The following is a 57,671-nucleotide window of genomic DNA, read 5'->3' on the forward strand; positions in this document are numbered from 1 at the left end:
CGAGTACTCAGCGCCTTGAAAACGCTGGACCCGGGCGCCGCCGCCCACATGTCCCTTCATCTAAAACCAACAATGTCAAAGAGCGCAAAATACCGACGCCCTACCAACCCTCTTTTCGGAGAGTGGCGCGGCGCCGAGAATTTGGTGACCGTAGCAAGCGAACCGTGTGGCCCTCCGCTGCGGTGACACCCCTCTAGGGCCACCCTCAGATTCGGTCAAACACATTCTTGCAATTTTCCTACACTTTTTCAAAAATCCCCGGATTTACGCGGGTTTACGGGTCACGTAAGCGTCATCTTGGAAAGCCGCTCGGGCAGGACAAACGGGCAATCCGCCGAATCAATACCGATTCACCCCAGGCGGCAGCTGCCAGTGCGTGGGACAAGCGCTCCGCCCATTCGATGCAGCCCTCGGCCGTCGCGATCAGGTCCTGTCGCACCTCGATCTCGGCATATGGCCGGTCGCGCTCATAGGCATGGCGCGGCACGGTATAATCGATCGTGTCCATGCTATACGGTTCGTTGTCGCCAACGGTCAGATCCCCTGCCCGTTCGAACGCCGCGATCAGCGCAAGGGCGAACGTCGTATTGCCGCGATCGTGCAGCACGCCGACCTGCCACGGCCGCGCCACGCCCTGCATGGCTGGGGTGAAGCTGTGCAGCGACACCAGGATCGTTGCCATGCCGGCGGCATCGCGCCGCGCCAGCTCGGCGCCGATCGCCGTCTGATAGGGGACTTGGATCGCCGCCACCCGTGCACTGCGTTGTTCGGGCGTCAGCGCTATATTGCCGGGCACTATGGTGAGGTCGCTCACTTCGGGCATCGCATCGGCGCGCGCCGGATCGCGATTGCAGTCGATCACGAGGCGTGAATAGGTCTGGCGGATGAACACCGCGTCGAGCTTGTCCGCCAGTAACGGCCCCAAGTCGCCGATGCCGATATCCCAGCCGATGTGCCGCTCGAGTTCCACCGCCGGCAAACCGAGCGACTGCAAGCGCTCTGGCACAAGATTTCCGGCATGATCGCCGATCAGCAGGAACGATGACGTCCCCCCGGGGTTGATTATTCGAACCGGCAATGGATCATATGCCGAAAGCAACGTCTCGCCCGAGACGGTGTCGCTGCGACGAGTATCCAATGCCATTCCTGAACCTTTCACACATTACGCGTTATACCTATCGCCAGCCGGTGTCGTTTGGCGAGCACCGCATCATGGTGCGCCCGCGCGAAAGCTATGACCAGCATCTGATCGACGCCGATCTGCGGATCGATCCCGCGCCGGCCGAGATCCGCTGGCTGCAGGACGTGTTCGGCAATTCCGTCGCCATCGCCACGTTCGACAAACCCGCGCGCGAACTTGTGTTCGACAGCCAGATCCGGCTGCAGCACATGCCGAGCGAGCTGCAACACGTCGATATCGAGGATTACGCGCAAGGCTATCCCTTCACCTATTCGAGCGAGGACATGCCCGACCTGCTGCGCTCGATCGAGCGCCAGCATCACGATCCGCAGCGCCAGATCGATGGCTGGGCGCGGCGTTTCGTCAACACCGACAGCCCGACCGACACGCTCCACATGCTCTCCGAGATGACGCGCGCGATCAAACGCGAGTTCACTTATGTCGGCCGCCCCGAGAAAGGCACGCAATCGCCGATCGAGACGCTCGCCCGGCGCAAAGGCACGTGCCGCGATTACGCCATGCTGATGATCGAGGCGGTCCGCGCTTTGGGCTTCGCCGCGCGCTTCGTCTCGGGCTATGTCTATAACCCGACCTCGCGCGAGACGCATAAGGGCGGCGGCAACACGCATGCCTGGGTGCGCGTCTATCTGCCAGGTTCAGGCTGGGTCGAGTTCGATCCGACCAACGGCATCGTCGGTAGCCGCGGCCTGATCCGCGTGGCCATCGCGCGCGACATCTATCAGGCGGTGCCGATCTCCGGCTCGTGGAGCGGCTTTCCCGGCAGCTTCCTCGACATGACCGTCTCGGTCGACATCACGGTCGACCGCAATGTTTCCGACCAGCCCCGTTCCGCCGACCTCAAGCCCAGGAAAACCCTCATATGCTGATCCGCACCGGCTACGACATCCGTTACGAGACCGACGTCGCCACGCCGTTGATGGCGATGCTCAGCCTGCACCCGTCGCGCAACCGCGACCTGCGCACGCAACACCGTATCGTCACCACGCCGGACGTGCCGATGTACGATTATACCGATGCGTTCGGCAACGTCTGCACGCGGCTGACCGTGCCCGAGGGCGGGCTGACGCTGTCTTGCGATTTCGTGATCGAAGACAGCTTCATCAAGGATCCCTACAGCCCCGATGCGATCCAGCACCCGGTCGAGGATTTGCCCGATGACGTGCTCGTCTATCTGCTTGGCAGCCGCTATTGCGAGACCGACCACTTGTCCGACACCGCCTGGAGCCTGTTCGGCCATATCCCGCCGGGCTGGGAGCGCGTCGCGGCGATCGTCGATTTTACGCACAACCATATCACCTTCGGCTACCAGCATGCCCGCCCGACCAAGACGGCCTGGGACGCGCATCAGGAGCAGCAGGGCGTGTGCCGCGATTTCGCGCATCTCGCGATCACCTTGTGCCGCTGCATGAACATTCCGGCGCGCTATTGCACCGGCTATCTCGGCGACATCGATATCCCGCCAATCCCCGGGCCGATGGATTTCTCCGCTTGGTTCGACGTTTATCTTGGCGACGGCTGGCATACGTTCGATGCGCGCCACAACAAGCAGCGCGCCGGGCGGTTGCTCATGGCGCGCGGCCGCGATGCCACCGATACCGCGCTGACCACCACGTTCGGCCCGGCGCGGCTGGCCGGGTTCCATGTGCATACCGATAAAGTGGAGACGATCGATCTGAGTTCACCACCGGCGCCGCGGCCCTAAGCTTGCGCTCATCGGCCACTGTTCTCCTGCGAACGCAGGAGCCCAGGGCCACCAGCGCTGTCCTTCATAACCCTGGACTCCTGCGTTCGCAGGAGAACATCAACGCTCGACCGGTATAAACAATGATCGAAAACCTCCTCGCCCCCTCCCCGCTCCCCTTTGGCGCGCCGCAGTTCGATCGCATCGACCCCGCCGACTATCTCCCAGCGATCCGCCAGGGCATCACCGAAGCCGCAGCCGACATCGCCGCGATCGTCGCTGACCCCGCGCACCCCACCTTCGACAACACCATCGTCGCGATGGAGCGGGCCGGCGCGCGCCTCGCGCGCGCGCGCCGGATCTTCTGGACCGTCTCCTCGGCGCAGGCCGACGACACGATCCACGCTATAGAGGCCCAAATCGGCGCTTTGCTGACCGCGCACGGCACCTCGATCGGGCACAATCCCGGCCTGTTCGCCCGCGTGAAGACGGTATGGGAAGCGCGCGACGCCGCCGGGCTAAACGAAGCGCAAGCGCGCCTGCTCGACGCCAGCTATCGCGGTTTCGTCGATGGCGGCGCGTTGCTCGACGCTGCCGACAAGGCGCGCTTCGCCGCGATCGCCACCGAACTCTCCGATCTCGGCACCCGCTTCGGCCAGAACGTGATGGCCGCCGCGGCCGACTGGCACTTGCTGCTCGAGCCCGCCGATCTTGACGGGTTGCCGCAAGCGTTGCGCGATTCCAGCGCGCGCCGGGCCGAAGCGCGCGGCGACCACGGCAAACACCTGATCTCGCTCGATCGTGGCGACGCGGAAAATTTCCTGAACTTTTCCGCCCGCCGCGATCTGCGCGAGACCTTGTGGCGCGCGTTCACCACGCGCTGCGACGGCGGCGCGCACGACAATCGCGGCATCGTCGATCGCATGCTCGCGCTGCGTCACGAGCGCGCGGCGATGCTCGGCTATGACAGCCATGCCGATTATGCGCTGGTCGACAGCATGGCCAAGACGCCCGATGCGGCCGAGGGCTTGCTGATGCGGGTGTGGACACCGGCGCTGGCGCAGGTCGCTGCCGAACAGGCCGAACTGCAGGCCGTGGCGCAGGCCGACGGCGAAACGTTCGACATCGCACCGTGGGACTGGCGCTTCTATGCCGAACGCGTGCGGCGCGATCGCTATGCGCTCGACGGTGCCGAGGTGAAACAGCATCTCACGCTGACCCGTGTGCGCCGCGCCGCGTTCGATTGTGCCGCGCGGCTATACGGCCTGGCCTTTGATCGCCGCGAGGATCTGCCCGGCTGGCACGAGGACGTCGAAACCTGGGCGGTATCTCGCGGCGGATCGCCCGTGGGCCTGCTCTATACGGACTATCTCGCCCGCCCGGAAAAGCATGGCGGCGCCTGGATGGGCAGTATCCGCGTGCAGGAAAAGCTCGACACGCCGGTTCTGCCGATCGCCTATCTCGTCGCCAATTTCGCCAAGGCCCCACCGGGCGCCGATACGTCGCTATCGATCAACGAAGCGCGCACCATGTTTCACGAATTCGGCCATGCCTTGCACGCCTTATTGTCCGACGTGACCTATCCCAGCCAGGCCGGCACCGCGGTGGCGCGCGATTTCGTCGAATTCCCGTCCAAGTTCATGGAGCATTGGATCGTCGCGCCGGAGACGCTGCGCCGGTTGGGCCTACCCGACGCGTTGATCGCCGCGATCGAGCAGGCGGAAGAATTCGGCCAGGGTTTCGCGACCATCGAACTGGTCGCCTCGTCGCTGCTCGATCTGGCCGTTCATCGTAGCGCCGATCCCGCACCGGACTCCGCCGCCATCACCCGCGCGACGCTGGAGCGTATCCAGATGCCCGCGGCGATCGCCCCGCGCCACGGCTTGACGCACTTCACGCATATTTTCGACGGCGGCTATGCCGGTGCCTATTATTCGTATTTGTGGTCCGAAGTGTTGGACGCCGACGCCTTTGCGGCATTCGAGGACATTTTCGATCCCGCGCTCGCCGATCGCTTCCGCCGGGAGATCCTCGCCCCGGGCAATATGCGCGATCCCCTGGCCTCGTTCATTGCCTTTCGCGGTCGCCCGCCCGAGGAGGCGCCGCTGCTGCGCGATCGCCGCTTGGCTTGACAGGTTTGAATTTTGGGTATGCAATCGCCGCTACGTTCCGACACCGCGACCGCACCTTTCGTACGGTCGCGTGGGGCCGGAAGCTGGAGAGAGACGATGGGCTGCATATCGGCGATCGATCCCCCGACCCGGGTCGAGGTTCAGGAACTGCTCAGCCGCTATTGTCACTATCTGGATCACGACCGGGGCGAATGCTGGTCGCAATTGTTTACCAGCGACGGCCAATATGAAGATAGCGACGGCCTGATATTGCGCGGCACCGATGCGCTGCGCTCGTTGCCCGCCATCATCCGCCGCAATAGTGCCGGCATGTTGCGCCACATGGTCAGTGCGATCATCGTCGATCGTTGCGAAGCCTCGCGTGATCTGGTCGTCTCCGCTTATGGCCCAGTGGTCGATCTGCGCGGTAATGGCGGCTTCAGCACATTTTACGATTATAAGGTGCAGATCAACCGCGTCCCTGCGTGGCGCATCGCCAAGATCGTCGCGACACGGGTGGGCGGGACCGGCGCGACCTTGTCTGGCGCGGCCTATGCCGGGGTCCCGCTGCATAGCTGAGCGGTATATCGGCCCGGGCCTGGCCCGGGCGAATTGAGCTGATCCGCCCCTTCCCTCCCCTAGCACGCATGTTTACCAAGCGGCGTTCATGAACACCGTCCTCAACATCACAAACTCGATCCTCGGCCAGCCGTGGCGCTGGCGCGCGCTAGCCACCGACGCGCGCGATCCGGGCTTCGCGCCCGACGATCTCGTCACCCAATTGCTGCTCGCCCGCGGCTGCCCGCGCGAGGAACTGGAGGCGCACAAAGCGCCAAGCATCCGCGCCTTCATGCCCGATCCGTCGATGTTCCGCGACATGGACCGCGCCGCCGAGCGGCTTGCCGACGCGATCGAGGCACAGCAATCGGTCACCATCTTCGGCGATTACGATGTCGATGGCGCCACCTCGGCCGCGCTGATGATCCTGCTGCTGCGCGATCTCGGGCTCGAGGCCAAAGCCTATATCCCCGATCGCCTGATGGAGGGTTACGGCCCTTCGGGCACAGCGCTGGTCAAGCTCAAGAACGACGGCGCCGACCTGATCGTCACGGTCGATTGCGGCGCCCAGGCATTCGAGGCGCTGGAAGCGGCGCGCGAGGCCGGCGTCGATGTCATCGTCGTCGACCATCACAAATGCGCGCTTGCGCTGCCGCACGCGCATGCCGTGGTCAATCCCAACCGGCTCGACGAGACCGAGGGCGCCGCCCATGGCCATTTGGCGGCCGTCGGCGTCGCCTTCCTGCTCGGCGCCGCGCTGATCCGCGTGCTGCGCGGTCGCGGTGCCTTTAAGGACAAGCCGGAGCCGCGGCTGCTCGATCTGCTGGATATTGTCGCGTTGGGCACCGTCGCCGATGTCGCGCAGCTCCGCGGCCTCAACCGCGCCTTCGTGGCGCAGGGCCTCAAGGTCATGGCGCAGCGCCGCAACATCGGGCTCAACGCGCTGATCTCCGCCTCACGCTTGACGCGTGCGCCGACCTGTACCGATCTCGGCTTTGCGTTGGGGCCGCGCATCAATGCCGGCGGCCGTGTCGGCAAGTCCGATCTCGGCGTCCGCCTGCTCACCACCCGCGACCCGCAGGAAGCCGCCGACATCGCCGCGGAGCTCGATCGGCTCAACGAGGAACGCCGGGCGATCGAGGGGATCGTGCAGGAAGCGGCCGAGATGCTGGCGCAGGTGGCCAGGGAACGCGCGGTGCTGGTCGTCGCCGGCCATGGTTGGCATCCGGGCGTGATCGGCATCGTCGCCGGCCGCCTCAAGGAGAAATATGGCCGCCCGGCGATCGTCATCGCGATCGATGAGCATGGCGTGGGCAAGGGGTCGGGCCGCTCGATCTCGGGCGTTGATCTCGGCGCCGCGGTGCTCTCGGCCAAGGATAAAGGCCTGCTCGTCGCCGGCGGCGGTCACGCCATGGCCGCCGGGCTGACCATCGCCGAGGACCAGCTCGCCGCGTTCGGTGATTTCCTCGATTCGCGTCTGGCCGATCCCGTCGCGCGCTCGATCGGCGACCGCGCCTTGCTGCTGGACGCATTGCTCTCCCCCGGCGGCGTCACCCCCGCACTGGTCGAGTCGATGGAATTGGGCGGCCCCTATGGCATGGGCTGGCCGCAGCCCAGGATCATCACCGGGCCGGTGCGGATCATCAAGGCCGACGTGGTCGGTAATGGCCATCTTCGCCTGATCGTCTCGGGCGACGACGGCCGCAGCTTCAAGGCGGTGGCCTTCCGCCAAGCCGAAACGGCGCTCGGCGCCGCCTTGCTCGGCGCGCCGCCGCATCGCAAATTGTGGCTCGCCGGGCGCGCCAAGATTGACGATTGGGGCGCCAGACCCGCCGCGGAACTGCATCTCGACGATGCGGCGTGGGTGGATTGAGCGCTTATCGTACAGAAACCGTGGATAACGCGACGCAGCGGGTTGACCGCGGCGCGTGCTTTGCCTAACCGGCCCTTCCACCAACCGGCGCTTGCCGGCATGGCCCCTTCGTCTAGCGGTTAGGACGCGGCCCTTTCACGGCTGAAGCACGGGTTCGATTCCCGTAGGGGTCACCAAAACCATATATTTCAATGACTTAGCTGCGTTGAGAATGCAGTTGTAACTCACCTTTGTATCACAGCACCATTGGGAAATAAGCCCGACCTCGATACGTTCATAGACCGTCACAAGCAGGGAACGCGGTGACAGTCCGATGAAGGCGTGCGACGTGGCCATTGCGTCGCCAAAATTCCGTCACCGAACCAATCGAGATGCCCTTGTCCGCGAACAAAATTTCAGCCAGCCGACTGGCCGATCATCGCGGCCCTCGCCGAAGCAAACCGGCGATGAATAAGGTGAAACGCGAGCTAACAAAGCGGCTTACAGGAGAAAAGGAGCTCATACGCGCTTTGATGAGCGACGCCGCTATCCGGCGGGCGTTTGAGGTAGGTGCCGGCCAGTCACGCGACCCCATGTCAGTATGGACGGATTCTGACCACTCACACCGCTACACCGAGCTTAGCCCAAAGCACTTACCAAAGTGGCACAAGCTATCGGAAGCCATGAAGATGTTCATTGCCTTCGACCTGGGCATGGAGTGCGGTGTCTGCTTCGCGTTCACCGCCCATGTTGACCCCCTTATGCTGGCGGGCTGGATGGCCGGGGGAAGCAACATCATGTCGAACCTCGAGCAACGAATACGCAGAGCGCTGGGAAACCAGGGCATCAGCTCTTTGCCAATGACCTATATCGTAGAAACACGTACTAAGTGGAATAAGGCCCCTACCCGGCCGCATCTCCACGGGATCGTCCTCTGCGAGCGTTCGGGAGACCAAACCCGGTTCAAGGTGGCATTAGAAAAGGCGCTGTTTCCTGCGTTGAAGTGGCAGGGCAAGGGCAGGCCAGTGAAGGTTGAGCCAGCCTATGATAAGGATGCGCAGAACTTGGGCGAGTTCGCGGGCAGAGGCGTATGGCCGTCATACATCACCAAGAATGCGCAACGCTACGACGCGCGGCTGGGCAAACGACGAGTGTTCTTCAGTCAGAGCCTTATCGAGCTCGCGCGGGATGCATGGGCATTGCGTAGGGAAGAGTGATGCGACGCTCTGCTGGAACGAAGCCACCCGCATCCCAGCGCGAGCACGATCATAGTCATCTGGTCACCACAGAGAGAGACCAGCATGAAACCATACATCTTCGTCTGCCCCGACCTGGAGCGGCTCACGATATTCGCGCCCGACGAGGGAACGGCTGTACGAACCTACGCGACGTGGTTCGACGCTCGCGAGTGTCGATACCCCGACAACTACTGCATCGACGTCTGGCGGGCCCCTGAGGGGCACTCACCGGCCCATCTCGATGCGGTGCTCGCAGACGGGATCACCGACGTGGGGCGTTACGACTCGTCTACAGGCTGGACCATATTGGCAGCCGACCACCTGCTCACCGAAGAGGAGGGTTGATCGATGTTCGAGCTTCACGGATTTGCAGATGATGAAGACGATTACCAGGTGGCGATCTTCGCCGCGAACAGAGAGCGTGCTGAACGCATCTACGAGGCGGTATGCTATCGGCTCGGCGACATGCCAGATGGTTGGCTAGGAGGTGAGTGGGACTCTTGGTGGGGACTTGGTCTGGTGCGGCATCAATGGGAGGCAGAGCGCCGGAAGATCGAAGGCATCGGCGTGTATGACTCCAAGACCGGCTGGGCCATTTTGCCGATCGACTACGGGGCTTTTGAGCTCACGCCGCCGGCCGCAAGCGACGGCAGCACTGGATGATACATTAGGGCGAGCGCGACTAAAAATCCGGCGGGCAGGATGGTTTCGCCCTGGATCAGACGACGTCGAAGCAGGACTGTTGCTGCCATTTCCTGACTGTCAGGAGAAAACTTTTTTCCCCCTTTTCAGCCGTCGGAGATTCACTTCGCCGACACTGGAATGGCTGAAACGAGCCGTTTTTCTCCTCTTAGCAAATTTGGCTGCGCCTGACCGCGTAAGGTTTGACAGGAAAGTCAGGCACGTCAGGCTTGATTACGGCAGTCGAATTGAGCCCGTTCGGGATCGAGCAACGCTCGCCAAACCCGCCTGGTCCCGCAAAGATCCCAGGGCGGCCCAGAAGCGGTCATCGTCACAGGTTTTCAGCTCACAAGTCGCACGCAAGCCAATTTGACCCACGGCGCTGCTAAAGGATGGAAGCGACATAAGATCCCTACCCGCGAAGGCAGCTCTTCGGCGCGACTTTGTAGGACATTGCGCGAGAAAGTTTCTCCTGGCTATATAACCCGATGTCGGAACCGCTTAACCGTGGTCTTGAATGACCGCAATTGGGGCGCTTCCTGCCAGTTTGCTTTTCGCCCCGTTAGCTGCCGGTCAGCTTTTGGGCATCTTGATTGTCACAGCGCGACGTGAACGGCAAAAAGTGGTGTAGGCTGTGTGAAAACGCGAAACCTTACGCGGTCGTCGCAACAATGATTCAAAATTGGCCAGAGGTTGATTCAACCTTTGCGAACCACGGTCGCCCCTGATTCCGAAATTGCTCGTTTCGGATGCGACGAAACGTTTTCACACAGCCTCGGTGGGAAGCGGACGTTAACGGGTGCGGCGCTTTGAACCACCAGCGGAAGCGTTTAGATGCACGGTTCCTGAGAGACCGTTCCGTTCACAATCAAGGCGCGACAGCTTAACGTGCCAGTTCTCGCCTCACATATGCCAGTCTGCTTGGTAGTACCGTGAGCAACGTTAGGCGATATACACTCACCTTCGCACTGGCTCCCATCAGTACAGAACTTTCCCGCGTCCTTGTATGGCCGGACACAACCCTCGTCGAAGAAGCCCACCATCGTTGGGTAGCCGCCAGCCGCATAACACGCCTGTAGCTCTCGGACAGTCAGCCTGTTTATCTTGGGTTCGTCTGGGAACGCGCGCGTCGATGCGGGGCTTACAAGTAGAGCCCCTAAGACCATCAGCCGAGAAATGGGAGCAATCATCAACTACGACTTAGCCTATCGGCGAACGTCCGCAACTGGGCGCGAGCGTTCCGGCAGCTTTGCCGCCTGATAGCGGCCAGTCGGGTTGCAGGCGCTCCAAGCGCCTTGGCCAATCGTGAATGGCGATAGATGTGTGGTTAGCGGACTTTCCCGCTAACGGTCAGCAATGCTGATTTGGACCAAAAACAAGACCCGTCGTTCTCGGACGGAAAGGTCACTTGGCGATAGCGGATGGGGTAAGCCGCCCTTCGTTCAGCCCCAAGCAGCTAAGCAATTGGCCGCAGGCCGATGCTTAGCAAGGCCGCGTCGGACCATACAGATCGCCGTGTCGAAGTTCATAACGTCACTGCGTTTAGACGCAGCGCGTTAAGCGAGACCGTGACCAAGGACATGCCGTTTCTGACATGCTGGAAACGACGTCGCCGTTGCCAGCTATTGGGCGGCTTCGGCGGCGGCGGTCGCCTCCTTCTCGGAGCGGTAGACCACCGGGAGCCATCTGCCGGTGCGCATGCATCGCAGGCCCCAGCGGCAAATCAGGTCGGGCTCAGGTCGCAAGGCCGCTTCGAGCTGGCGCTTCGGTATCATGCCGTCGTCATAACCTCAGTAGCCCGTCAGACAAGGCGCAGGGAAGATTGATCGACCGGGTCCAGCCGGTAACCCAGCTTGGGGATCACGGCGATCTTCAACGCCATGCCGTGCTTCAAGATGCTTCGCCGCAAATGCTCGATGTGGTGGCCGACCGACAGTTTTTCGGAGCTCGGAAGGTAATCGTGCCATACTTCCTCAACGACCGTCCGCCTGGTCACGACGTTTCCGGCATGGCGCATCAGAAGCTCGCAGATCTTGAACTCCGTCGGCATGAGATGGACGAGCTTGCCGTCGACGTGAACTGTAGCGCGATCCACGTCCAGCAACACGTTCGCAGCGCGCAACGCACGTGCCCGCCCGACCGGCGAAAGGCGGCGCTTCAGCGCCTGCAGGCGCGCGGACAGTTCGCGGGCCCCAATCGGCTGAGCGACGCAATCGTCCGCGCCCGCCCCGAACGCTGCAACGCAACCATCCTCGGACGGCGCCCGGAAGATAAAGAGGATGAGGACTTTGCCGTCCTGGTTGCGAACCGCCGATAGGTCATGCGCCGCGTCATCGTCAAAAACCGCATGACACATCACCAGCGCGTCAAAGGGAATGTCGCCTAAAAAAGCATCGGCGAGCGGAACCTGCACCACGAAGTGGAGCTCGCCGGCGGCTTTGGTGATCAGTGCGAGAAGCTGGCCATCGTAGGTCCCCGTCAGCCCAATGCGCATTCGAAAACCCCGGATGTGCCGGACGGGTCGCGGCTGTGTAGTGACGGTAGACTGCCGCCACGCAGATCGATTTGACGGCGTCGAGTCGGACCGAAGATGCCGTTGCAGACGTGATTCGACAAGACCGACGCGGTCATCCCGGCGACCGTCATTTATCAGTCACACCGAAGTAACAGAGCCGTAACGCGAAACGCATCTTACGGTCACCTGCCCCGGCTAGGGCCGCCATGGGATCGGCAGGGGGAAAATCCGAGTCGGTCGCGGGCGCGAGCCCAACCATGCAACCCGGACAAACCGGATCGGAGATATTATGGCGAACTTCAAACGCGTTAGCCTCGTTCTATTGACCAGCTGCGCGGCAGCGGCCCTTGCGGGTTGCGGCGCGAGCGACATCGCCTCCCCGGGTGAGGGCACGATCGTCGTCCCCGGCACCCCGACCCCTACGCCAGCTCCCACTCCGACGCCGACGCCCGGCACCGGCCTGGTCACCCCGGCTGCATCCTGCCCGACCATCCCCGGCCCCGACCAGCTGGTCAACGCCGGAACGATCTCCGGCCCGACCGGTGAATACCGCAACTGCGCATTCCCCGCCCGCTTCACTGCGAACACCCAGATCGCGCGCACCCCAGGCGTCATCTACTCGCTGCCCGGCCGCGTCGACGTCGGCACCGATCGCGGCGCCGCCAGCACCGGCAACAACGTGACGCTGACAGTCGACCCCGGCGTCGTCGTCTTCGGTGCGACCGGCGTCTCGTTCCTGGTCGTCAACCGCGGCAACCGGATCGACGCCGTCGGCACGCCGACCCGCCCGATCGTCTTCACCGGCCGTGGCAACGTCACCGGCACGGCGACCGACGACACCTCGCAGCTGTGGGGCGGAGTCGTGCTGCTCGGCCGTGCGCCGATCACAGACTGCTCCGCGCCGCTGGCCGCTCCCGGCACGACGGCATGCGAGCGCGATACCGAAGGCACCAGCAACGCTCTATATGGCGGTGCCACCGCAGATGATAACAGCGGCCGCCTGCAATACGTTCAGATCCGCTATTCGGGCTTCATCCTTTCGTCCAACTCGGAACTCCAGGGCCTGACGCCATCGGGTGTCGGTTCCGGCACGACCATCGACCACATCCAAGTCCACAACAGCTCGGACGATGGCATCGAGGTGTTCGGCGGTCGTCCGAACATGAAGTATCTCGTCTTGACCGGCAATGAGGACGACAACCTCGACACCGACGTCGGGTATAAGGGCTTCATCCAATTCGTCATCGCCGCTCAGCGCAGCGGCGTCGGCGATGCGATGATCGAGGCCGACTCGGACAACACGCTGGAGGAGAACACGCCGCGCCAGAACACGCGCCTCGCTAACTTCACCTTCATCCAGCGTTCGACGGTCGGTTCCGATCTGGCATCGATGCTGCTTCGCGGCAGCACCGACTACACGATGGTCAACGGCGTGGTCGTCAGCCCCAACCTGGCCTGCCTGCGCATCAGCCGCGCCAACACGATCCGCGCTGCCGATCCAGCACTGGATGAAGCCGGCCCGCCGGTGTTCAATTCGGTTAACATGCAGTGCGCCGCCAACCCGTTCCTTGGCAACGCACCGGTCACCGACGCCCAGGTCCGTTCGGTGTTCGAAGCGGGGTCGAACAACAGCTCGACCTTCACGCCGAGCCTGATCAACGGCTTCATCAACGGCGCCAACGAGACGGCACGTCCGGCATTCGCCGCCGCGACGCTGGGCAGCTTCTTCGTGTCGCCGGGTTATGTCGGCGCCGTGAAGGATGCGAACGACACCTGGTATGCCGGCTGGACCTGCAACTCGGCGACGTTGAACTTCGGTACGACCAGCAGTGCCTGCAGCACCCTGCCTACCAACTGACCTGATACGAGGAGCGGCGCGCGAAGCGTCGCTCCTCTTTCTTAATTTTCCCGGGGGATCCTACATGTCGAAGCCGCTCAGCCTGGCGAGCCTGCTCCTCGTTTCCACTGCACTCGTCTCGCCCGCGGCATTCGCACAGACGACCGCGCCTGGCGGCACGGCGTCAAGTTCGACCCCCGCAGCCGACCCCGCGACCGCAGAGACGCCGGCTGCGCAGCAGGACGAGCCAATCGACGTCTCGATCCCCGGCGGCGGCGGCGGCGAGGACATCGTCGTCGTTGGTCGTCGTGACCGCAACCTGATCCGCTCCACACCGCAGGTCGTCTCCGTATTGTCGTCCAACGACATCGCGCGGACGGGCGAAGGCGACATTGCCGGCGCACTGTCGCACGTCACCGGCCTCAGTGTCGTCGGCAACGGCTTCGTTTACGTCCGCGGCCTTGGTGACCGCTATTCCCTGGCCCTGCTCAACGGCTCCCCTCTGCCAAGCCCCGAACCACTCAAGCGCGTCGTTCCGTTGGACATCTTCCCGACCAGCGTGATCGCCTCGTCGTTCGTGCAGAAGAGCTATTCGGCCAACTTCCCCGGCGAGTTCGGCGGCGGCGTCATCAACCTCACCACCAAAGCGATCCCGCGGGACGCGTTCCTGTCGATCGGTGCGTCGGTCAGCGGTGACACCGTCACCACCGGGCAGCTTGGCTACACCCATGCGGGCAGCCGGCTGGACTGGACCGGATTCGACAATGGAACCCGCACCCTGCCAGACAACTTCAAGGATGCGCTGAACAGCGGCAAGCTGATCGCGGTCGGCCAGGACTACACCACCGAGGAGATCGGTCTGCTGGCGTCCAGCCTATCCAACGCGCGCACCACCGTCCTCCAGCGCAACGACAACATTCCGGTGAACTTCTCCGGCGATGTGACCGGTGGCGGTTCGATCGACCTCGGCGGCGCATTGCTCGGGTTCATTGGGACGGCCAGCTTGTCGAACACGTGGCGCACGCGGCAGACGCTGCAGGAAACTGCCGGCTCACCGGACCTGTCGGTCGCAGACAATAGCTTCAACCGCGTCGTAACTGATAACCGCGTCGTCGCCAGCGGCTTGCTCGGCGTGGGGCTGGAGTGGGACGAGAACAAAGTCCGTTGGACCAACCTCTACATCCGCGACACCTTGAAGCAGAGCCGCCTTGCGCTAGGCAACCGCTTCCAGTCGGGAAACCGCGACCTGCTGACCCAGGACACCGCCTGGTATGAGCGGCAGCTGATCAACACGCAGCTGACCGGCGAGTTCAAGTTCGACAAGATCAGCATCGACCTGCGCGGCGGCTACGCCAACACCCAGCGCGAGGCTCCGTATGAACGCAGCTTCACCTACGTGCGGACCAACCAGCCCCTCGCACAGGATCCGACCGGCGACCGGTTCGTCAACGATCTCGGCGGCAACAACCAGGAGGGCGTGGCCACGGTCGCGTTCAGCGACCTGAACGAGGACCTGTTCTCCGGCGGCGCCGACCTGACCTACGAGCTCGCGCCGCGCATTAATGCGACCGTAGGCTACGCCTACAGCGACACCGACCGCACCTCGACGCGCCGGGACTTCACCTACCGTGGCACCAACCTGCCGATCGCGGTCCGCCAGCTACGCCCGGACTATCTACTGTCCGATTACACCATCCAGACCTACGACATCGTCCTTCTCGAAACCTCGGGTCAGGCCGGCGCCGCGGCGTTCGAGGCCAAGCTGCGCACGCATGCCGGCTATGGTCAGCTCAAAGCCGACATCCTGCCGACCGTGAAGATCGACGTAGGCGTGCGCTATGAGACCGCCAAGCAGACGGTCGTGCCGCTCGACCTGTTCAACTCGGGCAGCAATCTGGTCGTCGCGACCAACCTCGACAACGATTACTGGCTGCCCGGCGCGACGGTGACGTGGGAAGTCGCCAACGACATGCAGGTGCGTCTTAGCGCTTCGAAGACGATAGCCCGGCCGCAGTTCCGCGAGCTGGTTTCGCAGATCTACCTCGACACCGACTCGAACCGGAACTTCCGCGGCAACCCCTCGCTGGTCGACTCCAAGCTAACCAACATCGAGGGCCGCTACGAATGGTTCTTCGCGCGCGACCAGCGCGTGACCCTCGGCGGGTTTTATAAGAAGATCGACCGTCCGATCGAGGCGTTCGCGGCGGTCAACGCATCGGACGGATCGGTCAATACCAGCTTCGCCAACGCTCCAGAAGCCACGCTGTATGGCCTCGAACTCGAGGCGCAGAAATACATTCCGCTGGCCGACGTGTTCGGGGGCGACTTCTTCTCCAGCCGCCGCCTGATGCTGACCGGCAATTACACCTTCTCGAAATCCGAAATCAAAGTTGCGGAAGGCGATTTGGCCGTGATCAACGGCTCGTCGCAGGCGGCGTCAAACCTGTTCCGCAGCGGCCAGCCGCTGACCGGACAGTCGAAGCACATCGGCAACGTGCAGATCGGCATCGAGGATACCGACAAGCTGTCGCAGCTGACCTTGCTGGTCAACTACGCCAGCAAGCGCGTCACCAGCCGCGGCCCGTCGGGCCAGCCTGACATCTACGAGCAGCCGGGTGTGCAGATCGATCTGGTTGCACGACAGGGGATCAAGCTGTTTGGCGTCGACGCCGAACTGAAGGCCGCTGCTCGCAACATTCTGGCGACCAAGTACCAGGAGTATCAGGAGCTCGGTGCCAACCGGATCTACTACAACCGCTACGATGTGGGCGCCAGGTTCTCGCTTGGGGTCGGCGTGAACTTCTAAGGCTCTGCGCAACAATAATGGGGCCTGCGTTGAAGGCGCAGGCCCCATTTCTACGTCCGCAAGATACAAAGCGCCGCGTCGCCAGCCTACATCCCCTAGTGCGCATTATCCCGTACAGTTTCCGCTCGGGGCCGCGGCGTCGCGATCGAGGAGGGACGTACCGAAGTGCTGCTGGCCGACGAGTACTCGCGCACACGTTATAAAAGTGGTGAGATCGTAGACACGTTTTGGGCGAGCGCGCTCGTTGCGGTTAGGCGAACCGAGGAGGAGATCGGCCCTGAGAACCTGGGCCGATCTCCTATTTCGAATAGGGTATGCTGAATGCAAGCTCAGTGGCCCGCGCCGGGTGCAGGGCGAAGACAGGACATGCTCGACACGCGACGGTCAAGGAGTCACTCAGCTTGCTTTATCAACGGCGGGAAAGTCCCGCGCTGATCGTTAGAGTATACCCTGGCGATACAAGCGGATGATACAGCTCGAACTGCCCCAGCCTGTCTCAAAAGGGTTGACCCATCATATATGATACAGCAAGGTCTGTCCTCTAGAAGCTATTGAGACGGTATAAGCGATGTTGGTTGGGTATGGACGAGTGAGCAGCGCAGGCCAGTCTCTTGAAGTGCAGCTGGACGCTCTGACCGCGGCGGGGTGCGAGAAGGTCTTTTCCGAGAAGCGCAGTGGGACCACCGTCTCGGGCCGTGATGAACTGGCCGAGGCCCTGGACTTCGTGCGCCAGGGCGACACGCTGGTCGTCACACGCCTGGACCGCCTTGCACGATCAGCTGCCGACCTTCACGCGATCGTCGCTCGCCTCTCTACCAAAGGGGTGGGGTTCCGTTGCCTTCAACAGGGTGGCATGGATACCGACACGTCAACCGGGAAGCTATTGCTCGGGGTTCTGGCCTCGATCGCGGAGTTCGAAACAGACATACGCAAGGAACGTCAACGCGAGGGTATCGAACGAGCGAAGCTGGCGGGCGTCTACAAGGGGCGCAAGCCATCGGTTGATGCCGATGCTGTGCGGTCGCTGCGCTCACAAGGTTTGGGGCCAAGTGAAATCGCCAAGCAGCTTGGGATTGGGCGCGCGAGCGTCTATCGGGTGACACCGGACTGATCACGCGAATTTGATGGCCGTCAAGGACGATGTCCTACAAAGCTCAGTGGGTAAGCACCCGGATGGTGCCGATTGGTCGCGGTGTTGGCAGTGCTTAGCCATCCACCGCCAAACTGCTCGGCAAGCTAATCTACCTACTTCCCCGCCTGGACCGCCGCCAGGTTCGTCCAGCGGATTAAGTTGTTATAGCCATCATCCGTGACCCAGTCGTAGGCGGGAGCCCCTTGGTCGAGCGGCATAACCCGCCCCTCAGATGGCCTCGACAACCACTTGGGCCAACCAAGCACCTTACCTTCGATCTCGCGGTATATGGCCCACTGCCCTCCGCGATGCTCGTAGATGCGGTTATCCCACCCCAGCGCCATCGCTGCGAGCGGATTGCAGCCCCGCCGGCCATAACCCTCGTTGGGGCACTTGCAGCCATCAATGTAAACGGTGAGCAGTGCGTTCCCGCGCATCAAGCTGCGAGCGATCTCATACCGCACCCATTCCCGCGACCACGTCTCGTAACCAGCGAGCACGCAGGTAGTCGATGTGCCACCCAGGCCAGCATTGATGACCCGCTTAAGGTTAGCCGGATTGGTGCGCTTAACACTCTCCCATAGGCTCCGATCGCGTGGTGTCAGGTTACGTCCCTTATCCGTGCCCCTAATTTTACCCGACTGCCGTACGTGGTTCACCCGCATAATATCGGCATAGTGGAAGCTATAAAAGACGTTGCGCGGCGTAGGCGCGACCGGCGGCACAGGCGAACCAGCGCCGTTCCACGCCCTGTTGCCAGGTCTCGCACCAAGGGGCGGCGTGATAGCGAGCCCGGATAGGCTCCCCAGTGCTGGCGATGGAGTTGGTGCTGGGATCGAAAATAGGCCCCTTAATGCGTTGGGCTGTGGCGGGTTTGCGCCCTCTAGCAATGCTTTCACTAATGGTGAGAGCGGCTGGTTGCTGAGCGCGTTCTCTCGCTGACCCAGCAGGGCCGCCAACGCCAGGGAGGGGAGCTTTGGAGGAGTCGGACTGCACATGATCGGCAAGATACAACAGGCCGCCCATCGAGGCCATCAGTAAAAGATAAAAGGGGAACACCGAGACACTGGCGATCGAGCTGCGAAATAATTTCCAGTTAAGGACATCCGCCTTCAAGGTCATGTTTGGTAAAACGTCGAGCGCCCGACTAGCAACGTCCTCATAGAGCGCGCGGTAACGGCGCTCCAACGAAAGGTAGTAGCTGTCCATGAGCCCAAACAGCATAAGGACCATGGCGGCTCCCATACCGAGCCAAGGAACCTGCTTTTGAAACGCAACCGCAATGATGGCGGCGTTAATTGTGATGCAGAAGTTTTTCGCGCTTGCGCTGAAACCCGACATTCTGGAGATCACGCCCTGGATCAGGGTCAGGTGCGCGATCCTAAGATCAACCAGCTTATCTGGATTGGGTGGGCTCAACATCGGTGCGTGCCTCTCCGGTTTACCGCTCAGAACGGCACGTCAGCGTCGTCGTCCGCGAAAGCGGTGGCCTGCTTCTGCTCGGAAATGATCCGGTGCGCTACGGTGAACTTACGATGGGTAACAGCCTCGAGAAAGCAACGAAGGCGTTCATACTTTCCCGTCAGGTACCCAGCACCGCTAAGCTGGCCGTTCTCGGCAAACGCCGCAACGATCTGCTGAAGCTGGGCATCGGTAAGCGACTTAACGCTGGCCTTCATGCGGTCGAAACGCTCTTTGGTATCTGAATAGCTGGGAGAGTCGCAGAACGCGGTAATGAGCACCTCGTTCAGTCGCTCCTGCCGTCCAAGTGCCTTACCTATCAATGGGAACAGACCCTTGGCGGCCGCTAACGGATCGTCAATGTTGCCGCGCATTGCCTGTACGTGGGAGATGAAGCCGGGAGGGTCTTTGCTGCCCAGCTTGAGTGGCACGATTGGCGCGCTCCTACCCAGAGCGTATCCAACCTCCTGCTGGCACCAGAGGCTATCCTGGAAGTCGTCCGTCATAAAGACGATCATTGCCTCCATGGTCTCAAGCCCCTTCATGATCTCGCCTCGCCACTCAGCAAGCGGCGCTATGGTATCATGGGCGATGAAGCAGGACAGGCCGTACTCCTCCAGCGCCTCACCGAGTTCACGAGCTTCCTTCTTGTAGGCATCGCGATGGCTGACGAAGACACGCGCCAGCCCCGGCTTCCAGAACTCAACCGCATCAGGGTTTACTGGCAGCTTCTTGGAAAAGGGAACGGCGCGCTGGTATTTGGGATCGTTGTCGTCGTTCAGATCCAGGCGCAAGGCGTTGAACGATTCGTTTTCGATCCCCTCGCCTAGTGTGTTCAGGTCCGTCAAAAGCCGCTTACACACCTCCTGCAGCTCGGCCAGTCCTACCAAGGAGAGCGTTTGGATCGGAAGGAAAAGAACCACGTCGTGTCCATACATGCCGCCGTTCCAGTTGTCGTAAGCGGCATCCTCGATCGTGGCGTAGTTGCAGTGCAAAACGATCTCTGAGAGGCGGCTCTCACCCGCGTTCTGATAGATGAGCTGTAGCCGAACCAGGTAGGTCGGAAGTTTGGAAATCAGGTGCCTGCTCAACATGGCCTCAGAGAGTTAATAGGTGGTCGGGCATATAACCGTGTACACAGCCTAGCTTTTCCCCTTAGCGATCGCGCGTCAACAGACGTCGCCAGGTCAAACAACGAAGCGGCGATGGGGAACGATGATATTTTTGAACCGTGCCCCGTGAAATTCTTCGTGGAGGTCTTCTGCGGAGAAAAAACCTATATACCGTCGGTCGAGGTCATCGTGGATATGTCCCACAATCGCATTGGCTTTCTTCCCTCCACCATGATCCTCCAAAAGCTTCTTAAACGAACCTCGGAGGCTATGAAACGTCACTGCACTTCGGGTTTCATTTGGCGCAAGCGGGAATAGACTAGGCATGAGCGTCCGATTAAATGCTCTTACCCATTTACCGTTCGCCCAGCGCGAAAGGTCGTCAGAGTCGTTTAATCGGTCGCGCGGGCAATCCCAGTCGGGGAACAATCGATCGCCGCCGCCGCTAGATACGCGGTCAAAGTATGCCGCAAATCCCAGCTCAAGTAGCGCGTCAAGTATCGGGACAATTCTGCTATAGCCCCCCTTGGTGCGACGATATTCGTTTGGTTGGAGCACAATATGCGGCGCGTTTCCAAGATGCACTTCACTCAGCTTGAGGCCGCCCAGCTCCGCTGCACGGGCGCCGGTAAATAGAGCAATGACGGGTGCCCAATAGCGCATATCATCCAGGATCACACTTCCCGGACTATAGGACAGCCGGCGGGACTTACATCCGGCAAACCAAGGGTGAGCAAACAATACATTCAGCTCGCTCTCAAGCAATCGCCTTTTGTTTGGTGTAGCTAATAGGTTAGGCTGAGCGACCCACGCGGACAAGTCAACCTCAGACGCAGGGTTAGGACCGCTGCGCCAACCCCTTCCCTTTGCAAGCGTCAGTAACGAAGAGACTGGAGTGAGATAGCTCTGAACCGTCGTTCGGGTGATCGGACGTGCATTTTTGCTGCCGATGCCCACTTCTCTCAACGTGACGACTTCGAGGAAACGATGTATATCACTCTGGAAAATCTGATCTATCGGCTTGTCACCCACGGCCTCGATAAAACATTCGTAAGCGCGCTTGTATTTTTGGACCGTCTTCGGAGCAAGGTTCTTCACTGCGAACTGCTTCTTTGCGACCTCGCTCAGTTTCCGCTGGGTCGATGTCTTCATAGACGGCGAGGCAAATGTCCTGACCAGCGAGGATCCGCTATCATCGGGCAGCGATTTCCCAAGAAACATAGATTGAATGTCTTGACGAGCCTGCGTCAAACCATCTCTGATAGCCATCTTGAGTTCACCGAAGTACGCGGAACGCTCGTCTACGCGAAAGTTTAGGAAATCGTTCGCGCGCCTCGCCCGCTCATCGACCGAGCTACCGCCCAAAATGAGGCCAATGTCATCGTGGCGCGCCGTTGCTTCGTTCACCCGTTCCAAGCGCCGCTCAAGATCTTCCAAACGGTCGGACGAAGTTTGCGCTGCCAAAATATCTTCGCGCCAGCTTCGACAAAGCCCGTCACGGATCGATCGGGACAGATCAGCAAGGGCCACCTCATCCAAGACACGCGGCGCGGTGGTCACCGACTGAAGACCTTGCACCCCCGTGACAACGGAATGCCCTAAGGCCAATGCCACCATGCTATCGAACTTCTGTTCTTCGATGGCGGCCTGCGCGAGCGCCTCAGAATACACCTTCGTTTTCAAGCTGCGGCGATACTGCCCAAGGCTATCGAAATGCAGCTCAAACGCACTTGGTCGGGCAACGACAGCGCGAGGCACCCGGCGCTGGTAGTAGTAGACCGAGTCTCGAATCATCCCATGACGAAATGGCTTTGCGGGTTTTGGCATCCCTCCTGAAGGGCTTGTATCACACCAATGTCGCTCACTTTATTTGCGAAGTGCCCAGAAAACCGGACAGCTCGTGCATCAAGAGCGTCAAATTGTCGCTCGAAACGATTCCCGTAGGGGTCACCAAACGTCGCTTTTTCGTCGGAATCGCGCAATTCAGCCACTCTTCCCTGCTTGTAGGTACAGCGCTATGGTACAGCGAGCACGAGAATGGCAGGCATGGCGCAGCCCTACAAACACCCCCAGACCGGCATCTACCATCTGCGTCGGCAGATCCCGGAGAAGCTCCGCGCCGCGTTCGGCGGCAAGGCCCTTTACAAGGCGAGCCTAGGCACCAAGGACTTCGTCAAGGCGTCGGTCCTCTTCACCGCCGCCAACGCCGAACTGGAACGCCAGTTCGAGGAGGCGCGCGAACGCCTGGCCTCAACCGGCGACCCGCGTCCATCCCAACGCGATGAAGCCCAGCGGCTGGTGATGGCATATTTTGAGGGACCGGAGTTCGATGAGGGCGGCCTCGACGGTCCGGAACGGCTCGACCTCGCCAGGCGGGAGATCGACCGCGGACTGTGGAACGCCACGCCCGAGGGGTGCTCGCTCGTGGCACCCTCCACGACGGAGCAATGGACGCAGCTGGCCGGCAACGCGGCCCTGTTCCGCAATCATCCCGGAACGCGCCGACACCTGGCCGGCCAAGCACCCGGTGCCGTCTGGCGCATGTCCGATGCGAGCTTCGCAGCCGGTGCCCGCGATGCCCAGATCGAGCGCGCGGTGGCTCAAGTCGCCCGCTACCATAGTCTCGGTAAAGCAGACCTGCCCGATGGCCTCGGCGGCGTCGTGCGCAGCTATCTCGACGCGCTGCCCATCGGTCCCTCGCAAGAGCGCAAGCCCCAAAGGACGCAGTCCCGCCAACGGCCCGGCATGCGGCTCCTCGAGCTCTTCGACAGCTGGAAGGATCAGCGCGGCCCGACGGAGAAGAGCGCCAGCGAATACCGGACGTCCATCGTCGATTTCATCGACTATGTCGGCGACATCACCATCGGCGAGATCAAGCATGACGACCTCCTCAACTATCGGGACGAGGCCCGGAAGCTGCCAGCGTCGATGCCCCGCGCCGACCGCGCGCTGTCCTTCACGGGACGGCTGTCGAAACACGGCGCAGTCAAGGCTGGCCGCATCGGCCCCGACACGCTGAAGAAACGCGTCGGGGCCGTTCAGGCGCTGCTGAGCTACGCCTGGGCGGAGAACATCCTGACCAGCAACATCGGGACCGGCGTAAAGATCGCCGGCTACAAGAAGGGTGGCAGGCGGCGCGAGCCTTTCCAGGAGGAGGACTTGCAGAAGCTCTTCAGCAGCCGGCTGTTCCTCGATCCGGCCAGTTGGAAGACCGAACGCTTGGTGACGGATCAGACCCTGTACTGGATGTTCCTGATCTGCTTCACCACGGGCGCGCGGATCGAGGAGGTCGGCCAGGCCAAGCTTGCCGACGTCAAGCGCAGCGGCAAGGTGCTCTACATCGACATCGACGACTTGGTGGTCGATCCCGGAGACGAAGCCGAAAAGCACGTCAAGACGGTGGATTCGCGCCGCCTGGTGCCGATCCACGACCACCTGCGATCCCTCGACTTCGAGGGCTATCTGGACGCGCTCGCCAATGCCGGACATCGACAGTTGTTTCCGGACCTGAAGCCCAACATGTACGGCGACCTCACGCAGGAGGCTTCACGGCTCGCCAACCGCTACATCGACAATCACGCTACCAAAGATAGGCGGGTGGCGTTCCACAGTTCCCGCCATAGTTTCAAGGATCTGGCGCTCGAGGCTGGGATCACCGAGCGGATCGTCGATCAGATCTGCGGTCACGCGCCCACCACCGTAGGCGGAAGATACGGCCGGGGGGTCCGCTTGCATGTGCTTCATCGCCGGCTGCACCAAGTGGACTGGTCCTTCGTCGACTGGAACAGCATGCTTGACGCAGCGAAGACCATAAAATGGACGATCTCGCCAGCAACCAGACCACGTGGAGATTGAGCCCAGAAGATGGCGATGGAACCGTTCTCGTGTCGGCGACGCGTCCGAGGGCGGCCTTCAAGCTGGGATCCGACGGCCGAAGCATTCCGCCCGCATGACCGCATCAGGTCCTATTCCTCACGATCTATTCGAGATCGCCCTCATCGACGACGACCACGTTCGCTGACGGGCGCTGCACCGCGGCCTCGACGCAGATGTCGGCGATCTCGTCGCTGAAACGCTCGAACATCTCGAGCGCGTCCGCCTCGGGCTCATCGCCGCTCAGCTCCTTCAGCACGGCATATCTGACGGCGAACTCGCGCTCCTCACCGTCGATCTCCCCCGTGAACTCGACCTGGCGCGCAACGTCGTTGTCCATGAGGCTGTCTTGATCGATTTCGAGGCGCAACGCCATTTCCGGCTCCTTTATCACGTCCGACCTCTGGCCAATGCGCCAGGTCGCGGCAAGCCCTACGAACGAATGGTTCGGACTGTTCCAAAGCATCGAGTGCTCATCACGCTGGTATCCTTGCGGCGTCACCGCCGGACACCACATCAATCAGCAGGCTGCGTGCTAAGTTCAGTAAGCGGAAATGAGGACCGATAGTTGGAACAAGAGCCATTCCGAGCTCCCGATTTCGCATCGGACAGCGACAAGCTCCGTTGGATCGTCAAGTGCGGCTGGAAGGGGCTATGCCCTCGCTGCGGTATCGGCCGCATGTTCAGATCCTGGCTGAGGATCGTCGACCGGTGCGAACACTGCCATCTAGATTACCGGTTCGCCGCCCCCGATGACGGCCCCGCCTTCTTCGCGTTGACCCTCATAGCGCTGCCGCTGATCTTCTTCGTGGTGTGGCTGCCGGTGGCCTTCGATCCCCCCGTCTGGGTGCACTTAGTGACCTCGGTGCCGTTCATGGCGCTCGGCACCCTGTTGCCGCTCCGGCCGATCAAGGGTTGGCTCGTCGCGTCGCAGTTCGTCAACCGCGCGCAGGAGGCAGGGACGAAGGCGCTTTGGGCGCAGCTGCACGGGACGGATCCGAATTCCAACGACTTCGATCAATGACGTTGCCAAGGTTGGGTCGGCTGACACGGCGGAGATGGCCAGGGATCGGTCGAGCCCAAGGCAGAGGAGGCGGACGATCGGGCATGACGAACGGGCGTTCCAGGCCGGCTAGTCCGCCTCATCCTGCCCGCAGAACCATTCTTGCCGGTTGCCGTAGAAGCTTCCGTCTCCATTAGCCGCTTTGCCGGCTGCTCCCCGGGTGCCCGCCACCCCGCACACGTCGGGCGGTGTGCGGACCGGTTTGCCAGGACGACGTCCGTTGTTCCTTGCATCGTAGCGTCAAGGCGCTCTGCCCGTCAGGTCAACAGGTCGTCGGAAAACCGCTTCGAACTGAAAACGGCCTCGATGCTTTCGAAAAGCGCCTGCATCGAGATAGGCTTGGTGATGAGATCGTCGGCGCCGAGGGCAAGGCATCGGGCGCGAGTGTCCCGCCCGCCCTCTGCACTGACGACGATTATCGGGACGGCCGCCTTGTCGTCGCGCCTCGTCCTGACGGCGTCTATGACGCCGAACCCATCGACGTCGGGCATGCGCAGATCGAGCAACAACAAATCATAGGTCCGGTCCTCGAACAACCTAAGTCCCTCCGATCCCGATTCAGCCTCATCGATCCGCAGGCCCGCCACCAGGAGCATGTCCCGCACCACCTGCCGGTTCAATTCGTTGTCCTCGATGAGGAGTATCCTGGGGCTCATCACTGCAAGGCATCCCCGTCCTCGGATAGGCCTGCTCGGTCGTGAAGCGACAACTGGCTCGCGCGGTAGACGATCGGGTCCCCCGCAGGGGAAGTTCGAGCCCCGGTGCCAGCGGCGCTCAGCGGAGGAACCGCAGCGAGCATCGGAGCGCCACGAAATTGCGATAGGGGGCGGAGAAGCATGTCATTAAGGACGGAGCCCAGGCACCTGAACCTTGAACGTTGGTTTGCCAATCAAGAGGCGATTGCCGCCGTCGGCTCCTGCTGTCCGGTCCTCAGCAGCATCGAGGTCATCGCGTGCCGATCGACGGCCGGGGAGCACAGGAAACCCTGGCCGAGGACGCCGCCTATCGTCCGCAGATGACGGGACTGGCTTTCGGTCTCCACCCCTTCCGCCACGACGCGCATGTCCAGCTTCTCGGCGATCCGGAAAAGGCCCTCGACGATAGCCATGCTCGCGCTTCCCGTCGCCAACCGGTCGACGAAGGTCTTGTCGATCTTGATGATGTCGACCGGCACGCTCAGCAGATGGGTCAGCGAGGCGAAGCCGGTGCCGAAGTCATCCAGGGCGACGCGGATGCCCCTGCTGCGGAGCGCACGGATCGCGCGCTGGATGATCTGGTCCCCTTCCCCCATGTACACGGTTTCCGTCACCTCCAGGATGACGTGCTCGAGCGGCACGCCCTCGCGCTCGAACGCCGACGTGAGGACGCGCTCGATCGATCCGCCATGCAGGTCGGCGGACGATACGTTGATGCCGACATGCTGGAACGGGATGCCGAGATCCAGCCACGACCGGACGTCGGCCGCGACGATGGCCATCATCCTCGCGGTCAACGCCGTTGCGACGTGGGCGTCTGTAGTGGCTTCCTGAAACGCCGACGCCGCGATGACTTGGCTGCCGATCGTCATGCGGCAAAGCGCCTCGACTCCCACGATCTCCATCGTGTCCAGCCGGAATATGGGTTGGTAATACGCATCTATCCGGTTTTCCTGAATGGCGACGCCTACGTCGCGGATTGCGGACAGCCGTCGGCTCATGTTCGAACCGAGCCCAGGCCAGTAGCGGACGAAGCCACCGCGGCCGGTCTCCTTCGCATGGTACAGAGCGAAGTCCGCGTTCTGGCGGACGTGCTCCACGGTCATCTCGCCAACCGCGGGCGTGGCGCCGCCGATCGTCGCCCGCGGCACCACCATCTGGCCGCCACAGTCCGCAGGCTCGGACAACGCGTCGATCACGCGCTGCGCCGCGGCCTCGAGATCGCGCAGGGCCGTCGGCTGCTCGATGATCACCGCGAATTCGTCGCCGCCGATGCGGAAGGCTCGATCCGGCAGGGTGGCTGCGGCTATCCGCCCGCTTGCGATCTGCAGCAACCGATCGCCCGCGTGATGCCCGAAGCTGTCGTTGACCACCTTGAGGTTGTCCAGATCGATCACGAACAGCCCCCAACCGCCCGGGACGTCACAACATTGCTCCAACAGCGCCGCATTGAAGGCTGCGCGATTGGATAGCCCGGTCAACGCGTCGGTGAAGGCCCGTCGAGCGTGCTCGATGACACGTTTGTGGCGGTCGATGGCGATCAAGCAGAGGTCCACGCACTGTCGAACGACCTCGCGTTCGATCGCCGTCGGCCCCCGACGCTTGCGGTAATAGAAGGCGAACGTCGCGACCGGCGCACCTAGGGCGTCGAGGATCGGGCTCGACCAGCATGCGACCAGCCCATGGGGGACCGCGAGGTGTTGGTAATCAGCCCATCGGTCGTCCGTCTCGACGTCGGTGACGGCGACCTCCGTCCGGTTGAACGCGGCAGTGCCGCATGATCCGCATGCGGGTCCGGCGACGAGCCCATCGAGGGAGGCGGAATACTCGGGCGGAAGGCTGGGGCCCGCCAGCGGATGGAGCACACCGCCCGCATCCACCGTCAGTACCGAGCAGAGCACGTTGGGCAGAAAGACTTCGACTTGTCGGCAGAGCCGATCGCACGTCCGCTCCAGCGTCTCCCCCTTGGCGATCATCTCCAGTATCGAGTTCTGAAGCCGAAGCATGGCGCTGCCGGAGATAGCGTCTCGGCGGGACGAGCCCCCAGGGTGATACGCCTGCATCGCCTGATGCTGCGCTTCAAACCTTTCGAACTGCTTTAAAGACGACTCGGACAATTGGGTCTCGATCCGAACCCTCCGGATCTTTGAGCTACTCTTTGCAGCGGCCTTCCGTCCGAGCGGCTTGCATCGCATCGCAGCCCGATGGCAGACCCGAGCCTGGTCGTCTGTGGCTGCCGCCGCTTCCATACGACCGCCAGCTCAAGGTGGCGATCGACGGGATCCGGCGCGCTCGGGACGGGGTTTTCCGAAGAGGGATCAGAACCCGCCGTCGTTAGCGTTTCCCGTCGCATCCTCATGCCCCCGCCACAGGCGGAGCGGACGGCGCCCCGAGATGGTGAGACCCGCCGCCCTCAGACGCTTCTCGTCGCGGAGCATTCCTCGGATGACGTCGTGGACCAGCGCGGACTGGCCGCGTTCCTTGCAGAACGTCCGCCACCTCTCATACCGGTCACCTTTCCAGCGGAGCCAATCCCAGACGCGGTCCCGTTCGACCTCCTCGTCCATCACGATCAGCAGGAACGGTTCGATCCTGTCCTGCCGCCACAACGCGACCGAGTGTCGATGGCCGTGCGGCTCGCGGGTCAGGATGATGTCGCTGGCCTTCCGTCCGATCACATCCGCCTCGTGCCGCTGGGTCACCAGGCGCACGGCGTCCCTGCGGATCTCGTCCTCGAAGAATCCCGGAAAGGTGTCGGCACCGACGATGCTGAGCGTCCGAACCCAAACCGGCCAGCGTTCGGGTCGCGCCAGCATCCATTCGAACCGTGCGCGTGCGACGCCCGGATCTTCGAACCGCTCGATCCAGAGGGGACGCGGGCAAGGTCCGTCCACGGTGGGCGAGAAACGCACCAGTGCGACGCCGAGAACGGCACCGGCCGTCCCGTCGAACAGGACCGGCAGCAGGGGCCGACGCTCAGGAGCATCGGAGCGGGCATCTTGCATCATGGCGCGGCGATCTCCTTTCCGGAATCGGATACGGGGCTGTGGGGCCGCCCCCAAAATAGCATCGGCCCGCCATCAACGGGCGGCGTGCCGCTCCCGCCACGTCATCGGCCTGAACCGTGGCCTGCCGCGGCCCTGGTAGACGTGGAGCGCGACCCACTCGCACTCCTCGTCGAACATGCCGCCGGGGATCTCCTTGGCCCAGTGCCGGGCCTCGGCATCCCAGCGGTAGCCGCGCGCCTTGAGGGCGTCCTTCGCCTCGAACGGGGCACTCGCGGCTTCGAATAGCCAGCCCGGCGTGGCGGCCGTCCTCACGGCGGTTGAGAGGACCGTGCCCCCCGATTGAAGGGGCTGGTCGAGCAGGTGCAGGAGCGCCGTGACGTCCGTCGATGCGCGGTGCGCGTCGAAGAACCAACCCATCTGCATCAACAGGTGCCCGAGCACCCTCCCCTCGTAGCCCTCCTCCTTCCACTCGACGTCCTTCATCGTGCAGACCCATGGACGACCAGCCGCGAAGGGCAGGCGCTTCTCCACGAACGGTCGGTCGAAGGAGGCGTTGTGCGCGACAACGAAGTCGGCGTCGGCGATCAGCGACGCGGCGATCGGATCGATGATGCTGCGGCCCGCGACGTCATGGTCGGTCAGCCCCGTGAGGCGCGAGATCTCGGGAGAGATCGGGCGCCCCGGATCCTCGAACCAGGAATGCGGCTTGCCCGTCACCACGATGCGACCGCCGGGTTCGGCCCAGAAGCGCTGCAGCGCCAGCTCGATGATGGCGTCCTCCCGGTGGTCGAGTCCGGTGGTCTCGACGTCCAGCGCGCAGCCGATCAGCAGGCTCGGGTGCCCGGCCAGGAGTCCATCCCGCCGCATGGGTAGCATGCGGCGGAGGACACGGAAGTCCTGATGATGGGAGAGGACCGTCGCCATCGTCTCGACGGCAATCGGCAGTCCCGCGACGGCGGCGGAGCTCACGCCGCGAACCGCTGCTCGACCGACACGGACAGTCCGCGCGCCAGCGGAGAGCCGGGATCGCCGGCGACCAGCGACAGCATGTCGGCCACCGCGGGGGACACGAGCGCCTCCACTAATGGGACGCCGGCGTCGAACCCCTCCACGATCTCCATGGCGTCCGCCAGCTTCGCACCATGCCTTGCGCGGAGGCGCATCTCGGCCTCCGCCCGGCTGCCGGCGATCACGGCGTCGAAGGCGTGCGTCATGCCACCCGCCGTCTCGTCAACGATGAGGGACGTCCACAGGCGGGGCGCCGCGCCCTGCGCCTGATCCGGCACCACACCATCCAGATCGTCGTCGTCGTCGAAGTCCGCATCGAAGAAACCCTCACCTTCGGTATCGTCCGCCGCCAGGCGATCGAGCTCCTCGGGATCCGCGTCCATGCCGATCGACAGCCCATGGAGGAGTATCGCGCGCATGCACTCGTCGCGATCGAGACAGGCCTCGACCGCCGCGCGTCCCCCGAACAGGGTGCGTGGGGTGAGCATCCAGGCGACGGGATCGTAGCCGATCCCCTCGCGGTGGAAGCGCGCGCCCGTCTCGGCAGCGACGAGGGCGAGGCGGATGAGACCGCGTTTCGTGGTGAGGACAGACTCGTCGGCGGGCGAGTCCTCGTCGAGCGGATCAGGGTAGCCGATTGGTGCCTGCTTCTTGATGGAAGCCTGCTTCGTCTCGACGGGCGGCTGGGCGGTGCGTTCGATGACGTTGAGCTTCATGACGGTTCTCCGGGTGCCTGCTGGTCGTGACGTGATGCTCGGCCCGGACTGGCGCTTCGCCCGGCCAGGACCAACATAGCGATGGTTAATTATAGTTCAACGATTATTGCAGCAATTTGCTTTGCATCAATTTAATTTGCATAATTGTTGCGGACGTCGTCGTGCCGGGCTACATCCGATGGATGGAAGAGACGGAAGCCCTCCGAGTGCTTAGCGCGCTCGCCAACCCCACCAGGCTCAGGGTCTTCACGATGCTGGCCGCCGCCGCGGATCCGGGCGTGTCCTCCGGCGACATAGCCCAGGCGATCGGCGTTCCGGCCAACCTGATGAGTTCGCACCTCGCGATTTTGCAAAGGGCCGGATTGCTTAAATCGACGAAGGTAGGGCGCGCCGTGATCTATGGGGCATCGCGGAACACACTTGCGGAGCTGGCCGACCATCTGGCGGTGTTGGCGGGAACGGGGGTTTGCACGCCGAAGTAATGGCGCGTGGCGGCCGCAAAGCAACAACGGTTGAAAGCAAGGAGTCCACGGTAACAACCTTCGAAAGGAAAAAGACCGTGACTTCCGACCAGAGATCCGAGCGTCGTCTTACGCTGTATCGTGACGATAGCACGTCGCAGATCATTTACGACCGGGTGAAGACTTGGTTTTGGACGGCCGGCAATACGGTGCTCGTCATAAGCCGGTACGACGGGCCGGCAGGACCGGCGCACCACTATGTGCATTGGCCCAGAGAACGGTTCTGCTGGTTTCGCGATGAGCCCGTTCCGCAGACCACCTGATCGCAGCAGCTGGTCCATAGTCGAACAGCCTCGTCTGGCGCTTCGTGCGCTGGGTTCGGCAACCAGCGATCCACTGGCCGCCTTTCCTTCAGGTCGGCGCGGCGTTTCAGCGTCAAATCTCCGGAGTTTAGCGCCTCAACGAGGTAGACCTTCGATGGAAGGAGCCGAAGCAGTGGTGCTGAGACTCAATCCTCCAAGCAGCCGCATAGGGCTAATACACCGTCAAACCATGCGATCCGTCTCGAAAGTTTTGCAACCAAACTGGCTGGTCTTCACCAAGTCGGCTGGCGTTGGCCGTCGATCGTGGTTTACTTAGCTTAATCAAGTCCGCGTGGCCGATGAAGCCTCCGGTGGATCGTGGCTACCGCCGTCGGAGAGGTTCCGATCACGCGGCGAGTCGAGGGGGGCGGGATGAGGCAGGCGCGAAGCGACAAACAAGTCACCGCCATGCGACGCAATCCGAGCGGCTTTCGCGATTGGCGAGCTCCGCTGACCCTGACGCTCGCAGGCGTGCTGGTCGCCGCCTGCGGCACGACCGTCGCATCGGCCGATCTGACAGGCTTCGGCACGGCGGCAGCTTTGCTCGGACGCCAATCTGACGCGAACTTCGCCGAGGCGAACAGGATCGCCCGCGTGGCCGCCGTCGATCGGTTCGTGAGATCGCCGGCTGTCGGCCTCACCGAAGCGCCCTTCCCGCCCGCCGTCCCCGCCGAGGTCGCGAACGCTTGGCGGTCGGCGCTGTCGAACCTCGAACGATACGGACTCCTCCTCGGGTCCCTCACCGACTCCAGCCAAGGCCCGCGGACCACGCAGGCGTTCAAGGCGCTGGGATCGGAACTCAACTCCGGCACCGTCGGCGCGGACATAGACCCGGGTGTCGCCGCCGCATTCTCATCCCTCGCGGGAGTGCTGGTCGACCTGGAGGCCCAAAAGCGAGCGAGGGACATCCTACGCCGCACAGATCCCGAGGTGCGTGCGCTGCTGACCGCCATGGCCGCTGCCATCGGCTCCACGGACGCGGCAGGTCTCCGTGGAACCGTGGCGGTCAACTGGACCGCGTCCACCGGCGGCATTCAAAGAGCCTATGCCGCGGCAGCCGAGAAGAACAACGAAGGCGAGAAGCGGACCCTCGCGTTCGACTATCTCGCAGCGCTGGACCGGCGGCAGGTCCAACTCGCCTCGCTTGCCAGCCTCCGATCGTCCCTGTTGGCTCTGGCAGACGCCCACACGGCCGCCGCGGACGGGTCGAAGCGCCCCGTCGGCGAGCTGCTCACCATAATCTCGGATCGTTTGGACGAGGTCGACCGGCTAGCCGCCGAAATCGAGAAGGAGGGCCGCAAGCGTGACTGACGCAGCGCGAGGGCCGGCAGCGCCCGCCGCCGCCAACCCGGATCTGACCGCGGTCCATGGCGCACTCGTGCATCTGGTCGTCACCTTGAACGCGTCGATCGCGCAGGCGACGACGTCCGCGCAAGTGACCGCGATCACCGACGAGATCGCCGAGGTGAACGCGCGCGTCACGGCGGCCGGGCGCCAACTGCTGACGCAGCAGACGGCGGCCATCACCAAGAACGCCAAGGCGGTCGCGGCCGCCATACCGGACGTGGAGGCGGCGATCGCGAAGTTCGACGACGTCCGAGCCTTCGTGGGCGGCGTCACCAAGTTCCTGGGGATCGTCGACAAGGCCATAGACGTGGCGAAGATCGTCATTTGAACCCGTGGCACGCACTGTGATCGACCGAGCGGAGGGAGGACGCCGAGAACGTCGCCTCCCGAGCGCCTCGAGACGCAGGCCGAACGCAAAGCCCATCGGATCAGCCGCTGCAGGGACCGGCGAGCCGTCCAGCCGGTATCCGGACCGAGGGTCAGTGCGTGGCGCGTCGAAACCCAGCCCGCGCCCAAAGCGCCACCTCCATCACTGGAAGCCCGCATGACCAAGACCATCCTGATTTTCTCCGACGGCACAGGCCAGATAGGTGGTATCCAGCCCGATCAGCGACTGTCGAACGTCTACAAGATGTATCGGGCGATGCGCCCAGGCCCGGACTCGCCAATCTCCCCCAAGGAACAGGTCGCGTTCTACGATGCGGGACTGGGCGCTGGCGAGACGGGCGGCTGGACGTTCCGCCGGATCCGGCAAATCCTGGCCGCCGCGGTCGGGACCGGAATCGATGACAACGTCACGGACTGCTACGCAGCCATCATCGCGCGCTACGATCCTGGAGACCGGATCTGCCTCTTCGGGTTCAGCCGCGGCGCCTACACCGCCCGGGCACTCGCCAACGTTCTCAACCTCTGTGGCGTGCCGACAAAGGATGCCGATGGCCGTCCCGTGCCACGCTATGGTGCCGCGCTTCGCGGCATCGCGAGCGAAGGCGTCCGCAAGGTCTACAATCATGGCGCAGGCGCGCAGCGCCAGAATTACGAGAAGGAGCGCGAGACGCTCGCGAGCAGGTTCCGGGCGAAATACGGCTCTGAAGGACTGGGCGCGGACGGCGAGGGACAGGGCAACGTGCAGCCGTTCTTCGTCGGCGTCTTCGACACGGTCGCGGCCCTGGGAAGCCGCACGGCAGCCATCGTCGCGACGGTCGGTCTCGTCGTCCTGGCCGCGATCACATACGGTGTGAGCGCCATCGCCCCTGGTGGGTTGCCGCCATCTTCGCGCTGGCACCCGCAAGCGCCGTCTACTGGTTGCTGAAGGCCCTCCTCAGCCAGGCGAAGTTCTTCCTCGACGACGATGCGCTGAGGATGTCATCCTGGAATCCGCTCAGATGGTGGGCTGCGGCCACGCACGCGCACGTAGATCGGCCACGCAATCGATCTCCTCAGGAAGCGGTGCCAGTACGCGCCTTGCGCCGATCGCATGGTAGGACTGCGTCAAATCCGCGGGGGCATATTGCCACTGCTTCTTGCCCGGGTTCTTCCGCAGGTAATGCGCTTGGGCGTCTGGGACGCTGGCGGAAGTGCGCGTCAAGAGTGACACGGCCGACTAAGCGCTAGTCGAGCACAGCCGCCGCCGCTACCCTGCCGGCATGGACCTGACGCAGGGCGTAAGCCGCATCCTCGAGCATCTGGAGAACGACAGCGTCGGGGGCGCGACAATGGCCTGCATGCGGCTCGCGCGGCTGGCGCAGGACCACCTGAACACCGCGATCTTCCTGCGCGAACTCTATCCCAAGAAGGAGGAGGTCGCCCGCACTCTCTACGACGACACCCACCACCTTGGTGCCGAGGCCGGCAAGTTCGTCTTCGAGACCTCCTTCACGCGCTGGATGGAGATCCACACGCTCGACTATCCGATCTCGTCCTCCGCAGGCGAAGACATGACGGTCCTACGCGTCGCCGCGGGCGAGATCGAACCTAAGCTGGAGCAGTGGAAGGCGACACTGGTCGACTTGCAGCCACCGCCCGGGCTGGCGCCGTTCGACGCGGCGGCGTTCCACGATTCGGCGACCTCCGACCGGGCGCGCATCCGGCTGCGGATCACGGCGCTGAACACGATCAAGGCCCGACTGAAGACCCGATGCCTCAACTATGCGGTGCGCATGGAGCGGCAGCTCGCGTCCCAGGACCGCAACCAGCAACTGCTTTGGTCGGTGCAGAACGACGTCAACAACAACTTCAAGGAGCAAGCGCCCGACGTTTACGCCAAGCTTCAGAAGGCGTCCTTGCTTGCTGCGTCACCCGACGCGGAGGACGCCGCCCTGACGCTCACCGAGGTCCGGCGGGCGCTGCAGTCGGTCGCCGACCACTTCCATCCGCCCAGCACGGAGCCGGTCATGTGCTCGGACGGCAGAGAGCGTGTGCTGGGCGCTGACAAGTACCTTAACCGCCTCAGCGAACACCTCGCCACGAGCCTGCGCAGCAGAACGCAGCGGGACCTCGCCGCAGCCGAACTCGCCCTACTCGACACCTTCATGCGCCGGGTGAATGATCTCGCTTCAAAGGGCGTGCACGCCGAGGTCACCCAGGCCGAGGCTCGGCAGGGATTGGTCGGCCTGTTCATGTTCCTGTCGACGATCACGGACAGCACGGCCGGCGGCGGGCAACCAGAATTAGATTGACGTTGGGGTTGCCTGCCGCCGTTCAAAGGTGCGACCCCGGCTGGCGACCATCATGCTTATCGAAAATAGCGTCGATGAGCGTTACCGTACCGCCAATGCACAGGGGTTGCGGGAATTTGCCGCATATTCGCATATCCTGCCTACGCCTCGCTTGTTCCGGGGGATATAGTTGGACGCAGCACAGTTCGGACATACGATGATCAGCGCAGCCGTCGCGGTGGCCATCTATCCAATTCAATCGGACCGCAGTAGCGAGCCCGCGAAAGCCGCCGGCGTTCCCGGTGTCCTACGCCGGTCACGTTCTCCATCGTTTGTCGTCGATCTGGGCATCGGCAACATTTGCTAGTCAGATGGCTCGTTGACGGCTCGGGTGGCCGATCTCGCCGCGAGAGGTCAGATCGGGCGAAGCGCCCCGGACGCACGAAAGTGCTTCGAACACGTCGGGGTGCCCGTTCGGACCTTCCGGGGAATTTCCCCGCGGCGAGAAGCGTCGACGCGTGATTGATGTCCAATCGGTGACTTCGGCTGCTTACGAAGTCATTCGGGTCCGATCCCCTGCCGCATAAGGCAGCGAAGCATCCGAACAAAGTAAGGTGGAAAGTAAATTACCATTCTCCGTCTGGCAGATTATGTCAGATAGGAAATACAGATGCAGAACATACTCGCGGTGATCGCTCTACTGATTATGAACGGTTCGGTGAATACGCTGCCCAGCGCAGGAATGCCCCGCACTTCACTTTTATCGATATCGGACCGCCACGGTTCGAACGCCCAACGTGCGACCGCCACCCTTGAAGCCCCTCCGAGCCACGCGCTCTCCGCACGCGCACGCGCTTTCGGATATGCTCCCGCGTTACTCTACGTCCTGGGCGCCTCGATCGCGTTGGGGGGTGCGGTGGTGTTGCCTAGCGGCTCCGACCCGCGACGCCGGCGCCGGGGCATGGCGCTCGCAGCGGCGGGGTTCATCACGCAGATCGCGGCGGTGATCTGGTTCGGAGTGTTGGCCCTACTCTAAGATCGAAGCGCGTGGACGCTACCGTCCTGATCACGAGGGTTTGGGGCCTCCAGTCGAAGGCGGAGACCCTAACGGCTCGGATGCCGGGGCGCCGACCCTCACGCTCACGCCTTCCGGCCCGAGCGTGACGCTCACATCCATTGATCCGTTGCCGACGACAAATATCGGACAACCAATCAGAGGAAGCGGATCAGCTTCTGCCCGGCTGGGTCCAACCGTCACGTAGACCACGAAGATCGAGAGAAGCCCTGCGACCGGGATTGAAAGCGACGTGGCCACGGCGGAGAGCAGGTTCACCAGCTGCGGATCGTCGGCCGAAAACCAGAGGATGGCCAGCGCTATTATCGAGTATACGGAGAGGAAGGCGACCAGCCACTTCATGTGCTTCATTCTTTTAAACTCCCGAGACGTTTCGGTCTCAGCGCCGCCCATGGACTGCGCCGATCGACCGGAGACTGCATCGCTTTCAATTCTGATGAATTGGTTGATTTCTTCGGCAGATGCATCCGATCCGGCTGCATCGCTGGAGCGGCGTCCACCGCCTTCGGCCATAGCCCGCTCACGCTAGATCAGGCATCCCAAGCGGAGGACGCGTTGTTTCCTGGCGAGGTGCGACCGGATCTCTGCTCGTGCGCATGAAGACCATTCCCGAAAAGAGCCTAGCGGCTCAGCCACAGCGTTGATCTGCCGCGGGAAACGCGCCAGGTCTGTGCACAAGGGGGAGATCACATGAGCAAGAGGGTTTGGGCGGCGGTTGCGGCTGTCGTGATACTGTTCGGAGCCGCATATTTCGGCTCGCCATTCTGGGCCGCCCGGCAATTCAGGGATGCCGCGCTCAGCGCTGACGTGGACAGGCTCGATGCGGCGGTGGATTTTCCCGCGGTGCGCGAGAGCCTGAAGTCGCAGCTCACCGTCGCGCTCACCGAGAAGATGCAGAACGATCCGGAGATGCGTTCCAATCCCTTCGCCGGTCTGGGGATGATGATGATGCCGGCGATCGTCGGCAAGATGGTGGATAGCTTCGTCACCCCTGACGGATTGTCGGCGATGATGAAGCGCGGGCGAGTGGATACCAGTCAGCCCGATGCTCAGGCCAAGTCCGACATCGCCTACGATTACGATTATCGAACGCTGGACCGGTTCGCCGTCACGGTCAGGGCCCCAGAGACCAAGGCAGCCGAGGCTCCCAAATTCGTGTTCGAGCGTCGCGGGCTGTTCTCCTGGAAGATGATTCGCCTGGAGGTCCCCACGGACCTCCTCGACAGAGGAAGCTGATGCCGGGGATCAGGACGTGGCGGGCAAAGGGTCGATTGATTAATAGCTGGTTCGCCGCAGGGGCTGGTCTCCTAATCGCGACTTCGGCGACAGCCACTCCCCGCGGTTTGAACGCCGAGGGTTGTCACAACGATCGGAGGGGCGGGACCGGCTATCATTGTCATCCCGGTACGAACTCAAGCGCGGGAAAGAGACCGCAATCGTTGATGGGTTCGGACGCTGGCAGCGCTTCCTACCCCAACTGCTCAGCGGCCCGCGCCGCCGGTGCCGCGCCCGTTCGAGCAGGACAGCCGGGTTAGAAGCCGACAAATATCTCGCGCTCAATTCGAGCAAATTGCTCGTCGGTTATGTTCTCCGCATCCAAATATTTTCGGATGAATATTGCGCCGGCTAGAAGAGGCTCCTTCCAGCAGTAGCTCCCAGTTATCATGGCCCGGCATTAGCATGAGCGTCTCTGCAAGTCAGCGATCCTGAATTCGGTGGCAATCCGCAGCGCGGCGCTCAGGCTGACCATTTATCATCGTCGAGTCGGCTGCGCTCTGGCCATTTCGGGCACGCCATATGGCTGGTCCAATTAAGCCATCCACCCGACGTCCCATTAAACGCTCGCTTTCCCGGCTGTCGTTGCGCGGACCCAAGCGAGCAGTCCCTCGACGCTATCGGCCGGGGTGCTGGATGCGGCATAGCTGTCGATCGCCACGCTCGTCTTGATAAGCAGCGATCGCGCAAATTGATCGGTCGCCGCCAGACTGACGGGCTTGCCGCTCTTCCCCTCGGGAAGATCAGAAGTCAGCGTCTGCCACGTCCCGTGTAGGACCCGGCTTCTAGCGGTCACGATGGCGGCCGCGAACTCGCCTGCGGTCATCGTCCCGTTCGGCAGCATGTCGTCCTTCGAGAGCCCGAAGAATATCTCCAGCGCATTGACTAGCCGCGACGTACTCCGGCTGCTGCTTTCGGAGCGGAACAGCACTTCGATCGCCGTTTCAAGCTTGGCAATTGCAATCGTCTCGAGCGGTTCGGCTATTGCTTCGTGATACCAATAGGCCGCGTTGCACCAGGTTTCGTCGAGGACCGGCAGCACGCCAGTCCCCTCGACATAGCCAGTCAGTCGGGTGCCCATCGACGCGACGAACGCGCCATTGGCTTTGAGAATGATCCCGAGCCCCTCTGGCGCGACGCTGCGGCCCGGTTGAAGGTTTATCATCCCGCCCGAGCCACCGCCGTCGGAGGTGCGCACGATGTTTGGACGCCAAGCCGGGGCCATTCGCGCTGTCGCGCGCGCGATGCCGCGATAGTTGTCGAACAACGTGACAAGCTGGACAATCGCAAGGGCGACATCGACTGAAAGGTCCGCCTTCGTCAGCGCCCGGTTCGGTTCGTGATCAGCGATGCCGATCACCGCGACCCAGTCCGCGTGCCGTTCAGCGATGAACCGCTTGAGGTCGGTGAGCCCGTAAAAATCGCTACTTTCATCAAGAGCATTTACTTCGTCGATCGTCATGCCGAAATCGGCGGCGGGAAAATCGCTCAGATGGTGGAAGCGCACCGGTCCGATCAAGAAACGTTCATCGGCATAGGGACTAATGATGCAGGGGATATAATGCGTGCGCACCATGCCATGACTGTCGAACCAGGCGGTCAGTTTGTCGTCGAGGGCCTGCTGCTCGACGGCGTCGAGCGGTGCATCGGAGCGATCGCGAAACGCTGCGATCAGCATCGTGTCGAGCGCGTTAGTGAGAAAGGTATGGCTGACGGTTCGCGCCCGCGCCGAGCTCGCTGCCCGCACCGATTTGGCGAGCGCGGACACGTCGGCACGGGCGGCCGCCGTGAAACCCGACAACTCCTGCTTGGATGGAAAGTTCGTGACATGAGTCAGGTCGTGTTGCTGCAGGAACGCCACGTATGTGCGATCGTCGAACGGCGTATGGCCCTCAGTTGATACGGTGATGAAGCCGGCTCTCGCCCGCTCGATCGTTTCTATCTGGTTCTGGTCAAGCATTGGGGTGCGCCTCGGGAACAGTCTGCCCACGATCTGGTGATCCCAAGCGCGTTTTGCAAAAACGCGTGGAGCCGCTGCCTGAAGTTACCCGGCGACGACCCCATACGCTACAGGCACGGTGCCTGCTCCGCAGCGATAACCGCGACACAGGTGGCAGGTCGCGCAGGTTGAACACGCGGCCGACCACATCCTAAATCACGCGATCGACCGGGTCGTGCCGGTCTTGACCTTGGCGCACGCCATGCCGAACGATCTTGTCGCCGGCCTTGGCCAGCGGAGCTCTCGCGCCGTAATGGAGCATGATGTTGCCCGGCAAATCTATATCATGCGAACGCCGGGCCTTAGAACGAGCCGCGGTTCTCGCCGCTGCTGTAGAACGGCATATTTTGGTCGCGAGCTGCCGGTCGGTGGGTGTGGCTCGAACGACCGCTATTCAAGGCTCGCTCCCCAAAAGCTGCCGGAGCGTAATCGGCCAGTAGCCGCCATCCTGTTATCCGGCGCGCTGAACGGCCGGAAGTATGCCAGCTGCGGACTGGCTGCTTTGATCACGGTGTTGGCAAAAGCGGCCGCGGACCATTCGACTAGCGAACTTTGCTGTGGCCAAGCGCTAGTTGGACCACGACGAGCCCAGCACGACATTCTGTCGGCCGCGGCCAATGCAGACGCCGCCGAGGATCGCGTAACACTCAACAAAATGCGACCCACGGTACTTGGTGTGTTCGGGGTCGCGTAGGGTGCGGTGGTCGCTGATCTCGCCGCGCGGCTGCGGCGTTTCATCGTCGTTACGCACCTTCCACTTGTAGAGGTCGGCGGCCGGCGCGTCGCGGCCGAGCCGGAAATGGATTTTGCGATCGACGGGGATTAACCCCAGCGCGTCGAGGATGAAGGCACGGAAGCCGGTCGCTTGGGGCACCTCGCCGACGACGCCGAAGTCGTGCTCGGTCAGCATTGGGATGCGCTGGTCAAATAGGAAGCTTTCCGCGCTCCCGACGCGCTTGCGTTGTTCGCAGGCGAGGAGAGCGGCAACGCTGTTGCCCTCTTCGAACGCTTCGAGCGCCACCAGAAGGCCGTCGCGTGCCTCGATGACCTTGCGCACGGCGCGCTCATCCAACTCCGTGACATATGCGTCGATGTTCGAACGTGGGTCTGCGCGGTCCGGGATCTGCGGGTAGCGCATGAAATCTGGCAGTCTGACGTAGAGTTCGAATACCATGTCGAACAGCGTGGCAGTGGGATTTCGCAGCACCCACTGCGTGATGGCCTGCTCGAGATGGAAGGACTTGAGCGGAAAGTCGTTGTCGGCTTCCTTGCATGAATGCCGCCAGCCTTTGACAAACTTAACGGCCTTGCGGAAATCGCCGTTTTGCGTGTTCAAGTTTGAGGCGGCGGTGATGTATCCGCGCGGATCGGACTGGATCCACGTCATCTCTCTCGCGCCCTTGGAAGCGTCCTCTCGAAGACGCGCCCGTTCACGGTGCGGGCGCAGCACGACCTCGGGAACGACGTAACAATCGTCGCCAAATTCGTTCCGGGCGTTAGTGTACGCGGGCACGATATCCACGCCGAACACGACTCGCTCGCCATCGACAAACGATATTGTCACGGAATGCGTCTGGCGCGCGATCGTGACGGAAAAGCCCGAGGGATTCTTGAAAGTGGTGCGCAGGGACTGTTCGAGACCGGCTAGCGCCTCGTTCGGATCGTGCCGGGCCGGATCCCAGGCGCCGAGAATGTATAGAACGTCCAGATCGTGCAGCGGCGTAATGGCGGTGAAGCGTGGATACGAGCCGATCTGCAGTGAGTTTCTGCGGCCCAACACGGCCTGAACGGCTTCATACACGGCGGACACGAAGTCGCGCTCGCCGGGCGTTGGCGAGAGATGATTCCGAACATGCGCGCGGAACAGCGCGTTGAACCTATCCCTTTTCATATCCACTCGTAATGAGGCTAACGACCACATCATTGAGCAACCGACCGCGGAAGTTTGCAAGGGTCACATTACGCTCTCGCTCCAATAGCGCGATTGCGTCCGGGGGCAGAGGGCCGGAACCCTGCGGCGCGTAGACGATGAGCGCCGTCGCGTCACGTTTTTGCGCGAGTATCTGGCCAAGCTCGCCCGGCCAGTCGGGCCAGTAGACCAAAAAGACGCTAGCCGCCTCGGCACGACCGAAATCGCCGATGTGCGAAATGCGAATGATGTTCTTGCGATCAAAAAGCTTGCTGTCGGCGAAGAGGGCTTCAAGGCCATCAACGACGTCACCCTTCGCGAAGAGGGCGATTTTTCGTTTCGCCAAACCGTTGCCGAGCCGAAGCAACACCGGAAGCAGGCCGCGCAGCCAGAGCGAGATTGCGAATACGGAGGCAGCAATGACGATGAGCGTCGACACCGTCTCAAATGTCCCGAACGCGCTTTTCAGATAGGTCCAAAATTCGGTCATGTGTTCACGGTATCACCGCTCCACAATTCTAACCATGCCTGACTCGGCGGCGGCTTTTTTCAGTCTGGCCGTTCCGAATAGGAACGACCGATATTGGGGCGCGTACCTGGCCGGCAGCTCACGTGGCAACCTGTCCAACGGTTTTTCGGCCGAAAGGGGCCGCACATCATATGGGATCGAAGCCGCGGAGTTGCCGTTGGTATGTAGTCGGCGCCACTACCGCCTTCGACCCTACGGACTGCGCCAGCGGGGAAAGCGAGCTATTTTAGTAGAGCCAAACCTAGCCGCTCAATTAGTCCAGCAAACTCAAGGACAGCCGACTCTTTGATAACAAGCCGCTGCCCGGCGGCGTAGGTCGCGTCGCCACTTCGTGTATTATAATCTGCGTCCACTATGCCCTGTTGGTGAGCAAGCAAATGCCGTTGCTGGTAGAAGACCCGGAGGCGCTCCATAGCCGCCGCATCTAGGAGTTGCTCAAACGAAGATCCCACCGCCGTAGTCCACAGTTTGGATCCCGCATCGAGGTTCTGAAACGCATTCCGCCGGGGCGGTATGCCGGCCCGGGTCTCGTAAAGCTGTTCCGCTAGGCGCTGGAACGACATCACCGTATCCTGCATAGCCTTCTCCAACAGGATACGAGTCATCACCTCGGCTTCGTCCGGGCCTAAGGTATTGCGTAGAGTTTCACGTAGTCCAGCGGCGGTCCGGATGGTGGCGAGAGTTTGCAGAAATGTGTGGCTGGCAGAGTTGCGCCCGCAACTGGGACAGAAATACGCGGCACCCACGTAGGAATAGCGACAGCCGCAGGAATCGCACGTCGTGCGGAGACGCATGGGCTCGGCTGCTGCAACCGGCAATAACGCTGCGTTGCGGCCGCCCTTCACGTTAAGGGTGATGCTCAGGAACGAGCCTGGCCGTTGTCGCCGCTTTGAAGCGGCGGCATCTGCTCGCATCGCCCCGTTAATACGATTGATCACCAATCCGCGAGCGTACTGCTTCGCCGCCTCTATCTGTTCCGTCGTGTACCAAGATTTTGCTGGGGCCGCATGTCGGCAGGATGGGCAGAACACCTCCTCATCGCGGACAACATTGGTCCAGTCTTCCACGAGTATCTTGAATTGGAATAGGCATGCTTCAGCCGGGCACTCCTTACCGGCAAAACCCTCAGGGTCAGCTTGCAAGGGGACTTCAACCTTTTGAAGGCGCGAGAGGCGATCAAGTTCGCGTTGGAGGTTTTCGAACATGAGGCTGCCCGGACGTTGTTCGTTCAGTACATAACATGAACGAATGGAGAGTTGATGTCCAGTCGCGCTGCCTTTATCCCCGGTGTTTAAGCTAACACCTATCTCAAAGGTACTGCAATCTGTAAAGCTTGGCCTCTCCCTACTAGCGTGAGGGATACGAACTTTCAGACACGTGTAAGCCCGCAGATAGCTTTGTGCGCTTGTCGCAATCTGGGGGAACTATGCTTCTATTTTTGGCAGGAGTGGTCGAGCAACTGGACCTCGCCCTGGAGCACATCGGCAAGCGCGACGCGCACAATGCACGCTTCGGGCTGATGCTGACGGACAATGCAGTCGAGTTGATCCTGCATCAGATCGTCAAAGACAAGCGCGCCGAAGCAGCTAGCTGGCGCTATCAGGACAAGCCGTACGCCTATGGGTCGCAGCTTCGAAAAGCTTTCCTTGGTTCCTTCTCAGACAAAGTAGCTTTTGCGCAGATAGATGGCACCCTCGATGCTGAGAGCGCGCGCACTTTCAATATCCTGCACAACTACCGCAACGAAGTCTATCATGAAGGGCTTGCGCATGAAGGCATCTTGCTAGCTTTGGCGCGGCTTTATTTCAATACGAGCTGTGCCTACCTATCGGGTTACGAGCCGATGGGGATCGGCTGGGTGTCCGATCAAAAGATGCCGGAACGCGCCAAGAAGTACTTCAAAGGCGATCGAACCTTCCCCGGCAAGCGCGAGGATTTCGCGGGTGCCTGTAAGGCGATGGCGGCTGCCAACGCCTTCGACTCTGGCGAGGTCGGCGAAATTCTTGCAGACGATATGGATCAGATCATCGAATACATGGATACCTGCATTCAGGTCGTGGCTGACGGTGTGTATCAGGGTCAGCAAACGACGCGCGATCAAGCTATCCTCGACACTCAGGCTTGGGATTTAGCTTTCAGTGATGAGGGCAAAGCGTTCGTTGCAGAACTGGGATTTGAAGGCCACCCGGGGCGCTCAGTCGATCTAATAATTGAAAAATACCGCTTTCCGGTCCGCCGCGATCCGATCCCGAGCTGGCAGGAGCGGGCAAAGAAGCTACGGGCGAACATCGACCCGCACCTGGCCCTGGAAGGCTATCAATCGTTTGTGACGCAAACAGGTCCGCTCCGCGCTGCCTTGGAGCAAAGCGCGAGTGCGGCCGAGGCAGAAATTGATCGCGCGATGGATGAGATGCGCGGCAAGTAGGATACGGTGCGAGTGGTCGGGCTCTAGCCGAAAGCTTAGCGAACAGGATTTTCGCGTCGGCTTTTGCGAGAGCCCGAACGGGGCTCGATGACTGAAATTTGGGCGCCTAGCTGCCGTTGCGAGCCTCAGGAACAAACATCCGCTTATGTCATCTGAACGCGCGAAAGCGGACGGGCAGCTATCACCCATCGCTTACGCAATAGCTGGTATTTTGCAGCATCGTGCCATTGGCCTAGCGCAGTTGTCAGCAAGGTGAACCTTCCATGCTAATGCCCGCCGAGTTGACTTCGCACGCATTCTACAAGCGGTACGACCGGCGTCCGCCCCCCCAACAAGCCAGGTCGGGTTAGCCGTCATCGGGATATCGGCCCGCCGTCCGCAACTGCCGGACGATCCCGTTAAATGCCGCAGTGCATCGTTGCGCCCGACCGATGTCGTGGTCGGTCGCCGCGGCGCTCCAGAAGAGGTCGAGCGGCCATCGCTCGGGACAATGGGCCACCAGACAGCGCAGTGCCAAGCGTACCTCAATCGTATCGACCTTCACGCCCCCGGACCGCGACATCGCCGTCCGCAGGATCCGAACGGACAGATCGATGACGACCTTCTGATGGCGTGACATGATCGCCTACCGGAAGTCGCGGGTCTGGAGTCGAAGCCCGTGGTGCGGCGCAACGGCGTTAGGCTGCGGCGGCCATGCCATGTCCCGCGCGGCCGACTTCCATCCGGCATCGCCGCGATCGGGGGAACCGGGGTGCGCCGCGCCGTCGCCGCGGCCGGTCTGGTGCGGAAACGCCATCTGTCCGACCTGGCCGAGCAGCGGCCCGTGATCCACGATGCGGTCGCAGATGACGTGGATGACTTCGCCCTCCCGCTGCACACGCCCCTTCATCCCGATCATCGCCGCCGACATCACCGTCCGGCGCTGCGCCTCGAAGCGGTCCGGCCAAAGGATGCCGTTCGCGATGCCGGTCTCGTCCTCGATGGTGATGAATAGGACGCCCTTGGCTGATCCTGGCTTCTGGCGGATCAGCACGATGCCGGCGACCTCGACGTGCCGTCCGTCCTTGATGCCCGCGAGTTCGGCGCAAGTCACGATGCCGCGCCGGCGCAGGTCCGCGCGCAGGAAGGCCAGCGGATGCGCCCGCAGCGACAGCTGGAGCGAGCGGTAATCCTCGACCACCTCGCGCCCCTCGGTCATGGCGGCGAGCGCGACATCGGGCTCGACGCCTTCAGGACTGAACACGTCCTCGCGCTCGTCCGCGGCGGCGAACAGCGGCAGCGGCGCATCGCCGAGCCCGCGCACCTTCCACAGGCCCTGGCGACGATCCTGTCCGAGCGATCGGAAGGCGTCGGCCTCCGCCAGCCGCTCGATGGCGGCCCGCGGCACGCCAGCGCGGCGCCATACCTCCTCGACCGATTGGAACGGCACATCGCCGCGCGCCGCGACGATGGCGGCACCGTGGACGTTGGCGAGCCCCCTCGCCTGCCGCAGCCCAAGCCGGACGGCGAGCCATCGGCCACCGGTCGGCTCCAGGGTGCAGTCCCAGCGGCTGGCGTTGACGCAGACCGGCCGCACCTCCACCCCGTGCGCGCGGGCGTCGCGGACGATCTGCGCGGGCGCGTAGAAGCCCATGGGCTGGGCGTTCATGAGCGACGCGCAGAAGACGTCCGGGTGGTGGTGCTTCATCCAGCAGCTCACCCAGCAGATCTTCGCGAAGCTCGCCGCGTGGCTCTCCGGGAAGCCGTAGCTGCCGAAGCCCTCGATCTGCTTGAACGTCCGCTCGGCGAAGTCGCGCGGATAAGCGGCAAGCGCATGGGCAAGAGGGAGGTTAAGGCGGTACGTCGCGGCGCGTCCCGCGGTTAAGAAGCCGGGCCTAACTGATACTGAGCGGACACTAGTTCGCCTGATCAGAAAGCCTGGGATTGTCAGCCAACAGCCCGGCGATGTTGTTCACGGGCTTGCGTTCGGCGGCGGGGGAACATGCCCCAACCCGACAGGGAACCCCTCGTCATCGTATCATAGCGCGCGCCATGTGATTGCTGCACGTCCACGTTCGATCGTGTGGATCGGCGCCCCGATGCTCGCCCCCTCGGCCGCGCTTTCTTGACGGCGCACAGATGCACATGGCGCTAATCGTTAAGCTCCGGCGTCCCGCGGAAAAGGCTATCCGAAGTGCGATACCATACGCACAGAGTCGACGTTCCCCCGTGGCGGGTAACGGGGCGTAGCCAAATTATTGGCTTCGTTCGGCACCAAAAGCCAAGGCAGTTTCACAGCCGCTACGTCTCCTGATTGGCCACAAGCTACGGTTCAACGAAATATGTCAGCGGGCCAGCTGATCACGGGGGAATCTATGATAAAAGGGACTAAATTCGCGTTATTCGCGCTGTTCGCATTTTCTTCCATGGCGCCTTTGCCGTCGCATGCGCAGGTTCCAGAAAAGACAAGTCCAGTGGCCGGGGACACATGGATACCCAAGGGCACACGGGTATATTCCCAAGACAGGAGATTTTTCCTGGTTCTCCAAACGACGGATGGAAATCTCGTCCTATATCAGCAAAACGCGGATGGCTCTTTAAAAGTCCTTTGGACTCCGGATCTCGTAACTATAGACAAGGATCACCCTTATCCGAATAAATGGTATAAAAATACCATGGTCCTACAAGGCGACGGAAATTTTGTCGTGTATGGCGGCCCCTCGACCGGCGACACCTATACAGATATCTGGTCAACCAATACGGGTGGTCATCCTGGCGCGACACTATTGGTGCAGGATGACGGAAACGTTGTAATCAAGAGTGCTAGAGGCCTCGCACTCTGGAGCACAAGGACCTGTTGCCACTAATCTAAGAACCGTGGGTTCTTACAACATATGCTTAAGTGTGCGCGCGAACGCCATCCGTTCGCGCGCACTTTTTTGCCGCCTGCGTGGCGCCCCAAAGAAAGATCGTCGCATGAGATTCCGCAAAGGCACAGCCAGCCTCGTAAGCGCCGGGATCGCCAGCGTGGCTTGCCTAGCTCTAACAATATACTTGCAGTCCGATGGATCGGGCGATGGGCCTTCACCCGATGTTCTGGTTGTGCAAGCCGGTCAGCTCCAAAACTCAGTTGCATCCCCCGTTGAACGTTTGGCGTCGTTTGCACCCAGGATCGAAGAGCAAACGCACAGTCCAGAAGTCATCGTTGCCGATCCCCGACCTACGACAGGGCGCTTGAGCGGCAAGACTGTTCTAACGGAAACCAGAGATGCTTCGTGGGCCGCACCAGCCGAGAGAAGCATAGCACTTTCCCTTCAAACGGTCCCTTATATCGACGTCAGTAAAATCGCGGTGGTTTGCGCTTTTTCAATATGTGAAGCTCATGGCCAAACTCTTCCTAACACCTCATCCTATAATTTATCGGTTACTCAGGAATACTTGAAAAAGGGGGATCTGGCCACGCCGTTGGCAAACGCCAATGCCTTTCCTCAGGCCGCAGAGGTCCGTGAGAACAGCAATGGCATCTCCTTCACCTTAAAGCTCGACCGGCTCCATCGCTAGATCGCCGCACGCATGCACGGTGCTTGTGGCGGCGCCTCTGCGGCTTCCATAAGCGCCTGTCTCAGCCGTCGATGGGCACGAGAGCGCACCCACCAAGGTCGATCGAGTTCGCGGGGCCACCCACGTATCGGCCCATGAAAACGATGCAAAAGCCAATTGAGCCTGCCATCTACGAACGTCCTGGCGGCCGCCCCTCCGCATGCGCAGTGCTGGTCAACCCGGTGAAAGTTCGCGTTTCAAGCGAGGATACAGATACTGCTGTCCGTACCCGCTTAGGTGATCTCCATCCATGAAAAGCGGAAGCAGCCCGCGGAACGCCGAACATTGACGCCCTGGGCAAAGCAGGTCGAAAGCGTCCCAGACGCGCACGCTAGGCAAGGCATCAGCCACCTGCTTCATCTGAGCCAAAGGTGGATTGCGGAGGATGTCGAGGTCCGAACGGGCGATCGAGGGACCCTTCTCGCAGACCGGGTTAGAGTGGTTGAACCAATCGGAGCACCGAAGCGCGACCGAGCGGAAAACCGGCGTGGGGCTTTCAAACACGATTCGGAAGCCTCGGCGTGAGAGCGGCGCCAAAGTGCGAATAGCCTCGGCGGTGGCACGTCGACGCCTCAAGCGCGCCGATGCGTCCGGCCTTAATCCGAGCGCATCGCTTCCGGGCACAGGCCCCATCTGATCTACGAAGCGCGGCATCCGCAAGTTCGGCAGGAAGACCACGTCGCCCGACTTCCCTCGTCGCTGGATATCGATCAACGCCGCAGCGTAGAAACGATGGTCACACTCCACCAGTTCGGACATTGGGACCGAGAGTGGTAGGAATGAGCAGTTGCGGACGAAGTAGGCGCTGACGGTGGCCCCTGTATCCTCTGCGAACCTACGAAGGGCCGGATAATAGGTCAGGCTATGGGAATCCCCCATCACGAAGACCTGATGCCCCGACGGTTTGGTCGGAACCCATCGAGAAACCTCTCCGGCCAACATCTTGTCGCGTCGCACTTCGACGTCATACCGAGATGGGGGACCCACATGCCGATTGCCGTTGGATGCGAACCAGACGCTTTGGTCGGCGGTGCGGCTGAGGGAGATGCGCCCTTTCAGCGAAAACATCGTGGCGGCACATCCCAAGGACAGGCTGATCACCGCAAGACCAGCAAGGACCATGCGTCCGCCGGAGATCTTCGCCAAAGCAGGGCTACGCCGGATCGGGCGCTCGATCATCCGATATGAAGCCCATGCGAGCATCAGCGAAAGACACAGGGCGCTCAGCTTCTGCACGGTTTGGTCAATGCCGATCGTCCAACTGAACAGAACGATGACCGGCCAATGCCAGAGGTAGATCGAGTAGGAACCACGGCCGACCGCGAGACTTATCGGTGTGCGCAACGCAGCCGCGATGACCCCGTGAGGCCTCGCGCTCACGACGGCTAGAAGCACCGCGGTGCCGGCGACCGCCACCATCGCCATGGGAAAGGGAAACGTCGGACCGGACGGGCTGACCAGCGCCACACAGACTAGTCCCGCGCCCGCCAGTGCGATCGTCTTGGCCGTTGCGACATCCGCCGCAGCAAGGCGGCCCCTCCAATATGGCATCGCGAGGCACAACAACATGCCGGTCCCAAGCTCCCAGAACCTGGACGCGATCGAATAGAAGGCATGCAGCGGGTCGTGAAACGCTAGGATGGCGCACGTCAGGAGTGACGCCATGGTGACGAAAAACACCGCCCAGTTTCCCATCTGCCGAGGCGGGTTGGCCTCGGTGCCCCGCCGCGCCCAGACAAACAGGAATGGGAATATCAGGTAGAACTGTTCTTCGACACCAAGCGACCAGGTGTGCGTGAAAGGGTTCAGGGCTGCACCCGGTGAGAAGTACGTATCCGAATTGTTGCCCAGCACGACGTTGCTCAAACCTAGGAACGCTGCCCGCGCGGTGTCCTTGACGGCGCCGCTGAGCCAAGCGTCAGGGACGAACAGACAGTATGCCAAGGACGTTGAAAGCAGCATCACCACCAGCGGCGGCATGATGCGGAGGAGGCGCCGCGCATAGAAATCGGCAACCGCGGCAACGAAACCGGTATGCGGGCGAGACACCATCGAGCGCGTCACGACGAAGCCAGAGATGACGAAGAAGATGTCGACCCCGGCAAGCCCTCCTGGCAGCCAATCGCTCTGGAGATGAAACACGACTACGGCGATTATCGCAATCGCGCGCAGTCCATCGATGGCCGGAACATAGGTCGAACCGTTCCGCTTCTCTATCATCATTGTATCGGAGTAGCCCTTCAAGTGATCGTTTCCGTCTGTGCAGAACGTCCAAGCATTGTTGGCCGCCATCAGTTTGCTTTCTCACGCGACCCCGTTGGGCGTCTGGGTCACGGTTACTCGATTCTCACGCAGTCGATCGGCTCGCTAGCGGTCGCCATCCGAGGTCGAGCATTGCGGAGACTGGCATCCGCATCGTTATCCAGGCGGACATCGGCAGGATGGAAGCGAACGGATTGGGGCGAAGGACCATGTTAGACAGGACGGAGACCGCGCGCCCGAACCTTGATCATCGAATCCGACGACGAGGAAGCCCGCCATCTGCAGATCCGTTCTGAGACGACGATGGCGCGCAATAGGAGAGTGCGTCGATCAGGCCCCGCGGAAAGGCCCACCGCAATCCGCTGGAACACGTTCCGTTCGGATAGCTGAAGTCTACTTGCCGCATGGCACCGCGGCGGCGGCATCGTGCCCGCCTGAATGGGGCAAACCGGGTCCTGCCTAGTCAGGATACCGATGGGCTCCAGACGGCACGAGACGCTGAGCAACACTTTGCGACCATTCAGGACGATGTGGCCGAAATCATGGCGCTTGCGGTAAAATCGAGCTATCTTCGGTTGGTCGCAACGTGACCGTTGACAGGGGATCGACCATCTCCCGCGCACGATCTCCGCAAATACGCTGTGCTGATCCCGCCTAGACCGGTCGCCAGCGGTCGTGGCGCATTCGCCGGACCCCGGCGGTTCCGACAGTAATCGGCCAAGGTGCCAACGCGAGCCAGAGTCCGAAGACAAACGAACCTCAACGGAGGCCTTGCGACGTCGATCGCCTCACCATCGCGATGGACGACATCTGGATCTGACAGGCACCGACGACCACCGAAGACGACCGACGACCACCGAAGACGACGTTGAAACGCCGGCCGCCCTACGCGCAAAGCGATTGTCCGCCCGCCGAGACTGCCGCGTCAGCGGACCTGCGGCGGTGCCGACCACATCTCGGCGTCGTCGACCTGCGCACGCTTCGAACGTTTGTCGTAAAGGCAGAGCTTCGACATCGAAGAGCCCCGGGTCCGGTCAGATACCAGCATGGCCACCGTCCCGATGCGGTCGTCGAAACCCACGATGGTCGAGGCGCGGTAGTTCCGAATGCCGCTGGCCGCCACGCACGCCCGTGTCACGCGGGCATTGAACTCCCGCCATGCGCCATCGCCCGAAGCGGTGGCCGGAGAAACTGAGGCTGCCATTGCCAAACAGATCGACGCGGAGATGATGGGCAAGCGCATAAAAATTCCTTTTGAATAAATCGCAGCGGTTAGGTGCTACGGACAAGATGAGACATGAACGGAGACTGCTACCGGTCGAGCCGGAGCGGCAGCGCGATCGCCGAACCATGTTAGACAGGACGGAGACCCCGCGCCCGAACCTTGGTCATTGCATCCGACGGTCCTGAATACCGCGTAGCGGCGCCCCTGCCCTCCTGCAGACGGGCGTTTTTCGTCCTCGCCATCGTGCGCTGGAACCATAACCATCAGCGTGAGCTTAGGCATCTTAACCTGAGGAGGCTCAAATGGCTGAGAAGACACTCGAGACGTTGTTTCATGATACGCTGCGCGACATCTACTATGCCGAACGCAAAATATTGAAGTCCCTGCCCAAGATGGCCCGCGCCGCCCAGTCGCCGCAGCTCAAGGCGGCATTCCTGAAGCACAAGGACCAGACCGAGGGGCAGATCGAGCGGCTTCAGCAGGTGTTCGAGATCATCGGCAAGCCGGCGAGGGGTAAGACGTGCGACGCGATCGAAGGCATCCTCGCCGAGGGTGATGAGATCATGGACGAATACAAGGACAACGTCGCTCTCGATGCCGGCCTGCTTGCCGCTGCGCAGGCGGTCGAACACTACGAGATCACCCGCTACGGCACGCTGAAGCGCTGGGCGAACGTGCTTGGCCTGCCGGATGCCGTCGCCCTGCTCGATGAGACGCTCCAGGAGGAGTCGCAGACCGACGAGGATCTGACGACGATCGCCGATGCGTCGGTGAATGCGGAAGCGCTCAACAGGTAGTCGCATCGTCAATATTCGTGCCCAGTCGCGGATTGGGCACGGATATTCGATGCGCTTCATCATCAGGCAGGCTCGTCGCGCTCCCTCCCCGACAGCCGTCCGGAGGCGGCATTCGGCTAGTACGCGCCGTCGCACAAAGCGATCCCGACAACTTCACCGCCGCGACGTCCAGAGCGCAGCGCAAGGGACGCATCTTCGTCGAATATGGCCGCAACGCCGGGCTGCGGATCGACCATCTACTGCTCAGTTCGGCGCTTGCCGACCGCCTAGTCGATGCGCAGGTCGATCGCGACGTGCGCGGCTGGGAGAAGACCAGCGACCACGCACCGGTGTGGATCGAGCTCGCCGACGCCAAGGCGAAGCAAGCGAAGCGCACCTGATGCCGCCGCGCAGCGCCGGCAGCCCCGAGGCGTTCACACTCGTCCGGGCGGCCCATCAGCAGGCCTTGCGATTCCGACGATCACCTTGACGACGGCTGATCTGCTAAGCGACTGGTCGGCATGGGGTGCCGGTTCGACTGCGGCATGTAGTCCGCCCGATACCGGAGCCCCCGGTGCTGGGGGAGGGAAGAATGCGGTGGGTGAGAGACAACGGCCTGCTGGCGGAAACTCCGGCCAATCGAGACAAACGCTCTGGATTGATTACCTTCGAAGCCTTTTTCGATACCAGGCCGGTGTGATCCGCTGAACAAATCGCGATAATACACAGGAGACACGGCATGGCCGCGGTGGACTGTTACACCGAAGGACATGTCTCAAGGCCGAGTGCGGTCGCCGATCAGAGATCTATCACGCCCCGCCTGAGGGCTGCGGTCACCGCATGAGTGCGGTCGTTGACGTCGAGTTTGGAAAAGATGCTTCGCAAGTGCGCCTTCACCGTATCGTCCGATATCGTCAAATCCCAAGCAATCGTCTTGTTCGATTTGCCCTCCGCGACAAGTCGAAGCACCGCGATCTCGCGTGCCGTCAGTGAGTCGTCCGCCGAATGGACAGCGATATCATGCGCAATAGCCGGCGGAAGGAACTTTCGGCCCGAATGAACTGTGCGGATCGCCTCCAAAAGCTCGCGCCTGAGCGCGCTCTTGAGCAGGTAGCTCGCCGCGCCCGCCTTCAACGCCCGGACCGCCTGCACATCACCTTCGTAGGTCGTGAGAACGATGATGCGCGCGCCGGGCGCGGTTTCTCGGATCCGGCTGATAGCCTCAATGCCACCCATCAATGGCATTTGCAGGTCCATGAGGGTGACATCGGGTCTGAGGCCAGCGAACATCGCCACCGCCTCAATGCCGTTCGCGGCCTCACCTATCAACGTCATGTCCGGCTCGTGCTCGACCATGCTGGAGATGCCGTCGCGAAGCGCCGGATGATCGTCCACGGTCATGATGCGGATGGGACGCCCCGAAGAGGATGGAATGGCTGCCATAGGCCTACCTGAAAACCTCCTTGAAGCGTTCTGCGATACTGCGCTTCCCGGTGCGATACGCAAGACGATCCGGCACGGAAACGCAGATCTCAGTTCCTTGCCCTGGGGAGGTTGCGAGCTCAAAGCGCCCACCGGCTCGCTCAGCCCGCTCGCGCATGCCGGTAAGGCCGAAATGTCCGGGGCGCTCACCGCGCCTGGCGATGTCTGGAGGAAGGCCCGCCCCGTCATCCCGGACGCAAAGGCGCATGTGAGTGTCGTAGAAAACCTCGACCTCGATCCGCGTCGCATCGGAATGGCGCATCGCGTTGGCAATCGCCTCCTCACCGATCCGGAGCAGCTCCTCGCGTACCATTGGATCGAGGGCCCGCACGTGACCCTCGACGGTGACAGTGGTCGGGATGCTGGAGTGTCCACCGAGTTTGCCGGCCAGCGCAGTGATACTGGCTGCGAAATCCGCGTCGTTCCCTGCGAATCGGAGGTCGCTCACACGGACCCGGCCTTCGTCCAACACGTTCTCGGCGTGCTCCAGTGCTTGGTCCAGCGATGCCCGCAGGGCGCTGTCGCTGTGATCCGACATCCGATTGGCAACCGACTGGAAGCGCAGGACCAGTCCCTGGAACCCTTGCAGAAGGGTATCATGCAGTTCCCGAGCGATACGCTCGCGTTCCGCCAACTTGGCCTCAAGGCGGTCGCGGACCCGCGCCGTAAGCTGGCGTGTGCGAACCGAATAGCCGGCCCACAACATCAACGCGGTGATCGCCGCGCACAGGACCACGAACCAGGACGATTCACGGAACGTCGGCGGAATGGTGATCTTCAACGTCGCACCAGAACGGTTCCATACACCATCGTCGTTGGCGGCCACGACCTGGAAGCGGTAGGTGCCGGGTGCCAGGTTGGTGTATGTGGCACGGCGGACAGATCCGGCCGCGAGCCAGCCATCGTCTGCACCGTCCATGCGATAAAAGACGCGAACCCGTTCGGGGATGCGCAAACTGGGTGCGGCGAAACCGATCGTGACGCGGGCGCTATCAGGCCGCAGGACGACATTGACCGGATCGGTAAAGGTCCGTCCATCCGCCTCCAGCGATCCGATCACGACAGGCGGCGGGACTGGGTTGCGGGGGAGGCGGGCAGGGTCGATCCAAACCGTGCCCCCGGACGTGGCGAACCAAAGGCGGCCATCCCCGCCCCGGACTGCGTCCCGCTTCCCATCACGAATTACGAGACCGGGCACGCCATCTCGGAAATCGAAGACGGTGACGGGCGGAGCGCGCGCTGGATCATCGAAAGCACGCTCGAGCGCCGCGGTAGCGACCCGCACGATGCCGTGACGCCCGATTAGCCAAGTCTCGCGGTTGGGTGTCGAAACTATTCCGGTCACGGAACCGAAAGCCGGCGTCCTGGCAACGCTAAGAAAACTGACCCTGTTCCCTCGCCATCTCGCCAAGCCGAAGCCGCCGCCGAGCAGCATGGACCCAGGCACTTCGTAGAAGGTCCTGAGTTGGCGCAAGGCGCCAGGACGTCGGATAGTGAAGTCGACGTAGCGCGGATGGTCATAAAGCCGTAGCGACTGCACCGAGAGATAGTAGAGCAAGCTGCCATCGCGGCGTCGGACGATGGGCATGGCACCGCCCGTCTGTTCGCGCTCTCCAACCGGCAACAGGGTCCAAGAACCGGCTGCACGCCTGAAGAGCCCCTCCACCGCCGTCATAAAGAGCGTCCCTCGGCGGTCGACGGCGCAATCGGTGATGGGCTGGCGGGATGTCGGCTTGGCCAGTTCGCCTGCGTTGCCACTTCCAAAGCGCACGATACGCCGTTGCATGACCATCCAGACCGTGCCGTCCGGCGCCTCGCACATCGCCTCGGCTTCGCCCATGTCGGAGAGCACTCGCTCCGGGGCTCCGTGATGCCGAACACGATAGACGCCATCCTGCTGCCCAAGGAACACGTCGCCCGTCGAGGGAGCTAGGAGAACGGTGCCGAACATCGGAACCTTGGTCAAAAGCGGCTCCGTTATGACGGCTGGGGCACGGAACCGTTCGAGCCCTCGCGACGTGCCCACCCAGATGCTGCCCTCTTGGTCTTCGATGATCGCTCTCACCTGATCGGCTGTGAGCGATGTGATCTCGCGAAGCGTGTCAACCTTGGCGGCGGCGGCGGCAGCCGTGCGCTCACCCCCCACGGTGGGATGCCGCACCTTGTAGATGCCAGCTTCCGACGATTTGCCCCAAAGGTTGCCATCCCGATCGAAGAAGGCGCGCACGCCTCGGGGTCCATAGGGTGCCGGGTAGGAGACCGACGTCATCGCCCTGCCCAGGGCACGAGCGCCGGCCTGATCCGCCACCCAGATATTTCCGGCCGCGTCTTCCGCGAACGCAGCGTGACCGACTGGTTTGTAAGGCAGTCGGTCAAATCGGCGGCTATCCGGACGCAGCAGGAAGCTGGCGTAATTCGTGCTCAAGAGGAGCGCTCCGCTGCGCGCGACGAACAAGTCGTATGCCTGTTCGACCGGCAGACCCCAACCGCTCCCCACCTCCTCCCACTTGCCACCGACAAATCGCACGAGTTGGTGATCGCTGCGGCCCAGGAGGCCCCAGATCGCGCCGTCCCGCCCCTGACGCAGCTTCTGGACGAACTCCGTAGGTCGGGGGAGGTTGGTGTCACGGAGAACGCCCCCCGAGTATCGGGCGATACCACCTGCCGCGTAGCCGACCCAAACGCTCCCGTCCCGTGCCACCAGCACAGCGGTGACCGATGATCGGTCGCCGATCTGACGGTCAGGCAACACAGGCGCGAAGCTGAGCCCGTCGAAACGAAACAGGCCTTCACTCGTGCCAACCCACAAAAACCCATCCCTGCCCTGGGCCAACGCGTTGACCGCACCTGGCAGACCATCATCAACGGTCCAGCGCGTATGCTTGTATTGCGAGATCGCGATGTCGGAAGGCAGAGCAGTCGCAGGGCGTGCTAGCAATGCCACACACGACAGGACGATCAGGAATAGCCTACCTCGGGCAGAATACATTGCACCCACCATGCAACGCGGCGGAACCGCATTGCCTATCCTGTTACCACGGCGGGCCAACGTGGCACCCTCCCAAATAGGTGATGTGAGCGTAGCCCATATGGCTATTCTTCAATATGCTGTGTTCGACTAACTAGTCTCAGATGAAACATTCGACGCGTGCATACCCCGCTGGTGTTGGCGGAGTTGGACTTCTGCTGCTGCGCGCATCCGCGGCCCTTCTCCTGCTGGCCCTCGCCTTCGGTCATTCCCCACGTAGTAACGTGGCAGCCACGTTTCTGGGTATCGCCGCCTCCGCACTGTTGCTCGGCATCTGCTCACGCTCAGTCGGCTTCCTCGCAGCGGTGCTTTCGGTGGCGATGTTGACCGGGATCGACCCGGCCACGAACCTCGCCGAAATAGCGGCGGTCCTTGCGACCTCGTCCGTCGTCCTGATGGGTCCCGGCGCCTTTTCGGTAGACGCAGTCCGGTTGGAGCGCAGGACCATCAGGGTGAACGACGCTCCGCCATAATGTGCAGCTGCCGCATACCCCATCCAGGCTCCTGCTTCACCCGGGTTGGCGCTAGATGTCGGGCAGGAGGAGCATACCATGACCGACTTGGTTGACGTAGCGGGCTCGCAACCGCCATCCTTGCTGGAGAAGATCGGGGAGATCGGCAAGCCGCCGGTCAGCGACGGAATCTCCCGATTCGGCCACTTCCAGGTCCTGCAAAGTTCGCGAACACTCGTCTGCCGGGGGCAAGTAGTCGACGTGGGAGGCCGCGCCTTCG

At 62.2% G+C, this 57,671-nt stretch carries 48 protein-coding genes, 1 tRNA gene and 2 pseudogenes (1 of these 51 running past the window's edge); 27 read left to right on the forward strand and 24 right to left on the reverse strand.

The window, feature by feature from the left end; genetic code table 11:
• Nucleotides 1-292: 292 nt before the first annotated feature.
• Nucleotides 293-1,144: an N-formylglutamate amidohydrolase gene (locus U1739_RS05610; RefSeq protein WP_332704925.1), complete on the reverse strand. Its 852-nt coding sequence runs from the start codon at nt 1,142-1,144 to the stop codon at nt 293-295.
• On the opposite strand from U1739_RS05610, the gene U1739_RS05615 reads away from it, so the two are divergent.
• The 9 genes from U1739_RS05615 to U1739_RS05655 all read left to right on the forward strand — a co-directional run bounded on the left by U1739_RS05615 (nt 1,138) and on the right by U1739_RS05655 (nt 9,304).
• Nucleotides 1,138-2,067, forward strand: a complete 930-nt coding sequence (locus tag U1739_RS05615; RefSeq protein ID WP_332704927.1) for a transglutaminase family protein — start codon at nt 1,138-1,140, stop codon at nt 2,065-2,067. The genes U1739_RS05610 and U1739_RS05615 overlap by 7 nt on opposite strands.
• On the forward strand, nt 2,061-2,903 hold the full coding sequence (locus U1739_RS05620; RefSeq protein WP_332704929.1) for a transglutaminase-like domain-containing protein: 843 nt from the start codon (nt 2,061-2,063) through the stop codon (nt 2,901-2,903). Before U1739_RS05615 ends, U1739_RS05620 begins: the two co-directional genes overlap by 7 nt.
• A gap of 122 nt (nt 2,904-3,025) precedes the next feature.
• Nucleotides 3,026-5,014, forward strand: a complete 1,989-nt coding sequence (locus tag U1739_RS05625; RefSeq protein WP_332704931.1) for a M3 family metallopeptidase — start codon at nt 3,026-3,028, stop codon at nt 5,012-5,014.
• A 96-nt stretch (nt 5,015-5,110) separates the two neighbouring features.
• Nucleotides 5,111-5,572 carry a nuclear transport factor 2 family protein gene (locus U1739_RS05630; RefSeq protein ID WP_332704932.1) on the forward strand — a complete coding sequence of 154 codons (462 nt, stop codon included), beginning with the start codon at nt 5,111-5,113 and terminating at the stop codon, nt 5,570-5,572.
• Between the two features lie 88 nt (nt 5,573-5,660).
• Nucleotides 5,661-7,424, forward strand: coding sequence for a single-stranded-DNA-specific exonuclease RecJ (gene recJ, locus U1739_RS05635; protein WP_332704934.1), 1,764 nt, complete (start codon nt 5,661-5,663; stop codon nt 7,422-7,424).
• A 101-nt stretch (nt 7,425-7,525) separates the two neighbouring features.
• Nucleotides 7,526-7,600: transfer RNA gene (locus tag U1739_RS05640), tRNA-Glu, on the forward strand.
• A gap of 486 nt (nt 7,601-8,086) precedes the next feature.
• Nucleotides 8,087-8,620, forward strand: coding sequence for a hypothetical protein (locus U1739_RS05645; RefSeq protein ID WP_332704936.1), 534 nt, complete (start codon nt 8,087-8,089; stop codon nt 8,618-8,620).
• Nucleotides 8,621-8,704: 84 nt separating this feature from the next.
• On the forward strand, nt 8,705-8,986 hold the full coding sequence (locus tag U1739_RS05650) for a hypothetical protein (protein WP_332704938.1): 282 nt from the start codon (nt 8,705-8,707) through the stop codon (nt 8,984-8,986).
• A gap of 3 nt (nt 8,987-8,989) precedes the next feature.
• The gene (locus U1739_RS05655; protein WP_332704940.1) at nt 8,990-9,304 is read left to right on the forward strand and encodes a hypothetical protein; all 315 of its coding nucleotides are present in this window, start codon (nt 8,990-8,992) and stop codon (nt 9,302-9,304) included.
• Nucleotides 9,305-11,123: 1,819 nt separating this feature from the next.
• Here the strand turns inward: U1739_RS05655 and U1739_RS05660 are convergent.
• The gene (locus U1739_RS05660) at nt 11,124-11,816 is read right to left on the reverse strand and encodes a response regulator transcription factor (RefSeq protein ID WP_332704942.1); all 693 of its coding nucleotides are present in this window, start codon (nt 11,814-11,816) and stop codon (nt 11,124-11,126) included.
• Nucleotides 11,817-12,126: 310 nt separating this feature from the next.
• Here U1739_RS05660 and U1739_RS05665 point away from each other — a divergent pair, with 310 nt between their 5' ends.
• The 3 genes from U1739_RS05665 (at nt 12,127) to U1739_RS05675 (ending at nt 17,591) form a co-directional block, all read left to right on the forward strand.
• Entirely contained in the window at nt 12,127-13,695 is a 1,569-nt protein-coding gene (locus U1739_RS05665) for a beta-helix domain-containing protein (RefSeq protein WP_332704944.1), read from the forward strand.
• 64 nt (nt 13,696-13,759) lie between these two features.
• Nucleotides 13,760-16,480, forward strand: a complete 2,721-nt coding sequence (locus U1739_RS05670) for a TonB-dependent receptor domain-containing protein (protein ID WP_332704945.1) — start codon at nt 13,760-13,762, stop codon at nt 16,478-16,480.
• A 568-nt stretch (nt 16,481-17,048) separates the two neighbouring features.
• On the forward strand, nt 17,049-17,591 hold the full coding sequence (locus tag U1739_RS05675) for a recombinase family protein (protein WP_332704947.1): 543 nt from the start codon (nt 17,049-17,051) through the stop codon (nt 17,589-17,591).
• A 134-nt stretch (nt 17,592-17,725) separates the two neighbouring features.
• On the opposite strand, the gene U1739_RS21130 is transcribed toward U1739_RS05675, so the two are convergent.
• The 5 genes from U1739_RS21130 to U1739_RS05695 all read right to left on the reverse strand — a co-directional run bounded on the left by U1739_RS21130 (nt 17,726) and on the right by U1739_RS05695 (nt 22,176).
• A complete protein-coding gene (locus U1739_RS21130) occupies nt 17,726-18,277 on the reverse strand; it encodes a TIR domain-containing protein (protein WP_443025518.1) in 552 nt (183 codons plus the stop codon).
• A gap of 19 nt (nt 18,278-18,296) precedes the next feature.
• Nucleotides 18,297-19,034 carry a hypothetical protein gene (locus U1739_RS05680; protein ID WP_332704949.1) on the reverse strand — a complete coding sequence of 246 codons (738 nt, stop codon included), beginning with the start codon at nt 19,032-19,034 and terminating at the stop codon, nt 18,297-18,299.
• A gap of 26 nt (nt 19,035-19,060) precedes the next feature.
• Nucleotides 19,061-20,164: a toll/interleukin-1 receptor domain-containing protein gene (locus U1739_RS05685; protein ID WP_332704951.1), complete on the reverse strand. Its 1,104-nt coding sequence runs from the start codon at nt 20,162-20,164 to the stop codon at nt 19,061-19,063.
• A 96-nt stretch (nt 20,165-20,260) separates the two neighbouring features.
• On the reverse strand, nt 20,261-22,012 hold the full coding sequence (locus tag U1739_RS05690) for a DUF6538 domain-containing protein (protein ID WP_332704953.1): 1,752 nt from the start codon (nt 22,010-22,012) through the stop codon (nt 20,261-20,263).
• Complete coding sequence (locus tag U1739_RS05695) at nt 21,976-22,176, reverse strand: hypothetical protein (protein ID WP_332704955.1); 201 nt, start codon at nt 22,174-22,176, stop codon at nt 21,976-21,978. The genes U1739_RS05690 and U1739_RS05695 overlap by 37 nt, the downstream gene beginning before the upstream one ends.
• A gap of 55 nt (nt 22,177-22,231) precedes the next feature.
• Between U1739_RS05695 and U1739_RS05700 the strand changes: the two genes are divergently transcribed.
• Entirely contained in the window at nt 22,232-24,040 is a 1,809-nt protein-coding gene (locus tag U1739_RS05700) for a DUF6538 domain-containing protein (protein ID WP_332704957.1), read from the forward strand.
• Between the two features lie 124 nt (nt 24,041-24,164).
• Here the strand turns inward: U1739_RS05700 and U1739_RS05705 are convergent, their stop codons facing one another.
• Nucleotides 24,165-24,434 (reverse strand): DUF1488 family protein, encoded by a 270-nt coding sequence (locus U1739_RS05705; RefSeq protein ID WP_332704959.1) that lies wholly within the window; start codon nt 24,432-24,434, stop codon nt 24,165-24,167.
• Between the two features lie 192 nt (nt 24,435-24,626).
• Here U1739_RS05705 and U1739_RS05710 point away from each other — a divergent pair, with 192 nt between their 5' ends.
• Nucleotides 24,627-25,082 carry a DUF983 domain-containing protein gene (locus U1739_RS05710; protein WP_332704961.1) on the forward strand — a complete coding sequence of 152 codons (456 nt, stop codon included), beginning with the start codon at nt 24,627-24,629 and terminating at the stop codon, nt 25,080-25,082.
• A gap of 296 nt (nt 25,083-25,378) precedes the next feature.
• Here the strand turns inward: U1739_RS05710 and U1739_RS05715 are convergent, their stop codons facing one another.
• The 5 genes from U1739_RS05715 to U1739_RS05735 form a co-directional block, all read right to left on the reverse strand.
• Nucleotides 25,379-25,777 (reverse strand): response regulator, encoded by a 399-nt coding sequence (locus U1739_RS05715; protein ID WP_332704963.1) that lies wholly within the window; start codon nt 25,775-25,777, stop codon nt 25,379-25,381.
• Nucleotides 25,778-26,010: 233 nt separating this feature from the next.
• Nucleotides 26,011-27,792, reverse strand: a complete 1,782-nt coding sequence (locus tag U1739_RS05720) for a putative bifunctional diguanylate cyclase/phosphodiesterase (protein WP_332704965.1) — start codon at nt 27,790-27,792, stop codon at nt 26,011-26,013.
• A 342-nt stretch (nt 27,793-28,134) separates the two neighbouring features.
• On the reverse strand, nt 28,135-28,824 hold the full coding sequence (locus U1739_RS05725) for a hypothetical protein (protein ID WP_332704967.1): 690 nt from the start codon (nt 28,822-28,824) through the stop codon (nt 28,135-28,137).
• Between the two features lie 72 nt (nt 28,825-28,896).
• Nucleotides 28,897-29,793: a 3'-5' exonuclease gene (locus U1739_RS05730; RefSeq protein ID WP_332704969.1), complete on the reverse strand. Its 897-nt coding sequence runs from the start codon at nt 29,791-29,793 to the stop codon at nt 28,897-28,899.
• Nucleotides 29,790-30,548 carry a hypothetical protein gene (locus U1739_RS05735; RefSeq protein ID WP_332704971.1) on the reverse strand — a complete coding sequence of 253 codons (759 nt, stop codon included), beginning with the start codon at nt 30,546-30,548 and terminating at the stop codon, nt 29,790-29,792. Before U1739_RS05735 ends, U1739_RS05730 begins: the two co-directional genes overlap by 4 nt.
• 182 nt (nt 30,549-30,730) lie before the next feature.
• On the opposite strand from U1739_RS05735, the gene U1739_RS05740 reads away from it, so the two are divergent.
• From U1739_RS05740 to U1739_RS05770, 7 genes are all read left to right on the forward strand, one after another.
• Complete coding sequence (locus U1739_RS05740; protein ID WP_332706549.1) at nt 30,731-31,030, forward strand: ArsR/SmtB family transcription factor; 300 nt, start codon at nt 30,731-30,733, stop codon at nt 31,028-31,030.
• The gene (locus tag U1739_RS05745; RefSeq protein WP_332704973.1) at nt 31,015-31,332 is read left to right on the forward strand and encodes a hypothetical protein; all 318 of its coding nucleotides are present in this window, start codon (nt 31,015-31,017) and stop codon (nt 31,330-31,332) included. Before U1739_RS05740 ends, U1739_RS05745 begins: the two co-directional genes overlap by 16 nt.
• 411 nt (nt 31,333-31,743) lie before the next feature.
• Complete coding sequence (locus U1739_RS05750; RefSeq protein ID WP_332704975.1) at nt 31,744-32,682, forward strand: hypothetical protein; 939 nt, start codon at nt 31,744-31,746, stop codon at nt 32,680-32,682.
• Entirely contained in the window at nt 32,675-33,046 is a 372-nt protein-coding gene (locus tag U1739_RS05755; RefSeq protein WP_332704977.1) for a hypothetical protein, read from the forward strand. The genes U1739_RS05750 and U1739_RS05755 overlap by 8 nt, the downstream gene beginning before the upstream one ends.
• 216 nt (nt 33,047-33,262) lie before the next feature.
• Complete coding sequence (locus U1739_RS05760; protein WP_332704979.1) at nt 33,263-34,030, forward strand: phospholipase effector Tle1 domain-containing protein; 768 nt, start codon at nt 33,263-33,265, stop codon at nt 34,028-34,030.
• A gap of 334 nt (nt 34,031-34,364) precedes the next feature.
• The gene (locus tag U1739_RS05765; protein WP_332704981.1) at nt 34,365-35,396 is read left to right on the forward strand and encodes a hypothetical protein; all 1,032 of its coding nucleotides are present in this window, start codon (nt 34,365-34,367) and stop codon (nt 35,394-35,396) included.
• 649 nt (nt 35,397-36,045) lie between these two features.
• Nucleotides 36,046-36,411: a hypothetical protein gene (locus U1739_RS05770; RefSeq protein WP_332704983.1), complete on the forward strand. Its 366-nt coding sequence runs from the start codon at nt 36,046-36,048 to the stop codon at nt 36,409-36,411.
• Nucleotides 36,412-36,441: 30 nt separating this feature from the next.
• On the opposite strand, the gene U1739_RS05775 is transcribed toward U1739_RS05770, so the two are convergent.
• Entirely contained in the window at nt 36,442-36,963 is a 522-nt protein-coding gene (locus U1739_RS05775; RefSeq protein ID WP_332704985.1) for a hypothetical protein, read from the reverse strand.
• Between the two features lie 177 nt (nt 36,964-37,140).
• Here U1739_RS05775 and U1739_RS05780 point away from each other — a divergent pair, with 177 nt between their 5' ends.
• On the forward strand, nt 37,141-37,686 hold the full coding sequence (locus tag U1739_RS05780; RefSeq protein WP_332704987.1) for a DUF2939 domain-containing protein: 546 nt from the start codon (nt 37,141-37,143) through the stop codon (nt 37,684-37,686).
• 598 nt (nt 37,687-38,284) lie between these two features.
• On the opposite strand, the gene U1739_RS05790 is transcribed toward U1739_RS05780, so the two are convergent.
• The 4 genes from U1739_RS05790 to U1739_RS05805 all read right to left on the reverse strand — a co-directional run bounded on the left by U1739_RS05790 (nt 38,285) and on the right by U1739_RS05805 (nt 43,367).
• Nucleotides 38,285-39,685 (reverse strand): hypothetical protein, encoded by a 1,401-nt coding sequence (locus U1739_RS05790; protein ID WP_332704991.1) that lies wholly within the window; start codon nt 39,683-39,685, stop codon nt 38,285-38,287.
• Between the two features lie 607 nt (nt 39,686-40,292).
• On the reverse strand, nt 40,293-41,615 hold the full coding sequence (locus tag U1739_RS05795) for a nucleotide-binding domain-containing protein (RefSeq protein ID WP_332704993.1): 1,323 nt from the start codon (nt 41,613-41,615) through the stop codon (nt 40,293-40,295).
• Nucleotides 41,602-42,123, reverse strand: a complete 522-nt coding sequence (locus U1739_RS05800; RefSeq protein WP_332704996.1) for a hypothetical protein — start codon at nt 42,121-42,123, stop codon at nt 41,602-41,604. The genes U1739_RS05795 and U1739_RS05800 overlap by 14 nt, the downstream gene beginning before the upstream one ends.
• 260 nt (nt 42,124-42,383) lie before the next feature.
• The gene (locus U1739_RS05805; RefSeq protein ID WP_332704997.1) at nt 42,384-43,367 is read right to left on the reverse strand and encodes a hypothetical protein; all 984 of its coding nucleotides are present in this window, start codon (nt 43,365-43,367) and stop codon (nt 42,384-42,386) included.
• A 221-nt stretch (nt 43,368-43,588) separates the two neighbouring features.
• Between U1739_RS05805 and U1739_RS05810 the strand changes: the two genes are divergently transcribed.
• A complete protein-coding gene (locus U1739_RS05810) occupies nt 43,589-44,587 on the forward strand; it encodes a hypothetical protein (protein WP_332704999.1) in 999 nt (332 codons plus the stop codon).
• 346 nt (nt 44,588-44,933) lie between these two features.
• Here U1739_RS05810 and U1739_RS05815 read toward each other — a convergent pair whose 3' ends face one another.
• Nucleotides 44,934-45,206: a hypothetical protein gene (locus U1739_RS05815; protein WP_332705001.1), complete on the reverse strand. Its 273-nt coding sequence runs from the start codon at nt 45,204-45,206 to the stop codon at nt 44,934-44,936.
• A gap of 6 nt (nt 45,207-45,212) precedes the next feature.
• Nucleotides 45,213-46,388: pseudogene (locus tag U1739_RS05820) on the reverse strand (helix-hairpin-helix domain-containing protein); the annotation flags it as partial.
• A gap of 1,412 nt (nt 46,389-47,800) precedes the next feature.
• Between U1739_RS05820 and U1739_RS05825 the strand changes: the two are divergent.
• Nucleotides 47,801-48,127 carry a hypothetical protein gene (locus tag U1739_RS05825; protein WP_332705003.1) on the forward strand — a complete coding sequence of 109 codons (327 nt, stop codon included), beginning with the start codon at nt 47,801-47,803 and terminating at the stop codon, nt 48,125-48,127.
• Between the two features lie 213 nt (nt 48,128-48,340).
• Here the strand turns inward: U1739_RS05825 and U1739_RS05830 are convergent, their stop codons facing one another.
• Nucleotides 48,341-50,458, reverse strand: a complete 2,118-nt coding sequence (locus U1739_RS05830) for an acyltransferase family protein (protein WP_332705005.1) — start codon at nt 50,456-50,458, stop codon at nt 48,341-48,343.
• A gap of 895 nt (nt 50,459-51,353) precedes the next feature.
• A complete protein-coding gene (locus U1739_RS05835; protein ID WP_332705007.1) occupies nt 51,354-51,671 on the reverse strand; it encodes a hypothetical protein in 318 nt (105 codons plus the stop codon).
• A gap of 284 nt (nt 51,672-51,955) precedes the next feature.
• Here U1739_RS05835 and U1739_RS05840 point away from each other — a divergent pair, with 284 nt between their 5' ends.
• Both U1739_RS05840 and U1739_RS05845 read left to right on the forward strand, forming a co-directional pair.
• Nucleotides 51,956-52,450 carry a YciE/YciF ferroxidase family protein gene (locus tag U1739_RS05840; RefSeq protein WP_332705009.1) on the forward strand — a complete coding sequence of 165 codons (495 nt, stop codon included), beginning with the start codon at nt 51,956-51,958 and terminating at the stop codon, nt 52,448-52,450.
• Nucleotides 52,451-52,659: 209 nt separating this feature from the next.
• Nucleotides 52,660-52,830: pseudogene (locus U1739_RS05845) on the forward strand (exodeoxyribonuclease III); the annotation flags it as partial.
• A 397-nt stretch (nt 52,831-53,227) separates the two neighbouring features.
• Here the strand turns inward: U1739_RS05845 and U1739_RS05850 are convergent.
• Together U1739_RS05850 and U1739_RS05855 are read right to left on the reverse strand one after the other, a co-directional pair.
• The gene (locus U1739_RS05850) at nt 53,228-53,872 is read right to left on the reverse strand and encodes a response regulator (RefSeq protein WP_332705011.1); all 645 of its coding nucleotides are present in this window, start codon (nt 53,870-53,872) and stop codon (nt 53,228-53,230) included.
• A 4-nt stretch (nt 53,873-53,876) separates the two neighbouring features.
• The gene (locus tag U1739_RS05855; RefSeq protein WP_332705013.1) at nt 53,877-56,900 is read right to left on the reverse strand and encodes a sensor histidine kinase; all 3,024 of its coding nucleotides are present in this window, start codon (nt 56,898-56,900) and stop codon (nt 53,877-53,879) included.
• A 590-nt stretch (nt 56,901-57,490) separates the two neighbouring features.
• Between U1739_RS05855 and U1739_RS05860 the strand changes: the two genes are divergently transcribed.
• Nucleotides 57,491-57,671, forward strand: partial view of a winged helix-turn-helix domain-containing protein gene (locus tag U1739_RS05860; protein ID WP_332705015.1) — the beginning only. The gene runs 422 nt beyond the window's last position; only the first 181 of its 603 coding nucleotides appear in the window; its start codon is at nt 57,491-57,493; its stop codon lies beyond the right edge, outside the window.

The sequence above is a fragment of the Parasphingomonas puruogangriensis genome, from assembly GCF_036663635.1.
GTDB lineage: Bacteria > Pseudomonadota > Alphaproteobacteria > Sphingomonadales > Sphingomonadaceae > Sphingomonas.

Bases quoted from the DNA above. Each gene is read 5' to 3' on its own strand.
- U1739_RS05815 (WP_332705001.1), bottom strand. From the start codon at position 45,206: ATGTCACGCCATCAGAAGGTCGTCATCGATCTGTCCGTTCGGATCCTG.
- U1739_RS05795 (WP_332704993.1), bottom strand. From the start codon at position 41,615: ATGAAAAGGGATAGGTTCAACGCGCTGTTCCGCGCGCATGTTCGGAAT.
- U1739_RS05790 (WP_332704991.1), bottom strand. From the start codon at position 39,685: ATGCTTGACCAGAACCAGATAGAAACGATCGAGCGGGCGAGAGCCGGC.
- U1739_RS05735 (WP_332704971.1), bottom strand. From the start codon at position 30,548: ATGAAGCTCAACGTCATCGAACGCACCGCCCAGCCGCCCGTCGAGACG.
- U1739_RS05625 (WP_332704931.1), top strand. From the start codon at position 3,026: ATGATCGAAAACCTCCTCGCCCCCTCCCCGCTCCCCTTTGGCGCGCCG.
- U1739_RS05700 (WP_332704957.1), top strand. From the start codon at position 22,232: ATGGCGCAGCCCTACAAACACCCCCAGACCGGCATCTACCATCTGCGT.
- U1739_RS05720 (WP_332704965.1), bottom strand. From the start codon at position 27,792: ATGATCGCCAAGGGGGAGACGCTGGAGCGGACGTGCGATCGGCTCTGC.
- U1739_RS05855 (WP_332705013.1), bottom strand. From the start codon at position 56,900: ATGTATTCTGCCCGAGGTAGGCTATTCCTGATCGTCCTGTCGTGTGTG.
- U1739_RS05645 (WP_332704936.1), top strand. From the start codon at position 8,087: ATGAAGATGTTCATTGCCTTCGACCTGGGCATGGAGTGCGGTGTCTGC.
- U1739_RS05725 (WP_332704967.1), bottom strand. From the start codon at position 28,824: ATGATGCAAGATGCCCGCTCCGATGCTCCTGAGCGTCGGCCCCTGCTG.
- U1739_RS05660 (WP_332704942.1), bottom strand. From the start codon at position 11,816: ATGCGCATTGGGCTGACGGGGACCTACGATGGCCAGCTTCTCGCACTG.
- U1739_RS05665 (WP_332704944.1), top strand. From the start codon at position 12,127: ATGGCGAACTTCAAACGCGTTAGCCTCGTTCTATTGACCAGCTGCGCG.
- U1739_RS05850 (WP_332705011.1), bottom strand. From the start codon at position 53,872: ATGGCAGCCATTCCATCCTCTTCGGGGCGTCCCATCCGCATCATGACC.
- U1739_RS05675 (WP_332704947.1), top strand. From the start codon at position 17,049: ATGTTGGTTGGGTATGGACGAGTGAGCAGCGCAGGCCAGTCTCTTGAA.
- U1739_RS05615 (WP_332704927.1), top strand. From the start codon at position 1,138: ATGCCATTCCTGAACCTTTCACACATTACGCGTTATACCTATCGCCAG.
- U1739_RS05630 (WP_332704932.1), top strand. From the start codon at position 5,111: ATGGGCTGCATATCGGCGATCGATCCCCCGACCCGGGTCGAGGTTCAG.
- U1739_RS05670 (WP_332704945.1), top strand. From the start codon at position 13,760: ATGTCGAAGCCGCTCAGCCTGGCGAGCCTGCTCCTCGTTTCCACTGCA.
- U1739_RS05750 (WP_332704975.1), top strand. From the start codon at position 31,744: ATGAGGCAGGCGCGAAGCGACAAACAAGTCACCGCCATGCGACGCAAT.
- U1739_RS05760 (WP_332704979.1), top strand. From the start codon at position 33,263: ATGACCAAGACCATCCTGATTTTCTCCGACGGCACAGGCCAGATAGGT.
- U1739_RS05810 (WP_332704999.1), top strand. From the start codon at position 43,589: ATGCTTCTATTTTTGGCAGGAGTGGTCGAGCAACTGGACCTCGCCCTG.
- U1739_RS05655 (WP_332704940.1), top strand. From the start codon at position 8,990: ATGTTCGAGCTTCACGGATTTGCAGATGATGAAGACGATTACCAGGTG.
- U1739_RS05765 (WP_332704981.1), top strand. From the start codon at position 34,365: ATGGACCTGACGCAGGGCGTAAGCCGCATCCTCGAGCATCTGGAGAAC.
- U1739_RS05830 (WP_332705005.1), bottom strand. From the start codon at position 50,458: ATGGCGGCCAACAATGCTTGGACGTTCTGCACAGACGGAAACGATCAC.
- U1739_RS05690 (WP_332704953.1), bottom strand. From the start codon at position 22,012: ATGCCAAAACCCGCAAAGCCATTTCGTCATGGGATGATTCGAGACTCG.
- U1739_RS05780 (WP_332704987.1), top strand. From the start codon at position 37,141: ATGAGCAAGAGGGTTTGGGCGGCGGTTGCGGCTGTCGTGATACTGTTC.
- U1739_RS05770 (WP_332704983.1), top strand. From the start codon at position 36,046: ATGCAGAACATACTCGCGGTGATCGCTCTACTGATTATGAACGGTTCG.
- U1739_RS05805 (WP_332704997.1), bottom strand. From the start codon at position 43,367: ATGTTCGAAAACCTCCAACGCGAACTTGATCGCCTCTCGCGCCTTCAA.
- U1739_RS05715 (WP_332704963.1), bottom strand. From the start codon at position 25,777: ATGAGCCCCAGGATACTCCTCATCGAGGACAACGAATTGAACCGGCAG.
- recJ (WP_332704934.1), top strand. From the start codon at position 5,661: ATGAACACCGTCCTCAACATCACAAACTCGATCCTCGGCCAGCCGTGG.
- U1739_RS05835 (WP_332705007.1), bottom strand. From the start codon at position 51,671: ATGCGCTTGCCCATCATCTCCGCGTCGATCTGTTTGGCAATGGCAGCC.
- U1739_RS05610 (WP_332704925.1), bottom strand. From the start codon at position 1,144: ATGGCATTGGATACTCGTCGCAGCGACACCGTCTCGGGCGAGACGTTG.
- U1739_RS05840 (WP_332705009.1), top strand. From the start codon at position 51,956: ATGGCTGAGAAGACACTCGAGACGTTGTTTCATGATACGCTGCGCGAC.
- U1739_RS05800 (WP_332704996.1), bottom strand. From the start codon at position 42,123: ATGACCGAATTTTGGACCTATCTGAAAAGCGCGTTCGGGACATTTGAG.
- U1739_RS21130 (WP_443025518.1), bottom strand. From the start codon at position 18,277: ATGCGGGTGAACCACGTACGGCAGTCGGGTAAAATTAGGGGCACGGAT.
- U1739_RS05680 (WP_332704949.1), bottom strand. From the start codon at position 19,034: ATGTTGAGCCCACCCAATCCAGATAAGCTGGTTGATCTTAGGATCGCG.
- U1739_RS05650 (WP_332704938.1), top strand. From the start codon at position 8,705: ATGAAACCATACATCTTCGTCTGCCCCGACCTGGAGCGGCTCACGATA.
- U1739_RS05705 (WP_332704959.1), bottom strand. From the start codon at position 24,434: ATGGCGTTGCGCCTCGAAATCGATCAAGACAGCCTCATGGACAACGAC.
- U1739_RS05620 (WP_332704929.1), top strand. From the start codon at position 2,061: ATGCTGATCCGCACCGGCTACGACATCCGTTACGAGACCGACGTCGCC.
- U1739_RS05740 (WP_332706549.1), top strand. From the start codon at position 30,731: ATGGAAGAGACGGAAGCCCTCCGAGTGCTTAGCGCGCTCGCCAACCCC.
- U1739_RS05775 (WP_332704985.1), bottom strand. From the start codon at position 36,963: ATGGCCGAAGGCGGTGGACGCCGCTCCAGCGATGCAGCCGGATCGGAT.